This is a genomic window from Escherichia sp. AM3 (assembly GCF_032029835.1).
In the GTDB taxonomy this organism is placed as follows: Bacteria; Pseudomonadota; Gammaproteobacteria; order Enterobacterales; family Enterobacteriaceae; genus Escherichia; species Escherichia coli.
The window spans coordinates 1-46375 of sequence record NZ_JAVUPQ010000032.1 but is presented as its reverse complement, the minus strand read 5'-3'; the positions used below and the strand labels follow the sequence as shown (position 1 = coordinate 46375).

38 protein-coding genes and 1 riboswitch are annotated in these 46375 nt (G+C 53.5%); of the genes, 25 read left to right on the top strand and 13 right to left on the bottom strand.

Going from position 1 to position 46375, the window contains the following annotated elements:
* Positions 1-314: 314 nt before the first annotated feature.
* The 5 genes from leuL (at position 315) to leuD (ending at position 5175) form a co-directional block, all read left to right on the top strand.
* Positions 315-401, top strand: coding sequence for a leu operon leader peptide (leuL, locus tag RTW80_RS13375; protein WP_001300467.1), 87 nt, complete (start codon positions 315-317; stop codon positions 399-401).
* Positions 402-493: 92 nt separating this feature from the next.
* Complete coding sequence (leuA, locus tag RTW80_RS13370; protein WP_032247615.1) at positions 494-2065, top strand: 2-isopropylmalate synthase; 1572 nt, start codon at positions 494-496, stop codon at positions 2063-2065.
* Positions 2065-3156 (top strand): 3-isopropylmalate dehydrogenase, encoded by a 1092-nt coding sequence (leuB, locus tag RTW80_RS13365; protein WP_000042353.1) that lies wholly within the window; start codon positions 2065-2067, stop codon positions 3154-3156. The genes leuA and leuB overlap by 1 nt, the downstream gene beginning before the upstream one ends.
* Positions 3157-3158: 2 nt before the next feature.
* Positions 3159-4559: a 3-isopropylmalate dehydratase large subunit gene (gene leuC, locus RTW80_RS13360; RefSeq protein ID WP_001140641.1), complete on the top strand. Its 1401-nt coding sequence runs from the start codon at positions 3159-3161 to the stop codon at positions 4557-4559.
* A gap of 10 nt (positions 4560-4569) precedes the next feature.
* Positions 4570-5175 carry a 3-isopropylmalate dehydratase small subunit gene (gene leuD / locus RTW80_RS13355; RefSeq protein ID WP_000818228.1) on the top strand — a complete coding sequence of 202 codons (606 nt, stop codon included), beginning with the start codon at positions 4570-4572 and terminating at the stop codon, positions 5173-5175.
* Positions 5176-5223: 48 nt separating this feature from the next.
* On the opposite strand, the gene setA is transcribed toward leuD, so the two are convergent.
* Entirely contained in the window at positions 5224-6402 is a 1179-nt protein-coding gene (gene setA / locus RTW80_RS13350; RefSeq protein ID WP_000637848.1) for a sugar efflux transporter SetA, read from the bottom strand.
* Positions 6403-6503: 101 nt separating this feature from the next.
* Positions 6504-6635 (bottom strand): glucose uptake inhibitor SgrT, encoded by a 132-nt coding sequence (gene sgrT, locus RTW80_RS13345; protein ID WP_001248770.1) that lies wholly within the window; start codon positions 6633-6635, stop codon positions 6504-6506.
* An 88-nt stretch (positions 6636-6723) separates the two neighbouring features.
* Here sgrT and sgrR point away from each other — a divergent pair, with 88 nt between their 5' ends.
* The 4 genes from sgrR to thiQ all read left to right on the top strand — a co-directional run bounded on the left by sgrR (position 6724) and on the right by thiQ (position 11794).
* Positions 6724-8379 carry a DNA-binding transcriptional regulator SgrR gene (gene sgrR, locus RTW80_RS13340; RefSeq protein WP_312719298.1) on the top strand — a complete coding sequence of 552 codons (1656 nt, stop codon included), beginning with the start codon at positions 6724-6726 and terminating at the stop codon, positions 8377-8379.
* 33 nt (positions 8380-8412) lie between these two features.
* A riboswitch (TPP riboswitch) is annotated at positions 8413-8512 on the top strand.
* Between the two features lie 30 nt (positions 8513-8542).
* The gene (gene thiB, locus RTW80_RS13335) at positions 8543-9526 is read left to right on the top strand and encodes a thiamine ABC transporter substrate binding subunit (protein ID WP_001300656.1); all 984 of its coding nucleotides are present in this window, start codon (positions 8543-8545) and stop codon (positions 9524-9526) included.
* Positions 9502-11112 (top strand): thiamine/thiamine pyrophosphate ABC transporter permease ThiP, encoded by a 1611-nt coding sequence (gene thiP, locus RTW80_RS13330; RefSeq protein WP_000235688.1) that lies wholly within the window; start codon positions 9502-9504, stop codon positions 11110-11112. Before thiB ends, thiP begins: the two co-directional genes overlap by 25 nt.
* Positions 11096-11794, top strand: a complete 699-nt coding sequence (gene thiQ / locus RTW80_RS13325; RefSeq protein WP_000916291.1) for a thiamine ABC transporter ATP-binding protein ThiQ — start codon at positions 11096-11098, stop codon at positions 11792-11794. Before thiP ends, thiQ begins: the two co-directional genes overlap by 17 nt.
* A 113-nt stretch (positions 11795-11907) precedes the next feature.
* On the opposite strand, the gene RTW80_RS13320 is transcribed toward thiQ, so the two are convergent.
* Both RTW80_RS13320 and araC read right to left on the bottom strand, forming a co-directional pair.
* Positions 11908-12672 carry a DedA family protein gene (locus RTW80_RS13320; RefSeq protein WP_001148403.1) on the bottom strand — a complete coding sequence of 255 codons (765 nt, stop codon included), beginning with the start codon at positions 12670-12672 and terminating at the stop codon, positions 11908-11910.
* A gap of 85 nt (positions 12673-12757) precedes the next feature.
* Complete coding sequence (gene araC, locus RTW80_RS13315; RefSeq protein ID WP_001300811.1) at positions 12758-13636, bottom strand: arabinose operon transcriptional regulator AraC; 879 nt, start codon at positions 13634-13636, stop codon at positions 12758-12760.
* 338 nt (positions 13637-13974) lie between these two features.
* Between araC and araB the strand changes: the two genes are divergently transcribed.
* The 6 genes from araB to rluA all read left to right on the top strand — a co-directional run bounded on the left by araB (position 13975) and on the right by rluA (position 24336).
* Entirely contained in the window at positions 13975-15675 is a 1701-nt protein-coding gene (araB, locus tag RTW80_RS13310; RefSeq protein WP_000951777.1) for a ribulokinase, read from the top strand.
* Between the two features lie 10 nt (positions 15676-15685).
* A complete protein-coding gene (gene araA / locus RTW80_RS13305) occupies positions 15686-17188 on the top strand; it encodes an L-arabinose isomerase (protein WP_000151734.1) in 1503 nt (500 codons plus the stop codon).
* A gap of 284 nt (positions 17189-17472) precedes the next feature.
* Positions 17473-18168, top strand: coding sequence for an L-ribulose-5-phosphate 4-epimerase (araD, locus tag RTW80_RS13300; RefSeq protein ID WP_000888666.1), 696 nt, complete (start codon positions 17473-17475; stop codon positions 18166-18168).
* Between the two features lie 74 nt (positions 18169-18242).
* Entirely contained in the window at positions 18243-20594 is a 2352-nt protein-coding gene (gene polB / locus RTW80_RS13295) for a DNA polymerase II (protein WP_000035666.1), read from the top strand.
* A 164-nt stretch (positions 20595-20758) separates the two neighbouring features.
* Positions 20759-23665, top strand: coding sequence for an RNA polymerase-associated protein RapA (rapA, locus tag RTW80_RS13290; protein WP_001116986.1), 2907 nt, complete (start codon positions 20759-20761; stop codon positions 23663-23665).
* An 11-nt stretch (positions 23666-23676) separates the two neighbouring features.
* Positions 23677-24336, top strand: coding sequence for a bifunctional tRNA pseudouridine(32) synthase/23S rRNA pseudouridine(746) synthase RluA (gene rluA / locus RTW80_RS13285; RefSeq protein ID WP_000525176.1), 660 nt, complete (start codon positions 23677-23679; stop codon positions 24334-24336).
* Positions 24337-24452: 116 nt separating this feature from the next.
* Here rluA and djlA read toward each other — a convergent pair whose 3' ends face one another.
* A complete protein-coding gene (gene djlA / locus RTW80_RS13280) occupies positions 24453-25268 on the bottom strand; it encodes a co-chaperone DjlA (RefSeq protein ID WP_001200579.1) in 816 nt (271 codons plus the stop codon).
* A gap of 254 nt (positions 25269-25522) precedes the next feature.
* Between djlA and lptD the strand changes: the two genes are divergently transcribed.
* Genes lptD through apaH form a run of 6 tightly spaced genes read left to right on the top strand, consistent with a single transcriptional unit; the run spans position 25523 to position 32252 of the window.
* The gene (lptD, locus tag RTW80_RS13275) at positions 25523-27877 is read left to right on the top strand and encodes an LPS assembly protein LptD (protein ID WP_063119249.1); all 2355 of its coding nucleotides are present in this window, start codon (positions 25523-25525) and stop codon (positions 27875-27877) included.
* 52 nt (positions 27878-27929) lie between these two features.
* Entirely contained in the window at positions 27930-29216 is a 1287-nt protein-coding gene (gene surA / locus RTW80_RS13270) for a peptidylprolyl isomerase SurA (protein ID WP_000800457.1), read from the top strand.
* On the top strand, positions 29216-30205 hold the full coding sequence (gene pdxA, locus RTW80_RS13265; protein WP_000241259.1) for a 4-hydroxythreonine-4-phosphate dehydrogenase PdxA: 990 nt from the start codon (positions 29216-29218) through the stop codon (positions 30203-30205). Before surA ends, pdxA begins: the two co-directional genes overlap by 1 nt.
* Positions 30202-31023, top strand: a complete 822-nt coding sequence (gene rsmA, locus RTW80_RS13260; protein ID WP_001065381.1) for a 16S rRNA (adenine(1518)-N(6)/adenine(1519)-N(6))-dimethyltransferase RsmA — start codon at positions 30202-30204, stop codon at positions 31021-31023. The genes pdxA and rsmA overlap by 4 nt, the downstream gene beginning before the upstream one ends.
* Positions 31024-31025: 2 nt before the next feature.
* Positions 31026-31403 carry a Co2+/Mg2+ efflux protein ApaG gene (apaG, locus tag RTW80_RS13255; RefSeq protein ID WP_000610901.1) on the top strand — a complete coding sequence of 126 codons (378 nt, stop codon included), beginning with the start codon at positions 31026-31028 and terminating at the stop codon, positions 31401-31403.
* A 6-nt stretch (positions 31404-31409) separates the two neighbouring features.
* Positions 31410-32252, top strand: a complete 843-nt coding sequence (apaH, locus tag RTW80_RS13250) for a bis(5'-nucleosyl)-tetraphosphatase (symmetrical) ApaH (protein WP_000257192.1) — start codon at positions 31410-31412, stop codon at positions 32250-32252.
* A 77-nt stretch (positions 32253-32329) separates the two neighbouring features.
* Here apaH and folA read toward each other — a convergent pair whose 3' ends face one another.
* From folA to RTW80_RS13210, 8 genes are all read right to left on the bottom strand, one after another.
* Entirely contained in the window at positions 32330-32809 is a 480-nt protein-coding gene (folA, locus tag RTW80_RS13245) for a type 3 dihydrofolate reductase (protein WP_000624375.1), read from the bottom strand.
* Between the two features lie 191 nt (positions 32810-33000).
* Complete coding sequence (gene kefC / locus RTW80_RS13240) at positions 33001-34863, bottom strand: glutathione-regulated potassium-efflux system protein KefC (protein ID WP_001514905.1); 1863 nt, start codon at positions 34861-34863, stop codon at positions 33001-33003.
* Positions 34856-35386 carry a glutathione-regulated potassium-efflux system oxidoreductase KefF gene (gene kefF, locus RTW80_RS13235; protein WP_000600735.1) on the bottom strand — a complete coding sequence of 177 codons (531 nt, stop codon included), beginning with the start codon at positions 35384-35386 and terminating at the stop codon, positions 34856-34858. The genes kefC and kefF overlap by 8 nt, the downstream gene beginning before the upstream one ends.
* Before the next feature lie 107 nt (positions 35387-35493).
* Entirely contained in the window at positions 35494-36825 is a 1332-nt protein-coding gene (locus RTW80_RS13230; protein ID WP_001183198.1) for an MFS transporter, read from the bottom strand.
* Positions 36826-36883: 58 nt separating this feature from the next.
* The gene (gene fixX / locus RTW80_RS13225) at positions 36884-37171 is read right to left on the bottom strand and encodes a ferredoxin-like protein FixX (protein WP_000203741.1); all 288 of its coding nucleotides are present in this window, start codon (positions 37169-37171) and stop codon (positions 36884-36886) included.
* Entirely contained in the window at positions 37168-38454 is a 1287-nt protein-coding gene (locus RTW80_RS13220; RefSeq protein WP_001287739.1) for an FAD-dependent oxidoreductase, read from the bottom strand. Before RTW80_RS13220 ends, fixX begins: the two co-directional genes overlap by 4 nt.
* 50 nt (positions 38455-38504) lie before the next feature.
* A complete protein-coding gene (locus tag RTW80_RS13215) occupies positions 38505-39446 on the bottom strand; it encodes an electron transfer flavoprotein subunit alpha/FixB family protein (RefSeq protein ID WP_001091480.1) in 942 nt (313 codons plus the stop codon).
* Between the two features lie 14 nt (positions 39447-39460).
* Positions 39461-40231, bottom strand: a complete 771-nt coding sequence (locus RTW80_RS13210; RefSeq protein WP_000692204.1) for an electron transfer flavoprotein FixA — start codon at positions 40229-40231, stop codon at positions 39461-39463.
* 473 nt (positions 40232-40704) lie between these two features.
* On the opposite strand from RTW80_RS13210, the gene caiT reads away from it, so the two are divergent.
* The 4 genes from caiT (at position 40705) to caiC (ending at position 46305) form a co-directional block, all read left to right on the top strand.
* Positions 40705-42219 (top strand): L-carnitine/gamma-butyrobetaine antiporter, encoded by a 1515-nt coding sequence (gene caiT / locus RTW80_RS13205; RefSeq protein ID WP_000787118.1) that lies wholly within the window; start codon positions 40705-40707, stop codon positions 42217-42219.
* A gap of 30 nt (positions 42220-42249) precedes the next feature.
* Positions 42250-43392, top strand: a complete 1143-nt coding sequence (gene caiA, locus RTW80_RS13200; protein WP_000347117.1) for a crotonobetainyl-CoA dehydrogenase — start codon at positions 42250-42252, stop codon at positions 43390-43392.
* A gap of 128 nt (positions 43393-43520) precedes the next feature.
* Positions 43521-44738, top strand: coding sequence for an L-carnitine CoA-transferase (gene caiB / locus RTW80_RS13195; RefSeq protein ID WP_000349936.1), 1218 nt, complete (start codon positions 43521-43523; stop codon positions 44736-44738).
* A 73-nt stretch (positions 44739-44811) separates the two neighbouring features.
* Entirely contained in the window at positions 44812-46305 is a 1494-nt protein-coding gene (gene caiC, locus RTW80_RS13190; protein ID WP_312719307.1) for a crotonobetaine/carnitine-CoA ligase, read from the top strand.
* Positions 46306-46375: the final 70 nt, after the last annotated feature.

The window sequence follows — 46375 nt, the reverse complement described above, 5'->3', positions numbered from 1 at the left end:
CTGATAGAAACAGAAGCCACTGGAGCACCTCAAAAACACCATCATACACTAAATCAGTAAGTTGGCAGCATCACCTGTCCCCTTTTTCCTCGTTGATTAGATGCAAAAATTTATGCTGAAATATGTCAACCGATGAAAAGCGTCGGTAGTTAAGCAGAAATTAATATCGCTTACTTTAACCACCGCAGCACAATTAGCTAATTTTACGGATGCAGAACTCACGCTGGCGGGACGTTTTTATTGCGTCAGGGTTGACATCCGTTTTTGTATCCAGTAACTCTAAAAGCATATCGCATTCATCTGGAGCTGATTTAATGACTCACATCGTTCGCTTTATCGGTCTACTACTACTAAACGCATCTTCTTTGCGCGGTAGACGAGTGAGCGGCATCCAGCATTAAGCCAGCACGCAGTCAAACAAAAAACCCGCGCCATTGCGCGGGTTTTTTTATGCCCGAAGCGAGGCGCTCTAAAAGAGACAAGGACCCAAACCATGAGCCAGCAAGTCATTATTTTCGATACCACATTGCGCGACGGTGAACAGGCGTTACAGGCAAGCTTGAGTGTGAAAGAAAAACTGCAAATTGCGCTGGCCCTTGAGCGTATGGGTGTTGACGTGATGGAAGTCGGGTTCCCCGTTTCTTCGCCGGGTGATTTTGAATCAGTGCAAACCATCGCTCGCCAGGTTAAAAACAGCCGCGTATGCGCGTTAGCTCGCTGCGTGGAAAAAGATATCGACGTGGCGGCCGAATCCCTGAAAGTCGCCGAAGCCTTCCGTATTCATACCTTTATTGCCACTTCGCCAATGCACATCGCCACCAAGCTGCGCAGCACGCTGGACGAGGTGATCGAACGCGCTATCTATATGGTGAAACGCGCCCGTAATTACACCGATGATGTTGAATTTTCTTGCGAAGATGCCGGGCGTACACCCATTGCCGATCTGGCGCGAGTGGTCGAAGCGGCGATTAATGCCGGTGCCACCACCATCAACATTCCGGACACCGTGGGCTACACCATGCCGTTTGAGTTCGCCGGAATCATCAGAGGCCTGTATGAACGCGTGCCTAACATCGACAAAGCCATTATCTCCGTACATACCCACGACGATTTGGGCCTGGCGGTCGGAAACTCACTGGCGGCGGTACATGCCGGTGCACGCCAGGTGGAAGGCGCAATGAACGGGATCGGCGAGCGTGCCGGAAACTGTTCCCTGGAAGAAGTCATCATGGCGATCAAAGTTCGTAAGGATATTCTCAACGTCCACACCGCCATTAATCACCAGGAGATATGGCGCACCAGCCAGTTAGTTAGCCAGATTTGTAATATGCCGATCCCGGCAAACAAAGCCATTGTTGGCAGCGGCGCATTCGCACACTCCTCCGGTATCCACCAGGATGGCGTGCTGAAAAACCGCGAAAACTACGAAATCATGACACCAGAATCTATTGGTCTGAACCAAATCCAGCTGAATCTGACCTCTCGTTCGGGGCGTGCGGCGGTGAAACATCGCATGGATGAGATGGGGTATAAAGAAAGTGAATATAATTTAGACAATTTGTACGACGCTTTCCTGAAGCTGGCGGACAAAAAAGGTCAGGTGTTTGATTACGATCTGGAGGCGCTGGCCTTCATCGGTAAGCAGCAAGAAGAGCCGGAGCATTTCCGTCTGGATTACTTCAGCGTGCAGTCTGGCTCTAACGATATCGCCACCGCCGCCGTCAAACTGGCCTGCGGCGAAGAAGTCAAAGCAGAAGCCGCCAACGGTAACGGTCCGGTCGATGCCGTCTATCAGGCGATAAACCGCATCACTGACTATAACGTCGAACTGGTGAAATACAGCCTGACTGCTAAAGGTCACGGTAAAGATGCTCTGGGTCAGGTGGATATTGTCGCTAACTACAACGGTCGCCGCTTCCACGGCGTCGGCCTGGCCACCGATATTGTCGAGTCCTCCGCCAAAGCCATGGTGCACGTACTGAACAATATCTGGCGCGCCGCAGAAGTCGAAAAAGAGTTGCAACGCAAAGCTCAACACAACGAAAACAACAAGGAAACCGTGTGATGTCGAAGAATTACCATATTGCCGTATTGCCGGGGGACGGTATTGGTCCGGAAGTGATGACCCAGGCGCTGAAAGTGCTGGATGCCGTGCGCAACCGCTTTGCGATGCGCATCACCACCAGCCATTACGATGTAGGCGGCGCAGCCATTGATAACCACGGGCAGCCGCTGCCGCCTGCGACGGTTGAAGGTTGTGAGCAAGCCGATGCCGTGCTGTTTGGCTCGGTAGGCGGTCCGAAATGGGAACATTTACCACCAGACCAGCAACCAGAACGCGGCGCGCTGCTGCCTCTGCGTAAGCACTTCAAATTATTCAGCAACCTGCGCCCGGCAAAACTGTATCAGGGGCTGGAAGCATTCTGTCCGCTGCGTGCAGACATTGCCGCAAACGGCTTCGACATCCTGTGTGTGCGCGAACTGACCGGCGGCATCTATTTCGGTCAGCCAAAAGGCCGCGAAGGTAGCGGACAATATGAAAAAGCCTTTGATACCGAGGTGTATCACCGTTTTGAGATCGAACGTATCGCCCGCATCGCGTTTGAATCTGCTCGCAAGCGTCGCCACAAAGTGACGTCGATCGATAAAGCCAACGTGCTGCAATCCTCTATTTTATGGCGGGAGATCGTTAACGAGATCGCCACGGAATACCCGGATGTCGAACTGGCGCATATGTACATCGACAACGCCACCATGCAGCTGATTAAAGATCCATCACAGTTTGACGTTCTGCTGTGCTCCAACCTGTTTGGCGACATTCTGTCTGACGAGTGCGCAATGATCACTGGCTCGATGGGGATGTTGCCTTCCGCCAGCCTGAACGAGCAAGGTTTTGGTCTGTATGAACCGGCAGGCGGCTCAGCACCAGATATCGCAGGCAAAAACATCGCCAACCCGATTGCGCAAATTCTGTCGCTGGCACTGCTGCTGCGCTACAGCCTGGATGCCGATGATGCGGCTTGCGCCATTGAACGCGCCATTAACCGCGCATTAGAAGAAGGCATTCGCACCGGGGATTTAGCCCGTGGCGCTGCCGCCGTTAGTACCGATGAAATGGGCGATATCATTGCCCGCTATGTGGCAGAAGGGGTGTAATCATGGCTAAAACGTTATACGAAAAATTGTTCGACGCTCACGTTGTGTACGAAGCCGAAAACGAAACCCCACTGTTATATATCGACCGCCACCTGGTGCATGAAGTGACCTCACCGCAGGCGTTCGATGGTCTGCGCGCCCACGGTCGCCCGGTACGTCAGCCGGGCAAAACCTTCGCTACCATGGATCACAACGTCTCTACCCAGACCAAAGACATTAATGCCTGCGGTGAAATGGCGCGTATCCAGATGCAGGAACTGATCAAAAACTGCAAAGAATTTGGCGTCGAACTGTATGACCTGAATCACCCGTATCAGGGGATCGTCCACGTAATGGGGCCGGAACAGGGCGTCACCTTGCCGGGGATGACCATTGTCTGCGGCGACTCGCATACCGCCACCCACGGCGCGTTTGGCGCACTGGCCTTTGGTATCGGCACTTCCGAAGTTGAACACGTACTGGCAACGCAAACCCTGAAACAGGGCCGCGCAAAAACCATGAAAATTGAAGTCCAGGGCAAAGCCGCGCCGGGCATTACCGCAAAAGATATCGTGCTGGCAATTATCGGTAAAACCGGTAGCGCAGGCGGCACCGGGCATGTGGTGGAGTTTTGCGGCGAAGCAATCCGTGATTTAAGCATGGAAGGTCGTATGACCCTGTGCAATATGGCAATCGAAATGGGCGCAAAAGCCGGTCTGGTTGCACCGGACGAAACCACCTTTAACTATGTCAAAGGCCGTCTGCATGCGCCGAAAGGCAAAGATTTCGACGACGCCATTGCCTACTGGAAAACCCTGCAAACCGACGAAGGCGCAACTTTCGATACCGTTGTCACTCTGCAAGCAGAAGAAATTTCACCGCAGGTCACCTGGGGCACCAATCCCGGCCAGGTGATTTCCGTGAACGACAATATTCCCGATCCGGCTTCGTTTGCCGATCCGGTTGAACGTGCGTCGGCAGAAAAAGCGCTGGCCTATATGGGGCTGAAACCGGGTATTCCGCTGACCGAAGTGGCTATCGACAAAGTGTTTATCGGTTCCTGTACCAACTCGCGCATTGAAGATTTACGCGCGGCAGCGGAGATCGCCAAAGGGCGAAAAGTCGCGCCAGGCGTGCAGGCACTGGTGGTTCCCGGCTCTGGCCCGGTAAAAGCCCAGGCGGAAGCGGAAGGTCTGGATAAAATCTTTATTGAAGCCGGTTTTGAATGGCGCTTACCTGGCTGCTCAATGTGTCTGGCGATGAACAACGACCGGCTGAATCCGGGCGAACGTTGTGCCTCCACCAGCAACCGTAACTTTGAAGGCCGCCAGGGGCGCGGCGGGCGCACGCATCTGGTCAGCCCGGCAATGGCTGCCGCCGCGGCTGTGACCGGCCATTTCGCCGACATTCGCAACATTAAATAAGGAGCACACCATGGCAGAGAAATTTATCAAACACACAGGCCTGGTGGTTCCGCTGGATGCCGCCAATGTCGATACCGATGCAATCATCCCGAAACAGTTTTTGCAGAAAGTGACCCGTACTGGTTTTGGCGCGCATCTGTTTAACGACTGGCGATTTCTGGATGAAAAAGGCCAACAGCCAAACCCGGACTTCGTGCTGAACTTCCCGCAGTATCAGGGCGCTTCCATTTTGCTGGCACGAGAAAACTTCGGCTGTGGCTCCTCGCGTGAGCACGCGCCCTGGGCATTGACCGACTACGGTTTTAAAGTGGTGATTGCGCCGAGTTTTGCTGACATCTTCTACGGCAATAGCTTTAACAACCAGCTGCTGCCGGTGAAATTAAGCGATGCAGAAGTGGACGAACTGTTTGCGCTGGTGAAAGCCAATCCGGGGATCCATTTCGACGTGGATCTGGAAGCGCAAGAGGTGAAAGCGGGAGAGAAAACCTATCGCTTTACCATAGATGCCTTCCGCCGCCACTGCATGATGAACGGTCTGGACAGTATTGGGCTTACCTTGCAGCACGACGACGCCATTGCCGCTTATGAAGCAAAACAACCTGCGTTTATGAATTAATCCCCTTGCCCGGTCAAATGACCGGGCTTTCCGCTATCGTCCACGTCATCAAATGTCTTTAACCTTTGCGGTTAAAAATAATGCGACAACAGAAATAACCGCAATTATCCAGTAGACAGCAAAGTGCCCCCAACTTTGTGCAATTGCTCCCTGAATAACGCCAGCCAGAATTACCCCGGTAGAAATACTGTTAGTAAATAAGGTGGTAGCTGCCCCCGCTCTTCCAGGCATTAAATCCTGAAACCATAGCATCCCAATACCCGCAACAATGCCGATAAATACAGCGTTAAAAAGTTGCAGCGTCATCAACGCCAGACGGCTATGAAATAAAATCAATCCGGTGTAAAACAGTACTCCTGCCGCCACTGCTATGACCATCATTCGCCGCTTACCATAACGTTTGACATAGTAGCCAGCCAGAATCATTGCTGGTATTTCCAGTCCAGCTGCCGTCCCCATCAGGAAACCCGCCAGTTTGTCTGGCAATCCTAACTCGCTACTGATCCACAACGGCATATCAATAATGTACATGGTGTTGCAGGTCCACATTAACGTCGAGGCGACAAATAACATCCGTACGTTACTATCCTGCCAGCCACCTTGCATTGATAAAGCATTTTCCGACGGCAGTTCTACCCGCGCCACAGACGGAAGCATAAATGCAATCAATACCAGACTGAGTGTGAATATCCCGGCGGCAATCGAAAACATCACCGTAAAGCCGTAATTCAACGCCAGCATAAAGGCCAACGGTGGACCGATAACCCATGCCAGAGAAAGCTGCGCACGCATCACCGAGCTAAACATCACCACTTCTCGCGCCGAGTTATCCGCATATTCCCGCGCCAGAGCAAATAACTGTGGCATTGCCGTATTGGCCAGAGATGCCAGAAGCACACCACAGGTGATAAGCGTCAGATAATGACGATTAAATGCAAACAATAGCGCATTGCCGATAGCCATCAAACAGCAAAATATAATCAGTTTTCGCCGATCGCCCTGACTGTCAGAACGTTTTGCCAACCAGAGGCTTACGCCGATCCCAGCAATAGCATTCACCGTATAAAAGAGTCCGATCCAGAAAGGTTGCGCGCCAACCTCACGACTCAGAAATAAGCTCAATGTAGGAGCCTGTAGCGCCCCGGCCACCCCCATCATAAAAGCGACCAGCATAAATGCCGCGTAAACACCGTTCATACGGCGAGCCATCGTCATTATCCAGATCATACGTTCCCTTTTTAGCGCGGCGAGAATAAAAAAAACCAGCAGGTATAATCTGCTGGCGGGTGATTTTACACCAATACTCAGTCACACATGATGCAGGCAAGTCAACTTTCAGAATTGCGGTCATCCCACTGCATCAGTCCTTCAAGCATGGTTAATCGTTGTGGGACGCTTAACCAACGCAACCAGCACAACTTCGCTGTCGCGGTAAAATAGTGCTGATAAAACTGACGCATGGGGCACCTCCTTGCTTCATCGTTAGGAATTATTGACTTAATATAGGGAAAATAAAATTGCTGTCTTTTGCGCAGGAGTTCCCCTTTTATGCCATCTGCTCGTCTGCAACAACAGTTCATCCGCCTGTGGCAATACTGCGAGGGTAAATCGCAGGACACAACGCTCAACGAACTGGCAGCGTTATTGAGCTGCTCGCGTCGTCATATGCGTACCCTGCTCAACACCATGCAGGATCGCGGCTGGCTGACGTGGGAAGCGGAAGTCGGGCGCGGTAAACGCTCGCGTCTGACATTCCTCTATACCGGGCTGGCGCTTCAGCAACAGCGGGCGGAAGACCTGCTGGAGCAGGATCGTATCGACCAACTAGTACAGTTGGTTGGCGACAAAGCGACTGTGCGGCAAATGCTGGTTTCTCATCTGGGCCGCAGCTTCCGCCAGGGGCGGCACATCCTGCGCGTGCTCTACTATCGTCCGTTGCGTAATCTGCTACCTGGCAGCGCATTGCGCCGTTCCGAAACCCATATTGCCCGGCAAATCTTCAGTTCGCTAACGCGCATAAATGAGGAAAATGGGGAACTGGAAGCAGACATCGCCCACCACTGGCAGCAAATATCACCGCTTCACTGGCGTTTCTTTTTGCGTCCAGGAGTCCATTTTCATCATGGTCGTGAACTGGAAATGGACGACGTGATCGCCTCTTTAAAACGAATCAATACGCTGCCGCTCTATTCGCATATTGCTGACATTGTGTCGCCGACGCCCTGGACGCTGGATATCCATCTCACGCAACCGGACCGCTGGTTACCGTTATTGCTGGGGCAAGTTCCGGCGATGATCCTGCCGCGCGAATGGGAAACCCTCAGTAACTTTGCCAGCCATCCCATCGGCACCGGTCCGTATGCGGTGATCCGCAACAGCACCAATCAACTGAAAATTCAGGCATTCGATGACTTCTTCGGTTACCGGGCATTAATCGACGAAGTTAACGTCTGGGTTCTGCCGGAAATTGCCGACGAGCCAGCCGGAGGTCTGATGCTAAAAGGTCCACAGGGCGAGGAAAAAGAGATTGAAAGCCGCCTGGAGGAAGGTTGCTACTATTTACTATTCGACAGCCGCACCCATCGCGGGGCGAATCAGCAAGTCAGGGACTGGGTAAGCTATGTGCTTTCTCCAACTAATCTGGTCTATTTCGCTGAGGAACAGTACCAGCAACTGTGGTTCCCGGCTTATGGACTGCTCCCCCGTTGGCACCATGCCCGCACCATAAAGAGCGAAAAACCGGCTGGTCTGGAAAGCCTCACCCTAACCTTTTATCAGGATCACAGTGAGCATCGGGTGATTGCCGGGATCATGCAGCAGATTCTGGCAAGTCACCAGGTCACGCTGGAAATCAAAGAGATCGACTACGATCAGTGGCATACAGGAGAGATCGAAAGTGATATCTGGCTAAACAGCGCCAACTTTACCCTGCCGCTGGACTTCTCTGTTTTCGCACATTTATGCGAAGTGCCACTGCTACAACATTGCATTCCCATTGACTGGCAAGCCGACGCTGCTCGCTGGCGCAATGGCGAGATGAATCTGGCGAACTGGTGCCAGCAACTGGTCGCCAGCAAAGCGATGGTGCCATTATTGCACCACTGGCTGATCATTCAGGGGCAACGCAGTATGCGCGGCCTGCGCATGAACACCCTCGGCTGGTTCGATTTTAAATCAGCGTGGTTTGCGCCACCGGATCCATGATTGCTGGTTGATAACAAAATCACTACACTAACGCCGTTCTCAACGGGGTGCCACGCAAACGCGTGCGCTGAGAAAATACCCGTCGAACCTGATCCGGATAACGCCGGCGAAGGGATTTGAGGCTCCTTCTCAAGTCCTTTGCCACTCTTTTTTGAGGTGCAAAGTGTTAAAAAAATGTCTGCCCCTGCTGTTGCTGTGCACAGCGCCCGTTTTCGCTAAACCCGTTCTGACTGTTTATACCTACGATTCCTTCGCCGCCGACTGGGGGCCTGGTCCGGTGGTTAAAAAAGCCTTTGAAGCCGACTGTAATTGCGAACTGAAACTGGTGGCGCTGGAAGATGGCGTTTCGCTTCTCAACCGTCTACGGATGGAAGGCAAAAACAGCAAAGCCGATGTAGTTCTGGGGCTGGATAACAACCTGTTAGACGCCGCCAGTAAAACCGGACTGTTTGCCAAAAGCGGCGTGGCAGCGGATGCCATTAACGTTCCCGGCGGCTGGAATAATGACACTTTCGTACCGTTTGATTACGGCTACTTCGCCTTCGTCTACGACAAGAACAAACTGAAAAACCCGCCCCAAAGCCTGAAAGAGCTGGTTGAGAGCGATCAAAACTGGCGAGTGATTTATCAGGATCCGCGCACCAGTACGCCGGGGCTGGGTCTGCTGTTGTGGATGCAAAAAGTCTATGGCGATGACACCCCGCAGGCCTGGCAGAAACTGGCGAAGAAAACTGTCACCGTCACCAAAGGCTGGAGCGAAGCCTACGGCCTGTTTTTAAAAGGTGAAAGCGATCTGGTACTGAGTTACACCACCTCTCCGGCTTATCACATTCTCGAAGAGAAAAAAGATAACTACGCCGCCGCGAACTTTAGCGAAGGTCACTATCTGCAGGTGGAAGTCGCCGCCCGCACCGCTGCCAGCAAGCAGCCGGAGCTGGCGCAAAAATTTCTCCAGTTTATGGTTTCTCCGGCTTTCCAGAATGCGATCCCAACCGGCAACTGGATGTATCCGGTGGCAAATGTCACGCTGCCTGCCGGGTTTGAACAATTGACCAAACCAGCAACCACGCTGGAGTTCACGCCAGCCGAAGTGGCGGCACAACGTCAGGCATGGATTAGCGAATGGCAACGCGCCGTCAGCCGTTAATTCCCGGCTGGTTAATTCCAGGTGTAAGCGCCGCCACGCTGGTGGTAGCGGTTGCGCTCGCGGCGTTTCTCGCCCTGTGGTGGAACGCGCCGCAGGGTAACTGGGTGGCAATCTGGCAGGACAGCTACCTGTGGCATGTGGTGCGCTTCTCCTTCTGGCAGGCGTTTCTCTCGGCGCTGCTCTCTGTCGTACCCGCGATATTCCTCGCCCGCGCACTCTATCGCAGGCGCTTTCCGGGTCGGCTGGCGCTGTTGCGTCTGTGCGCAATGACCTTGATCCTCCCGGTGCTGGTTGCTGTTTTCGGCATTCTTAGCGTCTATGGTCGTCAGGGCTGGCTGGCATCGCTCTGCCAATCGCTCGGTCTGGAGTGGACCTTTTCGCCCTACGGCCTGCAAGGTATTTTGCTGGCGCACGTATTTTTTAATCTACCGATGGCGAGCCGCTTATTACTCCAGGCACTGGAAAACATTCCCGGCGAGCAACGTCAGCTTGCCGCCCAGCTTGGGATGCGCGGCTGGCATTTTTTCCGCTTCATCGAATGGCCGTGGCTACGGCGACAAATCCCGCCGGTTGCCGCGCTTATCTTTATGCTCTGTTTCGCCAGCTTCGCCACCGTGCTGTCGCTGGGCGGCGGTCCGCAGGCAACCACTATCGAGCTGGCAATCTATCAGGCGCTGAGTTACGACTACGATCCTGCCCGCGCGGCGATGCTGGCGCTGATCCAGATGGTGTGTTGCCTCGGGTTGGTGCTGCTGAGTCAGCGATTGAGTAAGGCCATTGCGCCAGGCACCACGCTGCTGCAAGGCTGGCGCGACCCGGACGATCGTCTGCATAGCCGCATTTGCGACACGGTGTTAATTGTGCTGGCGCTGCTGCTGTTGCTGCCACCGTTGCTGGCGGTGATCGTCGATGGGCTAAATCGCCAGTTGCCGGAAGTGCTGGCACAACCGGTGCTGTGGCAGGCGCTGTGGACCTCGTTGCGTATTGCGCTGGCGGCAGGTGTATTGTGCGTAGTGCTGACCATGATGCTGCTATGGAGCAGTCGCGAACTTCGGGCGCGGCAGAAAATGCTGGCGGGTCAGGCGCTGGAGATGAGCGGCATGTTGATTCTCGCCATGCCGGGGATTGTGCTGGCTACCGGCTTCTTTTTACTGCTCAACAACACCATTGGCCTGCCGCAATCTGCTGACGGCATTGTGATTTTCACCAATGCGTTAATGGCGATCCCTTATGCGCTGAAAGTACTGGAAAACCCGATGCGCGATATCACCGCCCGCTACAGTATGTTGTGTCAGTCGCTGGGCATTGAAGGCTGGTCGCGCTTAAAAGTGGTCGAGCTGCGCGCCCTGAAACGTCCACTGGCGCAGGCGCTGGCTTTTGCCTGCGTGCTGTCGATTGGTGATTTTGGCGTAGTGGCGTTGTTCGGTAACGATGATTTCCGTACCCTGCCGTTTTATCTCTACCAGCAAATTGGCTCCTATCGCAGCCAGGACGGTGCGGTCACCGCGTTAATTCTGCTACTACTCTGTTTTCTGCTGTTTACCGTGATTGAAAAACTACCGGGGCGAAATGTTAAAACTGACTGATATCACCTGGCTTTATCACCATTTGCCGATGCGTTTTAGCTTAACGGTAGAACGCGGCGAGCAGGTGGCAATCCTCGGGCCAAGCGGCGCGGGTAAAAGTACCCTGCTGAATTTGATCGCCGGTTTTCTGACGCCAGCCAGCGGTTCGCTGACTATCGACGGCGTTGATCACACCACGACGCCGCCGTCACGCCGTCCGGTGTCGATGCTGTTTCAGGAAAACAACCTGTTCAGTCACCTGACGGTCGCGCAGAACATCGGGCTGGGGCTAAATCCGGGATTGAAACTGAACGCGGCACAGCAGGAGAAAATGCACGCTATCGCCCGCCAGATGGGGATTGATAATTTAATGGCGCGGTTACCTGGCGAGCTTTCCGGCGGTCAGCGACAGCGAGTGGCGTTAGCACGTTGTCTGGTACGCGAACAGCCGATTTTATTGCTCGATGAACCGTTCTCTGCGCTCGATCCGGCACTACGCCAGGAGATGTTGACGCTGGTGAGCACGAGCTGCCAGCAGCAAAAAATGACGTTATTGATGGTGTCACACAGTGTGGAAGATGCCGCGCGGATCGCCACGCGCTCGGTGGTGGTCGCCGACGGGCGCATCGCCTGGCAGGGTAAGACCAATGAGTTGTTGAGCGGTAAGGCGAGTGCTTCAGCACTATTGGGGATTACGGGTTAGTATGCACTGTCAGATGCGGCGTGAACGCCTTATCCGACCTACGGACAGTGCGTTTTGTAGGCCTGATAAGACGCGGTCAGCGTCGCATCAGGCAACCCGCACAAGACAATCCCCTAAACCCCAACCACTTTACGCAAAATATCGATATACACCGGCATCAACGGGTGGCGAATTAACACCACCAGCGCCACCACGCCGATGGCAGAAATCAACGGCGTCAGCCACAACAAACGGCCGCGCGACAAATAATGACTTAAACGATCGGTTGCTTTACCGCTGCGCCATAACCGCCAGCACAGCCAGCCACCAACCCACAAAAATACCGCCGTCGCCAGCAGCAACCATTTAAACTCGCCGCTCTGCATTCCGGCTGGAATATCGATCGCCGCGCCCGCCAGAATCCCAGGCAGGAAGTAAAACGGTGGCCACAGCAGGCAGCCGATAATATTCGGCGTAATGAATTTTGCCACCGGCAGATCCAGCATTCCCGCCACCATTGGCACCAGCGGACGCGTCGGGCCAACAAAGCGACCGACCAGAATGGTGAACATGCTGTGTTGATGCAACGCATGTTCAGTTTTATCGAGTAATGCTTTGTTTTTCTTCAGAAATGACCAGCGATGCAACGGCTTTTTAAAACGCCAGCCCAGCCAGAAGGAGATCCAGTCGCCCAGCAGACAACCGACAATCCCTGCCAGCCAGGCGTGCCAGAAACTTAACTCGCCGCTGCCAATCAGCGCTCCCAGCCCCGCCATCAGCACCGTACCGGGTAGAATCAAACCGACCAGCGCCAGCGACTCCAGAAAGGCCACCAACACCACCGCCATCAATGAATACACGGTAGATTGGGTAATAAAGTGTTCCAGCAATGCTTGCATAATGTGCCTGTCAAATGGACGAAGCAGGGATTCTGCAAACCCTATGCTACTCCGTCAAGCCGTCAATTGTCTGATTCGTTACCAATTATGACAACTTGACGGCTACATCATTCACTTTTTCTTCACAACCGGCACGGAACTCGCTCGGGCTGGCCCCGGTGCATTTTTTAAATACCCGCGAGAAATAGAGTTGATCGTCAAAACCAACATTGCGACCGACGGTGGCGATAGGCATCCGGGTGGTGCTCAAAAGCAGCTTCGCCTGGCTGATACGTTGGTCCTCGCGCCAGCTTAAGACGCTAATCCCTAACTGCTGGCGGAAAAGATGTGACAGACGCGACGGCGACAAGCAAACATGCTGTGCGACGCTGGCGATATCAAAATTGCTGTCTGCCAGGTGATCGCTGATGTACTGACAAGCCTCGCGTACCCGATTATCCATCGGTGGATGGAGCGACTCGTTAATCGCTTCCATGCGCCGCAGTAACAATTGCTCAAGCAGATTTATCGCCAGCAGCTCCGAATAGCGCCCTTCCCCTTGCCCGGCGTTAATGATTTGCCCAAACAGGTCGCTGAAATGCGGCTGGTGCGCTTCATCCGGGCGAAAGAACCCCGTATTGGCAAATATTGACGGCCAGTTAAGCCATTCATGCCAGTAGGCGCGCGGACGAAAGTAAACCCACTGGTGATACCATTCGCGAGCCTCCGGATGACGACCGTAGTGATGAATCTCTCCTGGCGGGAACAGCAAAATATCACCCGGTCGGCAAACAAATTCTCGTCCCTGATTTTTCACCACCCCCTGACCGCGAATGGTGAGATTGAGAATATAACCTTTCATTCCCAGCGGTCGGTCGATAAAAAAATCGAGATAACCGTTGGCCTCAATCGGCGTTAAACCCGCCACCAGATGGGCATTAAACGAGTATCCCGGCAGCAGGGGATCATTTTGCGCTTCAGCCATACTTTTCATACTCCCGCCATTCAGAGAAGAAACCAATTGTCCATATTGCATCAGACATTGCCGTCACTGCGTCTTTTACTGGCTCTTCTCGCTAACCAAACCGGTAACCCCGCTTATTAAAAGCATTCTGTAACAAAGCGGGACCAAAGCCATGACAAAAACGCGTAACAAAAGTGTCTATAATCACGGCAGAAAAGTCCACATTGATTATTTGCACGGCGTCACACTTTGCTATGCCATAGCATTTTTATCCATAAGATTAGCGGATCCTACCTGACGCTTTTTATCGCAACTCTCTACTGTTTCTCCATACCCGTTTTTTTGGATGGAGTGAAACGATGGCGATTGCAATTGGCCTCGATTTTGGCAGTGATTCTGTGCGAGCTTTGGCGGTGGACTGCGCCAGCGGTGAAGAGATCGCCACCAGCGTAGAGTGGTATCCCCGTTGGCAAAAAGGGCAATTTTGTGATGCCCCGAATAACCAGTTCCGTCATCATCCGCGTGACTACATTGAGTCAATGGAAGCGGCACTGAAAACCGTGCTTGCAGAGCTTAGCGTCGAACAGCGCGCAGCTGTGGTCGGGATTGGCGTTGACAGTACCGGCTCGACGCCCGCACCGATTGATGCCGACGGTAACGTGCTGGCGCTGCGCCCGGAGTTTGCCGAAAACCCGAACGCGATGTTCGTATTGTGGAAAGACCACACTGCGGTTGAAGAAGCGGAAGAGATTACCCGTTTGTGCCACGCGCCGGGCAATGTTGACTACTCCCGCTATATTGGCGGTATTTATTCCAGCGAATGGTTCTGGGCAAAAATCCTGCATGTGACTCGCCAGGACAGCGCCGTGGCGCAATCTGCCGCATCGTGGATTGAGCTGTGCGACTGGGTGCCAGCTCTGCTTTCCGGTACCACCCGCCCGCAGGATATTCGTCGCGGACGTTGCAGCGCCGGGCATAAATCTCTGTGGCACGAAAGCTGGGGCGGCTTGCCGCCAGCCAGTTTCTTTGATGAGCTGGACCCGATCCTCAATCGCCATTTGCCTTCCCCGCTGTTCACTGACACCTGGACTGCCGATATTCCGGTGGGCACCTTATGCCCGGAATGGGCGCAGCGTCTCGGCCTGCCTGAAAGCGTGGTGATTTCCGGCGGCGCGTTTGACTGCCATATGGGCGCAGTTGGCGCAGGCGCACAGCCTAACGCACTGGTAAAAGTTATCGGTACTTCCACCTGCGACATTCTGATTGCCGACAAACAGAGCGTTGGCGAGCGGGCAGTTAAAGGTATTTGCGGTCAGGTTGATGGCAGCGTGGTGCCTGGATTTATCGGTCTGGAAGCAGGCCAATCGGCGTTTGGTGATATCTACGCCTGGTTCGGTCGCGTACTCAGCTGGCCGCTGGAACAGCTTGCCGCCCAGCATCCGGAACTGAAAGCGCAAATCAACGCCAGCCAGAAACAACTGCTTCCGGCGCTGACCGAAGCATGGGCCAAAAATCCGTCTCTGGATCACCTGCCGGTGGTGCTCGACTGGTTTAACGGTCGTCGCTCGCCAAACGCTAACCAACGCCTGAAAGGGGTGATTACCGATCTTAACCTCGCTACCGACGCTCCGCTGCTGTTCGGTGGTTTGATTGCTGCCACCGCCTTTGGCGCACGCGCAATCATGGAGTGCTTTACCGATCAGGGGATCGCCGTCAATAACGTGATGGCGCTGGGCGGCATCGCGCGGAAAAACCAGGTCATTATGCAGGCCTGCTGCGACGTGCTGAATCGCCCGCTGCAAATTGTTGCCTCTGACCAGTGCTGTGCGCTCGGTGCGGCGATTTTTGCTGCCGTCGCCGCGAAAGTGCACGCAGACATCCCATCAGCCCAGCAAAAAATGGCCAGTGCGGTAGAGAAAACCCTGCAACCGCGCAGCGAACAGGCACAACGCTTTGAACAGCTTTATCGCCGCTATCAGCAATGGGCGATGAGCGCCGAACAACACTATCTTCCAACTTCCGCCCCGGCACAGGCTGCCCAGGCCGTTGCGACTCTATAAGGACACGATAATGACGATTTTTGATAATTATGAAGTGTGGTTTGTCATTGGCAGCCAGCATCTGTATGGCCCGGAAACCCTGCGTCAGGTCACCCAACATGCCGAGCACGTTGTTAATGCGCTGAATACGGAAGCGAAACTGCCCTGCAAACTGGTGTTGAAACCGCTGGGCACCACGCCGGATGAAATCACCGCTATTTGCCGCGACGCGAATTACGACGATCGTTGCGCTGGTCTGGTGGTGTGGCTGCACACCTTCTCCCCGGCCAAAATGTGGATCAACGGCCTGACCATGCTCAACAAACCGTTGCTGCAATTCCACACCCAGTTCAACGCGGCGCTGCCGTGGGACAGTATCGATATGGACTTTATGAACCTGAACCAGACTGCACATGGCGGTCGCGAGTTCGGCTTCATTGGCGCGCGTATGCGTCAGCAACATGCCGTGGTTACCGGTCACTGGCAGGATAAACAAGCCCATGAGCGTATCGGCTCCTGGATGCGTCAGGCGGTTTCTAAACAGGATACCCGTCATCTGAAAGTCTGCCGTTTTGGCGATAACATGCGTGAAGTGGCGGTCACCGATGGTGATAAAGTTGCCGCACAGATCAAGTTCGGTTTCTCCGTCAATACCTGGGCGGTTGGCGATCTGGTGCAGGTGGTGAACTCCATCAGCGACGGCGATGTTAACGCGCTGGTCGATGAGTACGAAAGCTGCTACACCATGACGCCTGCAACACAAATCCACGGCGAAAAACGACAGAACGTGCTGGAAGCGGCGCGTATTGAGCTGGGGATGAAGCGTTTCCTGGAACAAGGTGGCTTCCACGCGTTCACCACCACCTTTGAAGATTTGCACGGTCTGAAACAGCTTCCAGGTCTGGCCGTACAGCGTCTGATGCAGCAGGGTTACGGCTTTGCGGGCGAAGGCGACTGGAAAACCGCCGCCCTGCTTCGCATCATGAAGGTGATGTCAACCGGTCTGCAGGGCGGCACCTCCTTTATGGAGGACTACACCTATCACTTCGAGAAAGGTAATGACCTGGTGCTCGGCTCCCATATGCTGGAAGTCTGCCCGTCGATTGCCGTAGAAGAGAAACCGATCCTCGACGTTCAGCATCTCGGTATTGGTGGTAAGGACGATCCTGCCCGACTGATCTTCAATACCCAAACCGGTCCAGCGATTGTCGCCAGCCTGATTGATCTCGGCGATCGTTACCGTCTGCTGGTTAACTGTATCGACACGGTGAAAACACCGCACTCCCTGCCGAAACTGCCGGTGGCGAATGCGCTGTGGAAAGCGCAACCGGATCTGCCAACTGCTTCCGAAGCGTGGATCCTCGCTGGTGGCGCGCACCATACCGTCTTCAGCCATGCGCTGAACCTCAACGATATGCGCCAGTTCGCCGAGATGCACGACATTGAAATCACGGTGATTGATAACGACACCCGCCTGCCAGCGTTTAAAGACGCACTGCGCTGGAACGAAGTGTATTACGGATTTCGTCGCTAAGTAGCCGCATCAGGTATGTAACGCCTGATGCGATGCTGGCGCGTCTTATCAGGCCTACACGTTGCGATTTTGTAGGCCGGATAAGCAAACCGCATCCGGCATTCAACGCCTGATGCGACGCTGGCGCGTCTTATCAGGCCTACGCGTTCCGATTTTGTAGGCCGGATAAGCAAAGCGCATCCGGCATTCAACGCCTGATGCGACGCTGGCGCGTCTTATCAGGCCTACACGCTGCGATTTTGTAGGCCGGATAAGCAAAGCGCATCCGGCACGAAGGAGTCAACATGTTAGAAGATCTCAAACGCCAGGTATTAGAAGCCAACCTGGCGCTGCCAAAACACAACCTGGTCACGCTCACATGGGGCAACGTCAGCGCCGTTGATCGCGAGCGCGGCGTCTTTGTGATCAAACCTTCCGGCGTCGATTACAGCGTCATGACCGCTGACGATATGGTCGTGGTTAGCATCGAAACCGGTGAAGTGGTTGAAGGTACGAAAAAGCCCTCCTCCGACACGCCAACTCACCGGCTGCTCTATCAGGCATTCCCCTCCATTGGCGGCATTGTGCATACGCACTCGCGCCACGCCACCATCTGGGCGCAGGCGGGTCAGTCGATTCCAGCAACCGGCACCACCCACGCCGACTATTTCTACGGCACCATTCCCTGCACCCGCAAAATGACCGACGCAGAAATCAACGGCGAATATGAGTGGGAAACCGGTAACGTCATCGTAGAAACCTTTGAAAAACAGGGTATCGATGCAGCGCAAATGCCCGGCGTTCTGGTCCATTCCCACGGCCCGTTTGCATGGGGCAAAAATGCCGAAGATGCGGTGCATAACGCCATCGTGCTGGAAGAGGTCGCTTATATGGGGATATTCTGCCGTCAGTTAGCGCCGCAGTTACCGGATATGCAGCAAACGCTGCTGGATAAACACTATCTGCGTAAGCATGGCGCGAAGGCATATTACGGGCAGTAATGACTGTATAAAACCACAGCCAATCAAACGAAACCAGGCTATACTCAAGCCTGGTTTTTTGATGGATTTTCAGCGTGGCGCAGGCAGGTTTTATCTTAACCCGACACTGGCGGGACACCCCGCAAGGGACAGAAGTCTCCTTCTGGCTGGCGACGGACAACGGGCCGTTGCAGGTTACGCTTGCACCGCAAGAGTCCGTGGCGTTTATTCCCGCCGATCAGGTTCCCCGCGCTCAGCATATTTTGCAGGGTGAACAAGGCTTTCGCCTGACACCGCTGGCGTTAAAGGATTTTCACCGCCAGCCGGTGTATGGCCTTTACTGTCGCGCCCATCGCCAATTGATGAATTACGAAAAGCGCCTGCGTGAAGGTGGCGTTACCGTCTACGAGGCCGATGTGCGTCCGCCAGAACGCTATCTGATGGAGCGGTTTATCACCTCACCGGTGTGGGTCGAGGGTGATATGCACAATGGCACTATCGTTAATGCCCGTCTGAAACCGCATCCCGACTATCGTCCGCCGCTCAAGTGGGTTTCTATAGATATTGAAACCACCCGCCACGGTGAGCTGTACTGCATCGGCCTGGAAGGCTGCGGGCAGCGCATCGTTTATATGCTGGGGCCGGAGAATGGCGACGCCTCCTCGCTTGATTTCGAACTGGAATACGTCGCCAGCCGCCCGCAGTTGCTGGAAAAACTCAACGCCTGGTTTGCCAACTACGATCCTGATGTGATCATCGGTTGGAACGTGGTGCAGTTCGATCTGCGAATGCTGCAAAAACATGCCGAGCGTTACCGTCTTCCGCTGCGTCTTGGGCGCGATAATAGCGAGCTGGAGTGGCGCGAGCACGGCTTTAAAAACGGCGTCTTTTTTGCCCAGGCTAAAGGTCGGCTAATTATCGACGGTATCGAGGCGCTGAAATCCGCGTTCTGGAATTTCTCTTCATTCTCGCTGGAAACTGTCGCTCAGGAGCTATTAGGCGAAGGAAAATCTATCGATAACCCGTGGGATCGAATGGACGAAATTGACCGCCGTTTCGCCGAAGATAAACCTGCGCTGGCAACTTATAACCTGAAAGATTGCGAGCTGGTGACGCAGATCTTCCACAAAACTGAAATCATGCCATTTTTACTCGAACGAGCAACGGTGAACGGCCTGCCGGTGGATCGGCACGGCGGTTCGGTGGCAGCGTTTGGTCATCTCTATTTTCCCCGTATGCATCGCGCTGGTTATGTCGCGCCTAATCTCGGCGAAGTGCCGCCACACGCCAGCCCTGGCGGCTACGTGATGGATTCACGGCCAGGGCTTTATGATTCAGTGCTGGTGCTGGACTACAAAAGCCTGTACCCGTCGATCATCCGCACCTTTCTGATTGATCCCGTCGGGCTGGTGGAAGGCATAGCGCAGCCTGATCCAGAGCACAGCACCGAAGGTTTTCTCGATGCCTGGTTCTCGCGGGAGAAACATTGCCTGCCGGAGATTGTGACTAATATCTGGCACGGGCGCGATGAAGCCAAACGTCAGGGTAATAAGCCGCTTTCGCAGGCGCTGAAAATCATCATGAATGCCTTTTATGGCGTGCTCGGCACCACCGCCTGCCGCTTCTTCGATCCGCGCCTGGCATCGTCGATCACCATGCGTGGTCATCAGATCATGCGGCAAACCAAAGCGTTGATTGAAGCACAGGGCTACGACGTTATCTACGGCGATACCGACTCGACTTTTGTCTGGCTGAAAGGCGCACATGCGGAAGAAGAAGCGGCGAAAATCGGTAGTGCACTGGTGCAGCACGTTAACGCTTGGTGGGCGGAAACGTTGCAACAGCAACGGCTGACCAGTGCGCTTGAACTGGAGTATGAAACCCATTTCTGCCGTTTTCTGATGCCAACCATTCGCGGAGCCGATACCGGCAGTAAAAAGCGTTATGCCGGGCTGATTCAGGAGGGCGACAAGCAGCGGATGGTGTTTAAAGGGCTGGAAACCGTGCGCACCGACTGGACGCCGCTGGCCCAGCAGTTTCAGCAGGAGCTGTACCTGCGCATCTTCCGCAACGAGCCATATCAGGAATACGTACGCGAAACCATCGACAAACTGATGGCGGGTGAACTGGATGCGCGACTGGTTTACCGTAAACGCCTTCGCCGTCCGCTGAGCGAGTATCAGCGTAATGTGCCGCCTCATGTACGCGCCGCTCGCCTTGCCGATGAAGAAAACCAAAAGCGAGGTCGCCCCTTGCAATACCAGAACCGCGGCACCATTAAGTACGTATGGACCACCAACGGCCCGGAGCCGCTGGACTACCAACGTTCACCACTGGATTACGAACACTATCTGACCCGCCAGCTACAACCCGTGGCGGAGGGAATACTTCCTTTTATTGAGGATAATTTTGCTACACTTATGACCGGGCAACTTGGGCTATTTTGAGCAAAAAAAAGAGTTCGCCAGATACCATTTTGATGCGTGACGAATGCTTTGCCATCCAGTACCATAGCGCCCTTTCCATTCCTGGACCTGAATAACACCACTACCTCATAAGCACGGTAGCGGGTGGTTATTGCCTGCAATTAAAGATATAGAGCCGAACACATATGCCTTTTACACTTGGTCAACGCTGGATCAGCGATACAGAAAGCGAATTGGGACTTGGAACCGTTGTCGCGGTGGATGCGCGAACTGTCACTTTACTTTTCCCATCTACTGGTGAAAACCGTCTGTACGCACGCAGTGATTCCCCCGTGACCCGCGTGATGTTCAACCCTGGTGATACCATTACCAGCCATGACGGCTGGCAGATGCAAGTCGAAGAAGTAAAAGAAGAAAATGGCTTGCTGACCTATATCGGTACTCGCCTGGATACTGAAGAGTCCTGCGTAGCCCTGCGTGAAGTTTTCCTTGATAGCAAACTGGTGTTCAGCAAACCGCAGGACCGTCTGTTTGCCGGGCAGATTGACCGTATGGACCGCTTTGCGCTGCGTTATCGCGCGCGTAAATATTCCAGCGAACAGTTCCGTATGCCTTACAGCGGCCTGCGCGGTCAGCGTACCAGCCTGATCCCGCACCAGCTCAACATCGCTCATGATGTTGGCCGCCGCCACGCGCCGCGCGTCCTGCTGGCTGACGAAGTGGGTTTAGGGAAAACCATTGAAGCCGGGATGATCCTGCATCAGCAACTGCTCTCTGGCGCTGCTGAACGTGTGCTGATTATCGTCCCGGAAACCTTACAGCATCAGTGGCTGGTAGAAATGCTGCGCCGTTTCAACCTGCGTTTTGCGCTGTTTGATGATGAGCGTTATGCCGAAGCTCAGCACGATGCTTACAACCCGTTCGACACCGAACAGCTGGTGATTTGCTCGCTGGATTTTGCCCGTCGTAGCAAACAGCGCCTGGAACATCTCTGTGAAGCCGAATGGGACCTGCTGGTGGTCGATGAAGCGCATCACCTGGTGTGGAGCGAAGACGCGCCGAGCCGCGAATATCAGGCTATTGAACAACTGGCAGAGCACGTGCCGGGCGTTCTGCTGCTGACCGCAACCCCGGAACAGTTGGGAATGGAAAGCCACTTCGCCCGTCTGCGTCTGCTGGACCCGAACCGTTTCCACGATTTTGCGCAGTTCGTTGAAGAGCAGAAAAATTATCGTCCGGTTGCGGACGCCGTTGCCATGCTGCTGGCAGGTAACAAACTGAGCAATGACGAACTGAACATGCTTGGCGAGATGATCGGCGAGCAGGATATCGAGCCGCTGTTGCAAGCAGCAAACAGCGACAGCGAAGATGCCCAGAGCGCCCGTCAGGAACTGGTTTCGATGCTGATGGATCGCCACGGCACCAGCCGCGTGCTGTTCCGTAACACCCGTAACGGTGTGAAAGGATTCCCGAAACGCGAGCTGCACACCATTAAACTGCCGCTACCGACGCAGTATCAGACGGCTATTAAAGTCTCCGGCATTATGGGCGCACGTAAAAGTGCGGAAGATCGTGCTCGCGATATGCTCTACCCGGAGCGTATTTATCAGGAATTTGAAGGTGATAACGCCACCTGGTGGAACTTCGATCCGCGCGTTGAGTGGCTGATGGGCTACCTGACCAGCCATCGCTCTCAGAAAGTGCTGGTGATCTGCGCCAAAGCTGCCACTGCGCTGCAACTGGAGCAGGTACTGCGCGAACGTGAAGGTATTCGCGCTGCGGTGTTCCACGAAGGTATGTCGATTATCGAACGTGACCGCGCTGCCGCCTGGTTTGCCGAAGAAGACACCGGCGCACAGGTACTGCTGTGCTCAGAAATCGGTTCTGAAGGACGTAACTTCCAGTTCGCCAGCCACATGGTAATGTTTGATCTGCCATTCAACCCGGATCTGCTGGAGCAGCGTATTGGTCGTCTGGATCGTATCGGTCAGGCGCACGATATTCAGATCCATGTGCCTTATCTGGAGAAAACCGCTCAGTCGGTGCTGGTGCGCTGGTATCACGAAGGTCTGGATGCATTCGAGCACACCTGCCCGACCGGACGCACTATTTACGATAGCGTATACAACGATCTGATTAACTATCTGGCTTCACCGGATCAAACCGAAGGCTTTGACGATCTGATCAAAAACTGCCGCGAGCAACATGAAGCGCTGAAAGCACAACTGGAACAGGGTCGTGACCGCCTGCTGGAAATCCACTCCAACGGTGGCGAAAAAGCCCAGGCACTGGCAGAAAGCATTGAAGAGCAGGATGACGATACCAACCTGATCGCCTTCGCCATGAACCTGTTCGATATTATCGGTATCAATCAGGACGATCGCGGCGACAACATGATCGTGCTGACGCCGTCCGATCATATGCTGGTGCCGGACTTCCCTGGCCTGTCGGAAGATGGCATCACCATCACCTTTGATCGTGAAGTGGCACTGGCGCGTGAAGATGCACAGTTTATTACCTGGGAGCATCCGCTGATCCGCAACGGTCTGGATCTGATCCTTTCTGGCGATACCGGTAGCAGCACGATTTCACTGTTAAAAAACAAAGCGTTGCCGGTAGGTACGCTGTTGGTGGAACTGATTTATGTGGTTGAAGCCCAGGCTCCGAAGCAGTTGCAGCTCAACCGCTTCCTGCCACCGACGCCGGTACGTATGCTGCTGGATAAAAACGGCAACAACCTGGCGGCGCAGGTAGAGTTTGAAACCTTTAACCGCCAGCTTAACGCGGTTAACCGTCACACCGGCAGCAAACTGGTTAACGCCGTGCAGCAGGATGTTCACGCTATCCTTCAACTGGGTGAAGCGCAGATCGAGAAATCTGCCCGTGCATTGATTGATGCAGCGCGTAACGAAGCCGACGAAAAACTGTCTGCCGAGCTGTCTCGTCTGGAAGCTCTGCGTGCAGTGAACCCGAACATTCGTGACGACGAACTGACCGCCATTGAGAGCAACCGTCAGCAGGTAATGGAAAGCCTGGATCAGGCAGGTTGGCGTCTGGATGCCCTGCGTTTGATCGTTGTAACGCATCAGTAACGGAGCCGAAAATGGGGATGGAAAACTACAATCCACCGCAGGAACCCTGGTTGGTTATCCTGTATCAGGATGACCATATTATGGTGGTCAACAAGCCGAGCGGTTTGTTGTCGGTGCCGGGTCGTCTGGAAGAGCACAAAGACAGCGTGATGACGCGCATTCAGCGTGATTATCCGCAGGCAGAATCGGTGCATCGTCTGGATATGGCTACCAGCGGCGTGATTGTAGTGGCGCTGACCAAAGCCGCGGAGCGGGAGTTAAAACGCCAGTTCCGCGAGCGCGAGCCGAAAAAGCAGTATGTAGCCCGCGTCTGGGGGCATCCATCCCCTGCGGAAGGTCTGGTGGATCTGCCGCTGATTTGCGACTGGCCAAACCGCCCGAAACAGAAAGTCTGTTACGAAACGGGTAAACCTGCGCAGACGGAATATGAAGTGGTGGAGTATGCGGCGGATAACACGGCAAGAGTGGTGTTAAAACCGATTACCGGGCGTTCGCATCAGCTGCGTGTGCATATGCTGGCGCTGGGTCATCCGATTCTCGGCGATCGTTTTTATGCATCACCAGAAGCGAGAGCGATGGCACCGCGTTTGTTGCTACATGCAGAGATGTTGACGATTACCCATCCGGCGTATGGCAATAGTATGACGTTTAAAGCGCCAGCGGATTTTTAATCGTCACGCTGGCGCAGTTCGGTAGGCGGATAAGGCGTTCACGCCGCATCCGGCAATTGTGCGCCGATTGCCTGATGCGACGCGGGCCGCGTCTTATCAGGCCTACAGTTTAAAACTTATTTAAACCCTTTCTGCTGCTTTATCAGCTCATATGCCTGCTGAATTTCCTGCGCTTTCTGCTTCGCCATCTCCATCATCTCAGGCGGCAAACCTTTCGCCACCAGCTTATCGGGATGGTGTTCACTCATCAGCTTACGGTAGGCACGTTTGATGGTGGTCGCATCATCCGTCGGCTTCACGCCCAGCACATTACAGGCATCTTCCAGCGTTGGGCCACGCTGCGCTTGCTGCCAGTTACCACCGCCAGTTTGCTGCTGATAACCGCCGCCAAACTGTGCACCGCCCTGCATCATGCGCAAAAACTGGTCAAACTGAGCGCGGGAGATCCCTAATTCTTCTGCAATGACATACAGCACCGCCCGTTCATTCGGGTGCAGTGAACCATCAGCAAACGCCGCCTGAATCTGGATCTCCAGAAACATACGAATTAAGTCAAAACGACCAAAGCAGACACTGCGAAACTGGCGCATCTTTTCGCGCAGCGGGTAATTGTCTGATTTTCCCACCCGGAACGCATTTTGCGCCGCAGTACGGGAAGCGCCATGAAGGTTCATTCGGTCCATCAACTGGCTGGCGATATGAATATCAGCCTCCGTGACGCGACCTTTGGATTTGGTTAAATGCCCCATCACTTCAAAAGTGGTGGCAAAAAACAGCGCCTGACGCTCACGCTGGTTGGCGAACCACGCCATTTTACGGCTACGGGCTTTATCAAACATATGGCCTATTAACAGGCCTAACACTACGCCCCAAAAGCCGCCGCCCATCAGTAAGGCCACGGCCACGCCAATGATTTTTCCCCAATACTGCATATATTCCCCAAATCGACACACGGATATCAGGGCTATCTCCCACAATATAAAGGTGCTTTTACCGTTTTCCGGCTGCGGTCAATTGTGGGACATCGCCTATAATTTGCATTATCATACCTGTCATTCAATGCCGTGCCTAACACCACTGACGCTATTCGGACAGGATTAACACTAGCGTAGAGATGACGAGTACGTTAGTCTCTGACCGTTTGTCACGCGCAACGTTACCGATGATGGAACAATAAAATCAACGTATGAAAAAACGTATCCCCACTCTCCTGGCCACCATGATTGCCACCGCCCTTTATAGTCAACAGGGACTGGCAGCCGACCTCGCCTCACAGTGCATGTTGGGCGTGCCAAGCTATGACCGTCCTCTGGTACAGGGCGATACCAATGACTTACCCGTGACTATCAATGCTGACCACGCGAAAGGGGACTACCCGGATGACGCCGTGTTTACTGGCAGCGTGGATATCATGCAGGGTAACAGCCGTCTGCAGGCCGACGAAGTGCAGCTCCATCAAAAAGAGGCACCAGGACAACCGGAGCCGGTACGTACCGTTGATGCGCTCGGTAATGTCCATTACGACGATAACCAGGTGATCCTCAAAGGGCCGAAAGGCTGGGCGAATCTGAACACCAAAGATACCAACGTCTGGGAAGGTGATTACCAGATGGTGGGTCGCCAGGGTCGCGGTAAAGCGGACCTGATGAAACAACGTGGCGAAAACCGCTATACCATTCTGGATAACGGTAGCTTTACCTCCTGTCTGCCGGGTTCTGACACCTGGAGCGTGGTAGGTAGCGAAATTATTCATGACCGCGAAGAACAAGTTGCGGAGATCTGGAACGCCCGCTTTAAGGTGGGTCCGGTACCGATCTTTTATAGCCCCTATTTGCAGTTGCCGGTGGGTGACAAACGTCGCTCTGGTTTCTTGATCCCGAACGCCAAGTACACCACCACCAACTACTTTGAGTTCTACCTGCCATATTACTGGAACATCGCGCCAAATATGGATGCCACCATCACGCCGCATTATATGCATCGTCGTGGCAACATCATGTGGGAGAACGAATTCCGCTACCTCTCCCAGGCGGGCGCTGGCTTGATGGAACTGGACTATCTGCCTTCAGATAAAGTCTATGAAGATGAACACCCGAACGATGACAGTTCACGTCGTTGGTTATTCTACTGGAACCACTCCGGGGTCATGGATCAGGTGTGGCGTTTCAACGTCGACTACACCAAGGTCAGCGATCCTAGCTACTTCAATGATTTCGATAACAAGTACGGTTCCAGTACTGACGGCTACGCAACGCAAAAATTCAGCGTTGGCTATGCGGTGCAAAACTTCAATGCCACCGTTTCAACCAAGCAGTTCCAGGTTTTCAGCGAACAGAACACCAGTAGCTACTCGGCAGAGCCGCAGTTAGACGTTAATTACTACCAGAATGATGTTGGTCCGTTTGATACGCGTATTTACGGCCAGGCAGTGCACTTTGTTAACACCAGAGACGACATGCCTGAAGCAACCCGTGTTCACCTGGAACCGACCATCAATTTGCCGCTCTCTAATAACTGGGGCAGCATCAATACCGAAGCGAAGATGCTGGCAACCCATTATCAGCAAACCAATCTTGACTGGTATAACTCCAGAAACACGACCAAGCTGGACGAATCCGTTAACCGCGTAATGCCGCAATTCAAAGTTGACGGCAAAATGGTCTTTGAACGCGATATGGAAATGCTGGCTCCGGGTTATACCCAAACGCTGGAACCGCGCGCGCAGTATTTGTACGTGCCGTATCGCGATCAGAGCGACATCTATAACTACGACTCGTCTCTGCTGCAATCTGACTACTCTGGCCTGTTCCGGGACCGGACTTACGGCGGTCTTGACCGTATTGCCTCCGCTAACCAGGTGACGACCGGTGTCACATCTCGCATATATGATGATGCTGCCGTTGAACGTTTTAATATTTCCGTTGGTCAAATCTACTATTTCACGGAGTCTCGCACTGGCGATGACAACATAACATGGGAGAATGACGACAAAACGGGTTCACTGGTGTGGGCAGGCGATACTTACTGGCGTATCTCCGAGCGTTGGGGATTGCGTGGCGGGATTCAGTACGATACACGTCTGGATAACGTAGCGACCAGTAACTCCAGCATTGAATACCGTCGGGATGAAGACCGTCTGGTACAGCTGAATTACCGTTACGCCAGCCCGGAATATATTCAGGCTACGCTGCCTAAGTACTATTCCACTGCTGAGCAATATAAGAATGGTATTTCGCAGGTAGGTGCTGTCGCCAGCTGGCCAATTGCCGATCGTTGGTCCATTGTTGGGGCCTACTACTACGACACCAATGCTAACAAGCAAGCCGACTCTATGTTAGGTGTGCAATACAGCTCCTGCTGCTATGCAATTCGCGTCGGTTACGAGCGGAAGCTGAACGGTTGGGATAACGATAAACAACATGCGGTATATGACAACGCAATCGGCTTTAACATCGAACTTCGCGGCCTGAGCTCCAACTACGGTCTGGGTACGCAAGAGATGCTGCGTTCGAACATTCTGCCGTATCAAAACACTTTGTGATTTGTTGATTTACCACGTAATCCGCAGTGCGGTTAATTGAAATGGAAAAAGTATGAAGAACTGGAAAACGCTGCTTCTCGGTATCGCCATGATCGCGAATACCAGTTTCGCTGCCCCCCAGGTAGTCGATAAAGTCGCAGCCGTCGTCAATAACGGCGTCGTGCTGGAAAGCGACGTTGATGGATTAATGCAGTCGGTAAAACTGAACGCTGCTCAGGCAAGGCAGCAACTTCCTGATGACGCGACGCTGCGCCACCAAATCATGGAACGTTTGATCATGGATCAAATCATCCTGCAGATGGGGCAGAAAATGGGAGTGAAAATCTCCGATGAGCAGCTGGATCAGGCGATTGCTAACATCGCGAAACAGAACAACATGACGCTGGATCAGATGCGCAGCCGTCTGGCTTACGATGGACTGAACTACAACACCTATCGTAACCAGATCCGCAAAGAGATGATTATCTCTGAAGTGCGTAACAACGAGGTGCGTCGTCGCATCACCATCCTGCCGCAGGAAGTCGAATCCCTGGCGCAGCAGGTGGGTAACCAAAACGACGCCAGCACTGAGCTGAACCTGAGCCACATCCTGATCCCGCTGCCGGAAAACCCGACCTCTGATCAGGTGAACGAAGCGGAAAGCCAGGCGCGCGCCATTGTCGATCAGGCGCGTAACGGCGCTGATTTCGGTAAGCTGGCGATTGCTCATTCTGCCGACCAGCAGGCGCTGAACGGCGGCCAGATGGGCTGGGGCCGTATTCAGGAGTTGCCCGGGATCTTCGCCCAGGCATTAAGCACCGCGAAGAAAGGCGACATTGTTGGCCCGATTCGTTCCGGCGTTGGCTTCCATATTCTGAAAGTTAACGACCTGCGCGGCGAAAGCAAAAATATCTCGGTGACCGAAGTTCATGCTCGCCATATTCTGCTGAAACCGTCGCCGATCATGACTGACGAACAGGCCCGTGTGAAACTGGAACAGATTGCTGCTGATATCAAGAGTGGTAAAACGACTTTTGCTGCCGCAGCGAAAGAGTTCTCTCAGGATCCAGGCTCTGCTAACCAGGGCGGCGATCTCGGCTGGGCTACACCAGATATTTTCGATCCGGCCTTCCGTGACGCCCTGACTCGCCTGAACAAAGGTCAAATGAGTGCACCGGTTCACTCTTCATTCGGCTGGCATTTAATCGAACTGCTGGATACCCGTAATGTCGATAAAACCGACGCTGCGCAGAAAGATCGTGCATACCGCATGCTGATGAACCGTAAGTTCTCGGAAGAAGCAGCAAGCTGGATGCAGGAACAACGTGCCAGCGCCTACGTTAAAATCCTGAGCAACTAATGGTTAAAACCCAACGTGTTGTGATCACTCCCGGCGAGCCCGCCGGGATTGGCCCGGACTTAGTTGTCCAGCTTGCACAGCGTGAGTGGCCGGTCGAACTGGTTGTTTGTGCCGATGCCACTCTCCTTACCGACCGGGCAGCGATGCTCGGTTTGCCGCTCACCCTCCGCCCTTATTCCCCCAACTCCCCTGCACAACCGCAAACTACGGGCACATTAACGCTACTTCCTGTCGCGCTACGTGAATCTGTCACTGCGGGGCAGTTAGCGATTGAAAATGGACATTACGTGGTGGAGACGCTGGCGCGAGCGTGTGATGGCTGTCTGAACGGTGAATTTGCTGCGCTGATCACAGGCCCCGTGCATAAAGGCGTCATTAACGACGCAGGCATTCCGTTTACCGGTCATACCGAGTTTTTCGAAGAGCGTTCGCAGGCGAAAAAAGTGGTGATGATGCTGGCGACCGAAGAACTTCGCGTGGCGCTGGCAACGACGCATTTACCGCTGCGCGATATCGCAGATGCTATCACCCCTGCACTTTTGCACGAAGTGATTGCTATTTTGCATCACGATTTGCGTACAAAATTTGGTATTGCCGAACCGCGCATTCTGGTCTGCGGGCTGAATCCGCACGCGGGCGAAGGCGGTCATATGGGTACGGAAGAGATAGACACCATTATTCCGGTGCTCGACGAGCTGCGGGCGCAGGGGATGAAACTCAACGGGCCGCTGCCTGCCGATACCCTGTTTCAGCCGAAATATCTCGATAACGCCGACGCCGTGCTGGCGATGTACCACGATCAGGGTCTTCCCGTGCTAAAATACCAGGGCTTCGGGCGCGGTGTGAACATTACGCTGGGCCTGCCCTTTATTCGCACATCAGTGGACCACGGCACCGCGCTTGAACTGGCGGGACGTGGCGAAGCCGATGTCGGCAGTTTTATTACGGCGCTTAATCTCGCCATCAAAATGATTGTTAACACCCAATGAATAATCGAGTCCACCAGGGCCACTTAGCCCGTAAACGCTTCGGGCAAAACTTTCTCAACGATCAGTTCGTGATCGACAGCATTGTTTCTGCCATTAACCCGCAAAAGGGCCAGGCAATGGTCGAAATCGGCCCCGGTCTGGCGGCATTGACCGAGCCGGTCGGCGAACGTCTGGACCAGCTGACGGTCATCGAACTTGACCGCGATCTGGCGGCACGTCTGCAAACGCATCCATTCTTAGGCCCGAAACTGACGATTTATCAGCAGGATGCGATGACCTTTAACTTTGGCGAACTGGCCGAGAAAATGGGTCAGCCGCTGCGTGTTTTCGGCAACCTGCCTTATAACATCTCCACGCCGTTGATGTTCCATCTGTTTAGCTATACTGATGCCATTGCCGACATGCACTTTATGTTGCAAAAAGAGGTGGTGAATCGTCTGGTTGCAGGACCGAACAGCAAAGCGTATGGTCGATTAAGCGTTATGGCGCAATACTATTGCAACGTGATCCCAGTGCTGGAAGTACCGCCGTCAGCCTTTACACCACCACCCAAAGTGGATTCCGCCGTCGTGCGCCTGGTTCCTCATGCAACGATGCCTCACCCGGTTAAAGATGTTCGTGTGTTGAGCCGCATCACCACCGAAGCCTTTAACCAGCGTCGTAAAACCATCCGTAACAGCCTCGGCAACCTGTTTAGCGTCGAGGTGTTAACGGGAATGGGGATCGACCCGGCGATGCGAGCGGAAAATATCTCTGTCGCGCAATATTGCCAGATGGCGAACTATCTGGCGGAGAACGCGCCTTTGCAGGAGAGTTAACGATGATCAATTCGCCCCGAGTGTGTATTCAGGTTCAAAGCGTCTACATTGAGGCACAATCTTCACCTGATAATGAACGTTACGTTTTTGCTTATACCGTAACCATACGCAATCTGGGGCGAGCGCCAGTGCAGTTGTTGGGGCGTTACTGGCTGATCACCAATGGCAATGGCCGTGAAACCGAAGTCCAGGGCGAAGGAGTGGTTGGCGTCCAGCCACTTATCGCGCCTGGCGAAGAGTACCAGTACACCAGCGGTGCAATCATTGAAACCCCGCTGGGCACCATGCAGGGTCACTACGAAATGATCGATGAAAATGGCGTCCCTTTCAGCATCGACATTCCCGTATTCCGACTCGCCGTTCCCACACTCATTCATTAAAAGAATATGGCGACATACCTTATTGGCGACGTTCATGGTTGTTACGATGAACTGATCGCATTGCTGCATAAAGTAGAATTTACCCCTGGGAAAGATACCCTCTGGCTAACGGGCGATCTGGTCGCGCGCGGCCCGGGTTCGCTGGATGTTCTGCGCTATGTGAAATCCTTAGGCGACAGCGTACGTCTGGTGCTGGGCAATCACGATCTGCATCTGCTGGCGGTATTTGCCGGGATCAGCCGCAATAAACCGAAAGATCGCCTGACACCGCTGCTGGAAGCGCCGGATGCCGACGAGCTGCTTAACTGGCTGCGTCGCCAGCCTTTGCTGCAAATCGACGAAGAGAAAAAGTTGGTGATGGCCCACGCAGGGATCACGCCGCAGTGGGATCTACAGACCGCCAAAGAGTGCGCGCGCGATGTAGAAGCGGTGCTATCGAGTGACTCCTATCCCTTCTTTCTCGACGCTATGTACGGCGATATGCCAAATAACTGGTCACCGGAATTGCGGGGGCTGGGAAGACTGCGTTTTATCACCAACGCTTTTACCCGTATGCGTTTTTGCTTCCCGAACGGTCAACTGGATATGTACAGCAAAGAATCGCCGGAAGAGGCCCCTGCCCCACTGAAACCGTGGTTTGCGATTCCTGGCCCTGTCGCTGAAGAATACAGCATCGCCTTTGGTCACTGGGCATCGCTGGAGGGCAAAGGTACGCCGGAAGGTATATACGCGCTGGATACCGGCTGCTGCTGGGGTGGTACATTAACCTGCCTGCGCTGGGAAGATAAACAGTATTTTGTCCAGCCGTCGAACCGGCATAAGGATTTGGGCGAAGCGGCGGCGTCTTAAACACAGCCTGATATAGGAAGGCCGGATAAGACGCGACCGGCGTCGCATCCGGCACTAGCCGTAAATTCTATACAAAATTACCGCCGCTCCAGAATCTCAAAGCAATAGCTGTGAGAGTTCTGCGCATCAGCATCGTGGAATTCGCTGAATACCGATTCCCAGTCATCCGGCTCGTAATCCGGGAAATGGGTGTCGCCTTCCACTTCTGCGTCGATATGCGTCAGATACAGTTTTTGCGCTTTTGGCAAGAACTGTTCATAAACGCGACCGCCGCCAATCACCATGATTTCTGGTACGTCACCACACGCCGCGATGGCTTCATCCACCGACTTCACCCACGTTACGCGATCGTCCGTACCCGGTTGACTGCTGAGGATAATATTTTTGCGTCCTGGCAACGGACGACCGATTGATTCCCAGGTATGGCGGCCCATAATCACGGGTTTATTTAAGGTGTTGCGTTTAAACCAGGCGAGATCGGCAGGCAGGTTCCACGGCATGGCGTTTTCCATGCCGATAACGCGATCTACCGCTAACGCCGCAATCAGACTGATCATTGAGATTTCCCGATAAAAAAAATTGTCGCCACTATACGTAAAGCGTAAACCGTCGTCGACTGGTGCGAGGATGATGTTGAGGAAAATTTTATATTCTGCTGGCGAGTCCACGCTCTCTCCCTGGACTCGCCGGATTACAATGAAACAAAAACAAACAGTTAGCTGTAAAGTGTGATTTACGTCACTCTTTATTAGGATGAGGGTTTCGTTTCCGGTTCATCCGCCATGTTGCCGGTATGTTTACCTTCTTCGGTTCCCTGCCAGCCATGTCGTTGAATTAATGACAGATGTTCGCGGTCCTCGGTAATGATCTCACTTAACATCGCGCTGGTGCGTTTATAGACCGCCGCGCGGGCTTTGGTGTCGTTCTCAACCATTGCCATCTCTTCCACCATCTGAATATTAAAGCGGCGGAACACATCGGCACGTTCTCGCGCTTCATACGGCCCCAGACCTAAACTTTCCAGTGCCAGACGCCCGGTTTTCAGCGCACCTTCGAAGGTTTCACGCTCCGGCTTTTCAACGCCTGCCTGACGCAAACGAATGTAGTGGTCGACATCGCGGGCGCGGGCAATAATCTGCAAATGCGGGAAATGTTCTTTCACCATCTCTGTCAGTTGCAGGTTGGTTTGCGGATCGTCGATGGCGTTAATCAGCACTTCCGCTTTCGCCGCTCCGGCAGATTCCAGTAAATCCATCCGCGTGGCATCGCCATAAAACACTTTCATACCAAATTTACGCAAGGTTTCGATATGGTCCGGATCGTGATCGAGTACCACCATTTTCACCCCGCTGGAGAGCAGTAAACGTCCGGTAATCTGCCCAAAACGACCGAATCCGGCGATAATCACGCGCGGCTGTTCTTCGTCGATCTCATCGGCTTCACGCGCTTCCTCAGTAGAAGATTGCTCAAGGCGATTGAGGATCACCAGCAGAATCGGCGTTGCTGCCATCGACAGCGCCACCGCCAGGGTCAGCGATTTCGCCCACTCCGGCTCCAGCACATTCGCCATCTGCGCCGCGCCAAATACCACAAAGGCAAACTCACTGCCCTGCCCTAACAACACCGCAAACCAACGACGCTGTTTATTTGGCACTTGCAACGGTCGGGCAATCAGCCACAGCATGGCGATTTTGATGATGAGGAAACCGAGCAGCAAAATGACAATGCGCAATGGGTTTTCAAGCAGCGTGCCAAAGTCTATCGACATGCCAACACCGATGAAAAACAGCCCCAACAGCAAACCTTTAAATGGTTCGATATCGCTCTCCAGCGCATGACGGTATTCCGAGCTTGTCAGCAGTACGCCCGCCAGAAACGCGCCCATCGCCATCGACAAGCCGACCTCTTCCAGCAGCAAACCAAAGCCAAACACGAGGAATAACGCCACGGCACTAAACACTTCCCGCAAGCCAGAGCGGGCTACAAAACGCAGCGCCGGACGCGTGACATAGCGCCCCAGCAATACCACCAGCACCAGCGCACCCGCCACTTTTAACGCCGAGAGAGCAAATGCGCCCATCGTCGTCGAGGCACTGCTCGTTGCCAGTAGCGGAATCATCGCCACCAGCGGGATCGCCGCGATATCCTGGAACAGCAGCACCGCAAAGGCACTGCGACCCATTTGCGTCACCATCAGATTGCGTTCATTCATCGCCTGCATGGCAATCGCCGTAGAGGAGAGCGCCAGCGTCATGCCGATCAATTCCGCGACCTGCCAGCGCAGCCCAAGTAACATGCAGAACAGCCCCAGCAGGCCGCCGCAAATCACCATCTGCAATGCGCCACCGCCGAACACTGCCGCACGCAGCTTCCACAGCCTTTGTGGATCGAGTTCGAGGCCGATAATAAACAGCATCAGCACCACCCCAATCTCGGCAAAGTGCAGAATAGATTCGGCATCGGTCACCAGTCGCAGCCCCCACGGGCCAATAATGCAGCCGGCGATCAGGTAGCCAAGTACCGATCCCAGACCAAGACGTACCGCAATGGGTACAATCAGCGCTGCCGAACCGAGATAAATCAGCGCCTGAATCAGCGTATGGCTATCCATGATGGGCCTCCTGCCATTCCAGCAGACGTTGCTTATAGTGACGCGCCTGCCCTTCGAGGGTTTCGTCGTCACAAATAAAGGTGCAGTGCATGGCAAACGGTGGCAGCCAGTTCAGCCCGCAGTAGATTGCCGTCGCCTGTAGCGGCTGCGACAGCACATCAAAGCCCGGATGCGCACCAATTTCAAAATGGCTTTCCCCGCCGCCGGTCGTCACCGCCCACAGCAAATGTTTGCCATGCAGCGCCTTGCCGCCGTGACCGTAAGCCCAGCCGTGCGACAAAACTTTATCGATCCAAAGTTTAAGAAGCGGAGGAATGCTGTACCACTGCATCGGATGCTGCCAGACGATCAGATCGGCGCGAGACAGCGCCTCCTGCTCGGCGGCAATATCGATATTGAAGTCAGGATAGAGTTGATAAAGAGAGCGAATTTCGACGCCTTCCAGCGTCCTTGCCTGTTCAAGCATCCGTTTATTCGCATGGGAATGATGCGGATACGGATGCGCATAAATTATAAGAATCATAGGTAGCCCGCGTGATTACGCCTTTGTTTTCCCACAAAGTGTAGTCATATATTCACGCGGCTTATAGTCAATAATATTGATTCAGAAAAGAGAGAAATCTGAACAATTTACCCCATTCTCTGCCCGCGGATCGTCATATTGCTGGTCTGCGCCAGTGACATCCCTCGAGTCTCCGGGGCAAACGCTACGGAAATCAACAAGCCAAACAGCGAGATACCCGCCCCCATTAGCATCGTGTTACTGATACCGTAATTATTGATAAAGATCGGTAGTGCCCAGGTCGAAACAATGGTGCCAATACGACTTAAAGACATAATCACGCCCACGGCAGAGGCGCGGATATCTGTCGGGAAGAGTTCATTAGGATAGAGCCACTGCAAATTACCCGGCCCGCCAGAGAAAAAGGCATACACCGCAAAGGCCATCACTACCAGCCAGATCCCCATATCCGGGATCAGCCCCAAAACCGCCAGCGCCAGCGTCATCATGGCAAAGCTGCCAATCAACAATGGACGCCGTCCGGCAGTGTTTAGCCACAGCATCGGCGGAATACAGCCGAGCATAAAGAACAGGCTAATCACCACGTTTCCCAGCGCCGCGTTTTTGCCAACCCCCAATCCCAACAAACCAACGATTTGCGGGCCAAAGGTGTAAATGGCGAACATTGGGATCACCTGGCAGGTCCAGATGGCGGCAACAAACAGAACAAAAGGAAAATGGCGGCGATTAAACAGATCGCGAAAACGGGTTTGCTGCGGCTGCTCTTCATCGAAAGCCACCGGTTCGCCAAACAGTTTGATCATCATCTCTTCGCACTCTTTTACTCGCCCTTTGCGTAATAACCAGCGGGGAGATTCAGGCAGTTCGAATCGACCAATCAAAATCAACAAACAGGGGATCGCCGCGCTACCCAGCATCCAGCGCCAGCCGCCTTCCACATCATAAAGCCAGTAGCCGACCAGATCGGCACAGGTCGCGCCGACATACCACATCGCGGCAATAAAGCTGATGGAAAACGCCCGCTGACGGGTACTGGAGAACTCGGTGATCATTGAGGTGGCGATGGGATAATCTGCACCGATGACAATGCCGATAAGTACCCGCATCACCAACAGTTCGACGGGGGATGAAACAAACATCGTCGCCACCGATATCACGCCGATGGCGATGATATCAATGAGGAACATTTTGCGCCGTCCGACTTTATCGGAGATATAGCCAAACAGCGATGTGCCAACGAACAGCCCGGCGAGCGTTCCCGCGCCCAGCAAGCCAATCCAGTCAGCGTCCAGTTTCAGCGCCGGGGTCAGTTGCTCCAGCGCCACGCCAATCATTACCAGTACATAACCATCCAGAAACGGACCACCGCTTCCCCACAGCAAAATGCGGCGGTGAATAGAGGAGAATTTGAGATCGTCAAAGTTTCTGGACGGTTGCATGGGTTATTCCTGTTTTTTTGCAATGAGAGTCAGTACGGCGTTACGTATCAAACCAACATCAGCCGTAACGGAACTCCACACCAAAGGTGCCGCGCGGGTATTCCCACTGTTCCAGCGCCGACCCCAGCCCCAGAATGCGACAGGTGCCGCACTCCAGACATCCGGCGTAATCGAAGCGCACACTGCCGTCATCCTGCTTCTTGTACAGACCTGCGGGGCACGCTTTCACCAGCAGCTCCAGCGCCTGTTTATCAGCATCGGCCTTCACAACAATGTGCGGATGCTCTTCATCGACATTGAATTTATTGACGCCCAGTTTGACGTCCACATTGACGGGAGAAGTCATAAAACGGTCACTCCTTTCATGCCATCCTTGATTAGATTGATGAAGCCCACTTTCTTACCGTGGCGGAGGATTTTCTTGCGCATCAGTTCTGGCGCACTGCCGTCAATGGTGAACAGGTCACGCGCCACGCCCACCGCCAGTTCCGGGTAGCCGCTAAACATGCGTGGGTTATCAAGGAACGCCGGTAGTTTCTGATACATACGCATATCGCGCAGCGGACCACTCTCAAGATGCTGACGATATTCCGCCAGTTTTTGCTTACTGAAATCGTCGCTTTTCATCGCTGAAAGCACGGTTTTTGCTGCGGCTTCCCCGGCGGCAATCGCCAGATCCATACCGCGAATGGTAAAACCGAGGTTCATACACATTCCGGCGGCATCACCGGCAATCAATACGCCGTCACCAACCAACTCCGGCAGCATGTTGATGCCTGCTTCCGGCACTACGTGAGCGGAATATTCCACCAGCTTGCCGCCCGCGATCAGCGGTGCAACTGCCGGATGCTGTTTGAAATCTTCCAGCATTTGCGGCACCGATTTTTTCGCGTCATGCAGATGATGCAGACCACAAACCAGCCCCAGCGACAGGGTGTTTTCATTGGTATAAAGAAAACCGCCGCCCATCAGGCCATCGGTGGGTGATCCCGCAAACAGGCAAGCCGCCCCCTGATTACCCTGCAACTGAAAACGGTCTTCAATAACCGACTTCGGTAACTCGATCAGTTCCTTCACGCCAACCGCCACATCCGTCGGTTTGACGCGTTTTGCCATCCCCAATTTTTCGGCAAGGATGGAGTTCACCCCATCAGCAAGGATCACCGTTTTCGCTTCAATCACATCGCCATCGGCTTCTACACCGACGACTTTGCCATCGCGCTGTACGAGGTTATCGACACGGATCCCGGTAATTAACTGCGCGCCCGCTTCTTCGGCCTGCTCCATCAACCAGGCATCAAATTTACTGCGCAAAACGGAGTAAGAACGCTGGGATGGCGAGGTTTCGTCACCGTTGCAGTAGTCCATAGTCATCGCTGACTTTTCCGTCATAAACGCGAGTTTTTCATGGGTGATCAGGCGTTCTACGGGGGCGGATTCAGCGAAACCTGGAATAATGTGTTCCAGACTGTGGGCATAGAGACGCCCGCCAGTAACGTTCTTGGCACCTGCGGAATTGCCACGCTCGATAACTAACACTTGCGCCCCTTCGCGGGCGAGCACCAGTGCGGCAACCGAACCGGCAAGCCCTGCACCGACGATGATGGCGTCAAAGATATCTTCGGACATAAGAGCTCCCTGTCAGCGGCAGAGCCGTAATGCAGCCCTGCCAGAGTGGATCAACGCGCTAAAGCTGCGGTCAGTGCCGGAAGGATCTTCACGGCATCGCCAACAATGCCGTAATCCGCGTACTGGAAGATCGGCGCATTTTTATCTTTATTGATGGCGAAAATGGTTTGCGATGCATTAGCACCAACCATGTGCTGGATCTGCCCGGAGATCCCCACCGCCAGATACAATTCAGGTTTCAGCATCAGGTTGGAGATACCGACATAGCGTTCGTGCTCCATCCATTTTTCGTTTTCCGCCACCGGACGAGAACAGGCCAACTCCGCACCTATCGCCTTGCAAAGCTGTTCTGCCAGCGCAATGTTCTCTTTGCTGCCAATGCCGCGACCGACGCTGACTACCAGACGGGCTTTGTCGAGATCGACGCTGTTGCTCTGGCGCGCCTGGGTTGCCGTGCGGGTAATCGCCACAGCCGGAGCCTGCCACTCCACGGTGTGCGTTTCACCAGTGCGTGACGCGTCTGGCTGAGCCGCATCGAACGTGCCGCTGCTGATGGTCAGTACCGCATACGGCGTGGCAATGCGTTCTTCGCCAATCGCCAGACCGCCGTAAACCATGTGTTTCACTGTCGCTTTACCGTCCTGTACGCTGACGGTGCTGGCATCGTTAGACACCGCCGCTTTAAGGCGATAACCCAGTTTTGCCGCCAGTAATTTGCCGCGACGGGTGTTTGGCAACAGCACCAGACCGTCTGCGCCGTGCTGGCGAATAGTGTCAGCCATGACACCGGCGTAATCTTCGATCATCCGATCGTCCGGTTTGCCGTTTAATTTCCAGACATGATTAGCGCCGAGCTGGATTGCCTGTGCGCCGTCGGCATCATTGAGGACAAAGGCATTGATTTGATTAGCTAAAGCCTGCGCACCGTTCATCAGTTCCGGCAGACGAGAAGGGGTATCGCTGAATACCCAGACTTGAGAAAACGTGTTCATAGCATCCCCTGTAATTAAATGACTTTGCGAAGATTTTCAGCAAATGCGGCGATCTGTTCTTCGCCGTCGCCTTCAATCACGATGCGCTGACGCTCGCGCTGTTTCGGCGCGGCAACCTGTTGTTCTGACCAGGCTGCCTCTGCGTTAAAACCGATATCCGCCGCCGACCATACCTGGACTGGCTTTTTCGCCGCGCCGAGAATGGCTTTCATCGAAGGAATTTGTGGGGAGTTGATATCAGTGGAAACAGCAACAACCGCAGGCAGCGGAATGCTTAACGTTTCTGTTTCATCTTCCAGTTCGCGCTCAACGGTGAGGGTATCTGCCGTCAGGGAGATAATTTTGCTGACGCCGTTAACTGCCGGAATATTGAGGATTTCGCCCACCAGCAGACCAACCTGCTGGGCATAAAGGTCGGAAGAACCATCGCCACAGAGGATCAAATCAAAGCCTGCTTTCTGGGCGGCTGCAGCCAGTGCGCTCGCCGTTTGTTGCGGCAGTGCCTGCTCGAACTGGTCATCAATCACCACAATCAGTTCATCCGGGCCGCGCGATAGCACATCTTTACGCCCTTTGGCGTTGGTCAGGGCTTTACCGCCCACACTTAAGGCCGTCACCTGCGCCTCTGCTGCCTGTTGCTTTAGCTGGCAAGCCGCTTCAATAGCGTTCAGATCGTATTGGCTTATTTTGGCATCGGCTTTGCTGAAGTCTAATGAACCATCAGCATTATTGACCGCAATATCCTGTTCATCAGGCACGCACTTATAGCAAGTAATAATCTTCATTGCATCTCCAGAAATCATGAAGTAAACGTCGTTCATATCGGTGGTGTTAATTACAGATATCACGCCCTTTAATTTGGAAATAAAACTTTAATCACCAATATTGAAAATGTCACACGCAGATAAATTCAACTTTCAATATTGTTAAGTTCCTCACCAATATTGAAAAAATGGCGTAGCAAAAAGAAATTTTCAATATTGCTTTATGGATCACCAATATTGAAAGTCAGATGCTATTTTTTTACTCACAACAAAACATAACAAACTGATTAATAATCAAAATTAACGAGAAAAGCGCCCTCTATTCACCCGAAACAAAAACGTGATAACAATCACAGAATGCAGCTTATTGAATACCCATTATGAGTTAGCCATTAACGCGTCCACGAGGTTAATAATAATTATATTAAATGTTAACAAAAATAAAACAAACGGGAACGCAAAATAAATATTCGTTTTCACAGTGGAATTAACTCATGAAGAATGAAAAGAGAAAAACGGGAATAGAACCGAAGGTTTTCTTTCCGCCGTTAATAATCGTCGGCATACTTTGTTGGCTTACAGTCAGAGATCTGGATGCAGCGAATGTCGTTATTAATGCTGTATTCAGTTACGTCACCAATGTATGGGGATGGGCATTTGAATGGTATATGGTGGTGATGCTTTTCGGTTGGTTCTGGCTGGTGTTTGGCCCGTATGCCAAAAAGCGTTTAGGTAACGAACCACCTGAATTTAGTACCGCCAGTTGGATCTTTATGATGTTCGCCTCCTGTACGTCTGCTGCCGTACTGTTCTGGGGATCGATTGAGATCTACTACTACATCTCCACCCCGCCGTTTGGCTTAGAACCGAACTCGACAGGCGCGAAAGAGTTGGGGCTGGCTTACAGCTTGTTCCACTGGGGACCTCTGCCGTGGGCCACTTACAGCTTCCTTTCAGTCGCCTTCGCTTACTTCTTCTTTGTCCGCAAAATGGAAGTGATTCGCCCCAGCTCGACACTGGTGCCGCTGGTAGGTGAAAAACACGTCAAAGGGTTGTTCGGCACTATCGTCGACAACTTCTATCTCGTCGCCTTGATCTTCGCGATGGGTACCAGTCTGGGCCTTGCCACGCCGCTGGTGACCGAGTGTATGCAATGGTTGTTTGGCATTCCGCATACCCTGCAACTGGACGCTATCATCATTACCTGCTGGATTATCCTCAACGCCATTTGCGTCGCTTGCGGTCTGCAAAAAGGGGTACGTATCGCCAGTGACGTGCGTAGTTACCTGAGCTTCCTGATGCTGGGTTGGGTGTTCATTGTCAGCGGTGCCAGCTTCATCATGAACTACTTCACCGATTCGGTGGGGATGTTGCTGATGTATCTGCCGCGCATGTTGTTCTATACCGATCCCATCGCTAAAGGCGGCTTCCCGCAGGGCTGGACCGTGTTCTACTGGGCATGGTGGGTGATTTACGCCATCCAGATGAGTATCTTCCTCGCCCGCATCTCCCGTGGTCGTACTGTGCGTGAACTGTGCTTCGGCATGGTGCTGGGGCTGACAGCGTCAACCTGGATCCTGTGGACCGTGCTCGGTAGTAACACTCTGCTGTTGATGGATAAAAACATCATCAACATTCCAAATCTGATCGAACAGTACGGTGTGGCGCGCGCCATCATCGAAACCTGGGCCGCTCTGCCACTCAGCACCGCCACCATGTGGGGCTTCTTCATCCTCTGCTTTATTGCCACCGTTACGCTGGTTAACGCCTGCTCTTATACCCTGGCGATGTCCACTTGCCGCGAAGTACGCGATGGTGAAGAACCACCGCTGCTGGTGCGTATCGGTTGGTCAATTCTGGTTGGCATTATCGGTATTGTTCTGCTGGCGCTCGGCGGCCTGAAACCGATTCAAACCGCCATTATCGCCGGAGGATGCCCGCTGTTCTTCGTCAACATTATGGTGACGCTCTCCTTTATTAAAGACGCGAAACAGAACTGGAAAGATTAATTAACCCCCAAAATATCAAGAGGTTGAAAGATGGATTTTAATTTAAATGATGAGCAGGAACTGTTTGTCGCCGGTATCCGCGAACTGATGGCCAGCGAAAACTGGGAGGCCTATTTTGCCGAGTGCGACCGTGACAGCGTCTACCCGGAACGTTTTGTCAAAGCACTGGCGGATATGGGTATCGACAGTCTGCTGATCCCTGAAGAGCACGGTGGTCTGGACGCGGGGTTTGTTACTCTCGCCGCCGTGTGGATGGAGCTGGGACGTCTGGGGGCACCAACCTATGTGCTGTACCAGTTGCCGGGCGGGTTCAACACCTTCCTGCGCGAAGGCACACAAGAGCAGATCGACAAAATTATGGCTTTCCGCGGCACCGGTAAGCAGATGTGGAACTCAGCGATTACCGAACCGGGCGCGGGCTCCGACGTGGGTAGCCTGAAAACGACTTATACCCGTAGAAATGGTAAGATTTATCTTAATGGTAGTAAGTGTTTTATTACCAGCAGCGCCTACACCCCGTACATCGTGGTGATGGCGCGCGACGGGGCTTCTCCGGACAAACCTGTCTACACCGAATGGTTTGTTGATATGAGCAAACCGGGCATCAAAGTGACCAAACTTGAAAAGCTCGGTCTGCGTATGGATAGCTGCTGTGAAATCACCTTTGACGACGTGGAACTGGACGAGAAAGACATGTTCGGTCGGGAAGGTAACGGCTTTAACCGCGTCAAAGAAGAGTTCGACCATGAACGTTTCCTGGTAGCCCTCACCAACTACGGTACGGCGATGTGCGCCTTTGAAGATGCGGCGCGCTACGCCAATCAGCGCGTGCAGTTTGGCGAGGCTATTGGTCGTTTCCAGTTGATTCAGGAAAAATTCGCCCACATGGCGATCAAATTAAACTCCATGAAAAACATGCTGTATGAAGCAGCGTGGAAAGCAGACAACGGCACCATCACCTCTGGCGATGCAGCGATGTGCAAATACTTCTGCGCCAATGCGGCATTTGAAGTTGTGGATAGCGCAATGCAGGTGCTGGGCGGTGTCGGGATTGCGGGCAACCACCGCATCAGCCGCTTCTGGCGTGATCTGCGTGTAGACCGCGTCTCCGGGGGATCTGACGAAATGCAGATCCTGACGCTGGGTCGTGCGGTGCTGAAGCAATACCGCTAAGTCCGTGCGCTGCCTGATGCGACGCTGATGCGTCTTATCAGGCCTACGGGAGCACGAATGTAGGCCGGATAAAGCGTTTACGCCGCATCCGGCAGTCATGCGCTACATAAATTTTTCAGGAGCAAATAATGGATCATCTACCCATGCCGAAATTCGGGCCGTTGGCCGGATTGCGCGTTGTCTTCTCCGGTATCGAAATCGCCGGACCGTTTGCCGGGCAAATGTTCGCAGAATGGGGCGCGGAAGTTATCTGGATCGAGAACGTCGCCTGGGCCGACACCATTCGCGTTCAACCGAACTACCCGCAACTCTCCCGCCGCAATTTGCACGCGCTGTCGTTAAATATTTTCAAAGATGAAGGCCGCGAAGCGTTTCTGAAATTAATGGAAACCACCGATATCTTCATCGAAGCCAGTAAAGGTCCGGCCTTTGCCCGTCGTGGCATTACCGATGAAGTACTGTGGCAGCACAACCCGAAACTGGTTATCGCTCACCTGTCCGGTTTTGGTCAGTACGGCACCGAGGAGTACACCAATCTTCCGGCCTATAACACTATCGCCCAGGCCTTTAGTGGTTACCTGATTCAGAACGGTGATGTTGACCAGCCAATGCCTGCCTTCCCGTATACCGCCGATTACTTTTCTGGCCTGACCGCCACCACGGCGGCGCTGGCAGCACTGCATAAAGTGCGTGAAACCGGTAAAGGCGAAAGTATCGACATCGCCATGTATGAAGTGATGCTGCGTATGGGCCAGTACTTCATGATGGATTACTTCAACGGCGGCGAAATGTGCCCGCGCATGAGCAAAGGTAAAGATCCCTACTACGCCGGTTGCGGTCTGTATAAATGTGCCGACGGCTACATCGTGATGGAACTGGTGGGCATTACCCAAATTGAAGAGTGCTTTAAAGATATTGGCCTCGCACATCTGCTTGGCACGCCAGAAATCCCGGAAGGCACTCAGCTTATCCACCGTATCGAATGCCCTTACGGCCCACTGGTTGAAGAGAAACTCGATGCCTGGCTGGCGACACATACCATCGCGGAAGTAAAAGAACGCTTTGCTGAACTGAATATCGCCTGCGCCAAAGTGCTGACCGTACCGGAACTGGAAAGCAATCCACAGTATGTGGCTCGCGAATCAATCACTCAGTGGCAAACGATGGATGGTCGCACCTGCAAAGGGCCGAACATCATGCCGAAATTCAAAAATAACCCCGGACAAATCTGGCGCGGAATGCCCTCACATGGCATGGACACGGCTGCCATTTTGAAAAATATCGGCTACAGCGAAAACGACATTCAGGAGTTGGTCAGCAAAGGTCTGGCCAAAGTTGAGGACTAAACGCGTGGCGTCAGTCGGCTTGCCTGACTAGCGCCCGCCCAATAACAAACGAACAAAAATGGATAGAGGTGCAATGGATATCATTGGCGGACAACATCTACGTCAAATGTGGGACGATCTTGCGGACGTTTACGGTCATAAAACGGCGCTGATTTGTGAATCCAGCGGCGGAGTCGTTAACCGGTATAGTTATCTTGAGTTAAATCAGGAGATTAACCGCACGGCAAACCTGTTTTATACGCTGGGGATTCGCAAAGGCGACAAGGTTGCACTACATCTCGACAACTGCCCGGAATTTATCTTTTGCTGGTTCGGGCTGGCAAAAATTGGCGCGATTATGGTGCCGATTAACGCCCGCCTGTTGTGCGAGGAAAGCGCGTGGATCCTGCAAAATAGCCAGGCGTGCCTGCTGGTGACCAGTGCGCAATTCTATCCTATGTATCAACAGATTCAGCAGGAAGATGCCACTCAATTGCGGCACATTTGCCTGACAGATGTGGCACTTCCCGCTGATGATGGCGTGAGTTCGTTTACTCAACTGAAAAATCAACAACCTGCCACCTTGTGCTATGCACCGCCGCTATCGACTGACGATACGGCGGAAATTCTCTTCACCTCCGGCACCACCTCCCGACCGAAAGGTGTGGTGATTACCCATTACAACCTGCGCTTCGCTGGATATTACTCCGCCTGGCAGTGTGCACTGCGTGACGATGACGTCTACCTGACGGTAATGCCTGCGTTTCATATCGATTGCCAGTGTACTGCGGCGATGGCGGCGTTTTCTGCCGGGGCCACCTTTGTGCTGGTCGAGAAATACAGCGCCCGCGCCTTCTGGGGACAGGTACAGAAGTACCGCGCCACCGTTACCGAATGTATTCCGATGATGATCCGTACGTTGATGGTACAGCCGCCTTCAGCGAACGATCAGCAACACCGCCTGCGGGAAGTGATGTTTTATCTCAACTTGTCGGAGCAGGAAAAAGATGCGTTTTGTGAACGCTTCGGCGTTCGCTTGCTGACGTCTTATGGGATGACGGAAACCATTGTGGGCATTATCGGCGATCGTCCTGGCGATAAACGACGCTGGCCGTCGATTGGTCGGGTGGGGTTTTGCTACGAAGCGGAGATCCGCGACGATCACAATCGCCCGCTCCCGGCTGGTGAGATCGGTGAAATCTGCATTAAAGGCATACCTGGGAAAACCATCTTCAAAGAGTACTTTCTCAACCCACAAGCCACTGCGAAAGTGCTGGAAGCCGATGGCTGGCTGCATACCGGCGATACCGGATACCGCGACGAAGAGGGCTTTTTTTATTTCGTCGATCGCCGCTGCAATATGATCAAACGCGGTGGCGAGAATGTCTCCTGCGTGGAGCTGGAAAATATCATCGCCACCCATCCGAAAATTCAGGACATCGTGGTTGTGGGTATTAAAGATTCGATTCGCGATGAAGCCATCAAAGCATTTGTGGTACTGAATGAAGGTGAAACATTGAGCGAAGAGGAATTTTTCCGCTTCTGCGAACAAAATATGGCGAAATTTAAAGTGCCCTCTTATCGGTGATGCTGCCAACTTACTGATTTAGTGTATGATGGTGTTTTTGAGGTGCTCCAGTGGCTTCTGTTTCTATCAG

Coding starts and splice junctions, on each gene's coding strand:
- araD (WP_000888666.1), top strand. CDS start 17,473: ATGTTAGAAGATCTCAAACGCCAGGTATTAGAAGCCAACCTGGCGCTG.
- rsmA (WP_001065381.1), top strand. CDS start 30,202: ATGAATAATCGAGTCCACCAGGGCCACTTAGCCCGTAAACGCTTCGGG.
- fixX (WP_000203741.1), bottom strand. CDS start 37,171: ATGACTTCTCCCGTCAATGTGGACGTCAAACTGGGCGTCAATAAATTC.
- thiQ (WP_000916291.1), top strand. CDS start 11,096: ATGTTAAAACTGACTGATATCACCTGGCTTTATCACCATTTGCCGATG.
- leuA (WP_032247615.1), top strand. CDS start 494: ATGAGCCAGCAAGTCATTATTTTCGATACCACATTGCGCGACGGTGAA.
- rapA (WP_001116986.1), top strand. CDS start 20,759: ATGCCTTTTACACTTGGTCAACGCTGGATCAGCGATACAGAAAGCGAA.
- caiC (WP_312719307.1), top strand. CDS start 44,812: ATGGATATCATTGGCGGACAACATCTACGTCAAATGTGGGACGATCTT.
- kefF (WP_000600735.1), bottom strand. CDS start 35,386: ATGATTCTTATAATTTATGCGCATCCGTATCCGCATCATTCCCATGCG.
- leuL (WP_001300467.1), top strand. CDS start 315: ATGACTCACATCGTTCGCTTTATCGGTCTACTACTACTAAACGCATCT.
- rluA (WP_000525176.1), top strand. CDS start 23,677: ATGGGGATGGAAAACTACAATCCACCGCAGGAACCCTGGTTGGTTATC.
- lptD (WP_063119249.1), top strand. CDS start 25,523: ATGAAAAAACGTATCCCCACTCTCCTGGCCACCATGATTGCCACCGCC.
- caiA (WP_000347117.1), top strand. CDS start 42,250: ATGGATTTTAATTTAAATGATGAGCAGGAACTGTTTGTCGCCGGTATC.
- sgrR (WP_312719298.1), top strand. CDS start 6,724: ATGCCATCTGCTCGTCTGCAACAACAGTTCATCCGCCTGTGGCAATAC.
- RTW80_RS13220 (WP_001287739.1), bottom strand. CDS start 38,454: ATGTCCGAAGATATCTTTGACGCCATCATCGTCGGTGCAGGGCTTGCC.
- setA (WP_000637848.1), bottom strand. CDS start 6,402: ATGATCTGGATAATGACGATGGCTCGCCGTATGAACGGTGTTTACGCG.
- djlA (WP_001200579.1), bottom strand. CDS start 25,268: ATGCAGTATTGGGGAAAAATCATTGGCGTGGCCGTGGCCTTACTGATG.
- RTW80_RS13215 (WP_001091480.1), bottom strand. CDS start 39,446: ATGAACACGTTTTCTCAAGTCTGGGTATTCAGCGATACCCCTTCTCGT.
- apaH (WP_000257192.1), top strand. CDS start 31,410: ATGGCGACATACCTTATTGGCGACGTTCATGGTTGTTACGATGAACTG.
- araC (WP_001300811.1), bottom strand. CDS start 13,636: ATGGCTGAAGCGCAAAATGATCCCCTGCTGCCGGGATACTCGTTTAAT.
- caiB (WP_000349936.1), top strand. CDS start 43,521: ATGGATCATCTACCCATGCCGAAATTCGGGCCGTTGGCCGGATTGCGC.
- leuB (WP_000042353.1), top strand. CDS start 2,065: ATGTCGAAGAATTACCATATTGCCGTATTGCCGGGGGACGGTATTGGT.
- pdxA (WP_000241259.1), top strand. CDS start 29,216: ATGGTTAAAACCCAACGTGTTGTGATCACTCCCGGCGAGCCCGCCGGG.
- araB (WP_000951777.1), top strand. CDS start 13,975: ATGGCGATTGCAATTGGCCTCGATTTTGGCAGTGATTCTGTGCGAGCT.
- kefC (WP_001514905.1), bottom strand. CDS start 34,863: ATGGATAGCCATACGCTGATTCAGGCGCTGATTTATCTCGGTTCGGCA.
- leuD (WP_000818228.1), top strand. CDS start 4,570: ATGGCAGAGAAATTTATCAAACACACAGGCCTGGTGGTTCCGCTGGAT.
- surA (WP_000800457.1), top strand. CDS start 27,930: ATGAAGAACTGGAAAACGCTGCTTCTCGGTATCGCCATGATCGCGAAT.
- thiP (WP_000235688.1), top strand. CDS start 9,502: ATGGCAACGCGCCGTCAGCCGTTAATTCCCGGCTGGTTAATTCCAGGT.
- RTW80_RS13210 (WP_000692204.1), bottom strand. CDS start 40,231: ATGAAGATTATTACTTGCTATAAGTGCGTGCCTGATGAACAGGATATT.
- leuC (WP_001140641.1), top strand. CDS start 3,159: ATGGCTAAAACGTTATACGAAAAATTGTTCGACGCTCACGTTGTGTAC.
- sgrT (WP_001248770.1), bottom strand. CDS start 6,635: ATGCGTCAGTTTTATCAGCACTATTTTACCGCGACAGCGAAGTTGTGC.
- araA (WP_000151734.1), top strand. CDS start 15,686: ATGACGATTTTTGATAATTATGAAGTGTGGTTTGTCATTGGCAGCCAG.
- folA (WP_000624375.1), bottom strand. CDS start 32,809: ATGATCAGTCTGATTGCGGCGTTAGCGGTAGATCGCGTTATCGGCATG.
- RTW80_RS13230 (WP_001183198.1), bottom strand. CDS start 36,825: ATGCAACCGTCCAGAAACTTTGACGATCTCAAATTCTCCTCTATTCAC.
- RTW80_RS13320 (WP_001148403.1), bottom strand. CDS start 12,672: ATGCAAGCATTGCTGGAACACTTTATTACCCAATCTACCGTGTATTCA.
- apaG (WP_000610901.1), top strand. CDS start 31,026: ATGATCAATTCGCCCCGAGTGTGTATTCAGGTTCAAAGCGTCTACATT.
- caiT (WP_000787118.1), top strand. CDS start 40,705: ATGAAGAATGAAAAGAGAAAAACGGGAATAGAACCGAAGGTTTTCTTT.